This window comes from Streptomyces sp. NPDC085524 (assembly GCF_044541755.1).
Lineage (GTDB): Bacteria > Actinomycetota > Actinomycetes > Streptomycetales > Streptomycetaceae > Streptomyces.
The window spans coordinates 280,782-336,264 of record NZ_JBITTH010000008.1 but is presented as its reverse complement, the minus strand read 5'-3'; the positions used below and the strand labels follow the sequence as shown (position 1 = coordinate 336,264).

Annotated in this window: 53 protein-coding genes (1 of these 53 running past the window's edge); 25 read left to right on the top strand and 28 right to left on the bottom strand. The window is 73.7% G+C overall.

Annotated features, from left to right (window positions below; all coding sequences use genetic code 11):
* Positions 1-343 precede the first annotated feature (343 nt).
* Complete coding sequence (locus tag ACIGFK_RS15445) at positions 344-1,081, bottom strand: nucleotidyltransferase domain-containing protein (RefSeq protein ID WP_400052085.1); 738 nt, start codon at positions 1,079-1,081, stop codon at positions 344-346.
* Positions 1,082-1,191: 110 nt separating this feature from the next.
* Between ACIGFK_RS15445 and ACIGFK_RS15440 the strand changes: the two genes are divergently transcribed.
* The 5 genes from ACIGFK_RS15440 (at position 1,192) to ACIGFK_RS15420 (ending at position 7,449) form a co-directional block, all read left to right on the top strand.
* Positions 1,192-2,382, top strand: a complete 1,191-nt coding sequence (locus ACIGFK_RS15440; protein WP_400052083.1) for a glycosyltransferase — start codon at positions 1,192-1,194, stop codon at positions 2,380-2,382.
* Between the two features lie 256 nt (positions 2,383-2,638).
* On the top strand, positions 2,639-3,169 hold the full coding sequence (locus ACIGFK_RS15435; protein WP_386467117.1) for a DUF6643 family protein: 531 nt from the start codon (positions 2,639-2,641) through the stop codon (positions 3,167-3,169).
* Between the two features lie 52 nt (positions 3,170-3,221).
* Entirely contained in the window at positions 3,222-4,046 is an 825-nt protein-coding gene (locus ACIGFK_RS15430; protein ID WP_376655090.1) for an MOSC domain-containing protein, read from the top strand.
* Between the two features lie 229 nt (positions 4,047-4,275).
* Positions 4,276-4,887, top strand: a complete 612-nt coding sequence (locus ACIGFK_RS15425) for a hypothetical protein (protein WP_376655089.1) — start codon at positions 4,276-4,278, stop codon at positions 4,885-4,887.
* Between the two features lie 105 nt (positions 4,888-4,992).
* Positions 4,993-7,449, top strand: coding sequence for a right-handed parallel beta-helix repeat-containing protein (locus ACIGFK_RS15420; protein WP_376655088.1), 2,457 nt, complete (start codon positions 4,993-4,995; stop codon positions 7,447-7,449).
* Here the strand turns inward: ACIGFK_RS15420 and ACIGFK_RS15415 are convergent.
* On the bottom strand, positions 7,391-9,745 hold the full coding sequence (locus ACIGFK_RS15415; protein WP_376655101.1) for a hypothetical protein: 2,355 nt from the start codon (positions 9,743-9,745) through the stop codon (positions 7,391-7,393). The two genes, ACIGFK_RS15420 and ACIGFK_RS15415, sit on opposite strands and share 59 nt — an antisense overlap.
* A gap of 358 nt (positions 9,746-10,103) precedes the next feature.
* On the opposite strand from ACIGFK_RS15415, the gene ACIGFK_RS15410 reads away from it, so the two are divergent.
* Positions 10,104-10,592 (top strand): SRPBCC family protein, encoded by a 489-nt coding sequence (locus tag ACIGFK_RS15410; protein ID WP_376655087.1) that lies wholly within the window; start codon positions 10,104-10,106, stop codon positions 10,590-10,592.
* A 26-nt stretch (positions 10,593-10,618) separates the two neighbouring features.
* Here the strand turns inward: ACIGFK_RS15410 and ACIGFK_RS15405 are convergent, their stop codons facing one another.
* Entirely contained in the window at positions 10,619-11,809 is a 1,191-nt protein-coding gene (locus ACIGFK_RS15405; RefSeq protein ID WP_400052080.1) for a PLP-dependent cysteine synthase family protein, read from the bottom strand.
* A gap of 201 nt (positions 11,810-12,010) precedes the next feature.
* Between ACIGFK_RS15405 and ACIGFK_RS15400 the strand changes: the two genes are divergently transcribed.
* Positions 12,011-12,586: an ATP-binding protein gene (locus ACIGFK_RS15400; protein WP_376655085.1), complete on the top strand. Its 576-nt coding sequence runs from the start codon at positions 12,011-12,013 to the stop codon at positions 12,584-12,586.
* 127 nt (positions 12,587-12,713) lie between these two features.
* On the opposite strand, the gene ACIGFK_RS15395 is transcribed toward ACIGFK_RS15400, so the two are convergent.
* Together ACIGFK_RS15395 and ACIGFK_RS15390 are read right to left on the bottom strand one after the other, a co-directional pair.
* Positions 12,714-13,970 carry an ROK family protein gene (locus ACIGFK_RS15395; protein WP_376655084.1) on the bottom strand — a complete coding sequence of 419 codons (1,257 nt, stop codon included), beginning with the start codon at positions 13,968-13,970 and terminating at the stop codon, positions 12,714-12,716.
* Between the two features lie 42 nt (positions 13,971-14,012).
* Positions 14,013-14,678: an alpha-ketoglutarate-dependent dioxygenase AlkB gene (locus tag ACIGFK_RS15390; protein WP_376655083.1), complete on the bottom strand. Its 666-nt coding sequence runs from the start codon at positions 14,676-14,678 to the stop codon at positions 14,013-14,015.
* A gap of 36 nt (positions 14,679-14,714) precedes the next feature.
* Between ACIGFK_RS15390 and ACIGFK_RS15385 the strand changes: the two genes are divergently transcribed.
* A complete protein-coding gene (locus tag ACIGFK_RS15385; RefSeq protein WP_400052077.1) occupies positions 14,715-15,458 on the top strand; it encodes a maleylpyruvate isomerase family mycothiol-dependent enzyme in 744 nt (247 codons plus the stop codon).
* Positions 15,459-15,518: 60 nt separating this feature from the next.
* Positions 15,519-16,064, top strand: coding sequence for a hypothetical protein (locus tag ACIGFK_RS15380; RefSeq protein WP_376655081.1), 546 nt, complete (start codon positions 15,519-15,521; stop codon positions 16,062-16,064).
* Between the two features lie 9 nt (positions 16,065-16,073).
* Here ACIGFK_RS15380 and ACIGFK_RS15375 read toward each other — a convergent pair whose 3' ends face one another.
* Positions 16,074-17,021: a spherulation-specific family 4 protein gene (locus ACIGFK_RS15375; protein ID WP_400052075.1), complete on the bottom strand. Its 948-nt coding sequence runs from the start codon at positions 17,019-17,021 to the stop codon at positions 16,074-16,076.
* Between the two features lie 124 nt (positions 17,022-17,145).
* Positions 17,146-17,844: a TetR/AcrR family transcriptional regulator gene (locus ACIGFK_RS15370; RefSeq protein ID WP_386467103.1), complete on the bottom strand. Its 699-nt coding sequence runs from the start codon at positions 17,842-17,844 to the stop codon at positions 17,146-17,148.
* 155 nt (positions 17,845-17,999) lie between these two features.
* Between ACIGFK_RS15370 and ACIGFK_RS15365 the strand changes: the two genes are divergently transcribed.
* Positions 18,000-18,461: a nitroreductase family deazaflavin-dependent oxidoreductase gene (locus ACIGFK_RS15365; protein ID WP_376655078.1), complete on the top strand. Its 462-nt coding sequence runs from the start codon at positions 18,000-18,002 to the stop codon at positions 18,459-18,461.
* A gap of 491 nt (positions 18,462-18,952) precedes the next feature.
* Here ACIGFK_RS15365 and ACIGFK_RS15360 read toward each other — a convergent pair whose 3' ends face one another.
* Positions 18,953-20,200, bottom strand: coding sequence for a geranylgeranyl reductase family protein (locus tag ACIGFK_RS15360; RefSeq protein ID WP_376655100.1), 1,248 nt, complete (start codon positions 20,198-20,200; stop codon positions 18,953-18,955).
* 379 nt (positions 20,201-20,579) lie between these two features.
* On the opposite strand from ACIGFK_RS15360, the gene ACIGFK_RS15355 reads away from it, so the two are divergent.
* The gene (locus tag ACIGFK_RS15355) at positions 20,580-21,944 is read left to right on the top strand and encodes a dipeptidase (protein ID WP_400052073.1); all 1,365 of its coding nucleotides are present in this window, start codon (positions 20,580-20,582) and stop codon (positions 21,942-21,944) included.
* A gap of 183 nt (positions 21,945-22,127) precedes the next feature.
* A complete protein-coding gene (locus ACIGFK_RS15350) occupies positions 22,128-22,826 on the top strand; it encodes an MBL fold metallo-hydrolase (RefSeq protein WP_376655076.1) in 699 nt (232 codons plus the stop codon).
* A 9-nt stretch (positions 22,827-22,835) separates the two neighbouring features.
* On the opposite strand, the gene ACIGFK_RS15345 is transcribed toward ACIGFK_RS15350, so the two are convergent.
* A complete protein-coding gene (locus ACIGFK_RS15345; protein ID WP_400052071.1) occupies positions 22,836-23,873 on the bottom strand; it encodes an NUDIX domain-containing protein in 1,038 nt (345 codons plus the stop codon).
* Between the two features lie 189 nt (positions 23,874-24,062).
* On the opposite strand from ACIGFK_RS15345, the gene ACIGFK_RS15340 reads away from it, so the two are divergent.
* Entirely contained in the window at positions 24,063-25,055 is a 993-nt protein-coding gene (locus ACIGFK_RS15340) for a LacI family DNA-binding transcriptional regulator (protein WP_376655099.1), read from the top strand.
* 51 nt (positions 25,056-25,106) lie between these two features.
* Here the strand turns inward: ACIGFK_RS15340 and ACIGFK_RS15335 are convergent, their stop codons facing one another.
* The 5 genes from ACIGFK_RS15335 to ACIGFK_RS15315 all read right to left on the bottom strand — a co-directional run bounded on the left by ACIGFK_RS15335 (position 25,107) and on the right by ACIGFK_RS15315 (position 29,722).
* Positions 25,107-26,405 carry a DUF6986 family protein gene (locus ACIGFK_RS15335; RefSeq protein WP_376655074.1) on the bottom strand — a complete coding sequence of 433 codons (1,299 nt, stop codon included), beginning with the start codon at positions 26,403-26,405 and terminating at the stop codon, positions 25,107-25,109.
* Positions 26,406-26,579: 174 nt separating this feature from the next.
* Positions 26,580-27,542, bottom strand: a complete 963-nt coding sequence (locus tag ACIGFK_RS15330) for an electron transfer flavoprotein subunit alpha/FixB family protein (protein ID WP_376655073.1) — start codon at positions 27,540-27,542, stop codon at positions 26,580-26,582.
* A gap of 60 nt (positions 27,543-27,602) precedes the next feature.
* A complete protein-coding gene (locus tag ACIGFK_RS15325; protein ID WP_376655072.1) occupies positions 27,603-28,388 on the bottom strand; it encodes an electron transfer flavoprotein subunit beta/FixA family protein in 786 nt (261 codons plus the stop codon).
* Positions 28,389-28,589: 201 nt separating this feature from the next.
* A complete protein-coding gene (locus ACIGFK_RS15320) occupies positions 28,590-29,123 on the bottom strand; it encodes a flavin reductase family protein (protein WP_376655071.1) in 534 nt (177 codons plus the stop codon).
* 263 nt (positions 29,124-29,386) lie between these two features.
* A complete protein-coding gene (locus ACIGFK_RS15315) occupies positions 29,387-29,722 on the bottom strand; it encodes a thioredoxin family protein (RefSeq protein ID WP_376655070.1) in 336 nt (111 codons plus the stop codon).
* Positions 29,723-29,953: 231 nt separating this feature from the next.
* Here ACIGFK_RS15315 and ACIGFK_RS15310 point away from each other — a divergent pair, with 231 nt between their 5' ends.
* Positions 29,954-30,676 (top strand): lysophospholipid acyltransferase family protein, encoded by a 723-nt coding sequence (locus tag ACIGFK_RS15310; RefSeq protein WP_376655069.1) that lies wholly within the window; start codon positions 29,954-29,956, stop codon positions 30,674-30,676.
* A 75-nt stretch (positions 30,677-30,751) separates the two neighbouring features.
* On the opposite strand, the gene ACIGFK_RS15305 is transcribed toward ACIGFK_RS15310, so the two are convergent.
* Complete coding sequence (locus ACIGFK_RS15305) at positions 30,752-31,963, bottom strand: alginate lyase family protein (RefSeq protein ID WP_400052068.1); 1,212 nt, start codon at positions 31,961-31,963, stop codon at positions 30,752-30,754.
* Positions 31,964-32,078: 115 nt separating this feature from the next.
* Positions 32,079-32,630 (bottom strand): CGNR zinc finger domain-containing protein, encoded by a 552-nt coding sequence (locus ACIGFK_RS15300; RefSeq protein ID WP_386467094.1) that lies wholly within the window; start codon positions 32,628-32,630, stop codon positions 32,079-32,081.
* 75 nt (positions 32,631-32,705) lie between these two features.
* Here ACIGFK_RS15300 and ACIGFK_RS15295 point away from each other — a divergent pair, with 75 nt between their 5' ends.
* Entirely contained in the window at positions 32,706-33,944 is a 1,239-nt protein-coding gene (locus ACIGFK_RS15295) for an MFS transporter (protein WP_400052066.1), read from the top strand.
* On the opposite strand, the gene ACIGFK_RS15290 is transcribed toward ACIGFK_RS15295, so the two are convergent.
* From ACIGFK_RS15290 to ACIGFK_RS15265, 6 genes are all read right to left on the bottom strand, one after another.
* Positions 33,880-34,524, bottom strand: a complete 645-nt coding sequence (locus ACIGFK_RS15290) for a transglutaminase family protein (protein WP_376655065.1) — start codon at positions 34,522-34,524, stop codon at positions 33,880-33,882. The two genes, ACIGFK_RS15295 and ACIGFK_RS15290, sit on opposite strands and share 65 nt — an antisense overlap.
* Positions 34,525-34,610: 86 nt before the next feature.
* Positions 34,611-35,705, bottom strand: coding sequence for a threonine aldolase family protein (locus tag ACIGFK_RS15285; protein ID WP_376655064.1), 1,095 nt, complete (start codon positions 35,703-35,705; stop codon positions 34,611-34,613).
* Entirely contained in the window at positions 35,684-36,448 is a 765-nt protein-coding gene (locus ACIGFK_RS15280) for an SDR family NAD(P)-dependent oxidoreductase (protein ID WP_376655063.1), read from the bottom strand. The genes ACIGFK_RS15285 and ACIGFK_RS15280 overlap by 22 nt, the downstream gene beginning before the upstream one ends.
* Positions 36,449-36,474: 26 nt before the next feature.
* Complete coding sequence (locus ACIGFK_RS15275; protein WP_376655062.1) at positions 36,475-37,881, bottom strand: DUF6421 family protein; 1,407 nt, start codon at positions 37,879-37,881, stop codon at positions 36,475-36,477.
* Positions 37,882-37,962: 81 nt separating this feature from the next.
* Positions 37,963-39,084 carry an alpha/beta hydrolase gene (locus tag ACIGFK_RS15270; protein WP_400052063.1) on the bottom strand — a complete coding sequence of 374 codons (1,122 nt, stop codon included), beginning with the start codon at positions 39,082-39,084 and terminating at the stop codon, positions 37,963-37,965.
* Positions 39,084-40,205: an LLM class flavin-dependent oxidoreductase gene (locus ACIGFK_RS15265; RefSeq protein WP_400052061.1), complete on the bottom strand. Its 1,122-nt coding sequence runs from the start codon at positions 40,203-40,205 to the stop codon at positions 39,084-39,086. The genes ACIGFK_RS15270 and ACIGFK_RS15265 overlap by 1 nt, the downstream gene beginning before the upstream one ends.
* Positions 40,206-40,254: 49 nt before the next feature.
* On the opposite strand from ACIGFK_RS15265, the gene ACIGFK_RS15260 reads away from it, so the two are divergent.
* Positions 40,255-40,878 carry a PadR family transcriptional regulator gene (locus ACIGFK_RS15260; protein WP_376655059.1) on the top strand — a complete coding sequence of 208 codons (624 nt, stop codon included), beginning with the start codon at positions 40,255-40,257 and terminating at the stop codon, positions 40,876-40,878.
* A 190-nt stretch (positions 40,879-41,068) separates the two neighbouring features.
* Positions 41,069-41,752, top strand: coding sequence for a glycerophosphodiester phosphodiesterase (locus ACIGFK_RS15255; protein ID WP_376655058.1), 684 nt, complete (start codon positions 41,069-41,071; stop codon positions 41,750-41,752).
* Between the two features lie 46 nt (positions 41,753-41,798).
* On the opposite strand, the gene ACIGFK_RS15250 is transcribed toward ACIGFK_RS15255, so the two are convergent.
* Positions 41,799-42,338: a GNAT family N-acetyltransferase gene (locus ACIGFK_RS15250; protein WP_376655057.1), complete on the bottom strand. Its 540-nt coding sequence runs from the start codon at positions 42,336-42,338 to the stop codon at positions 41,799-41,801.
* A gap of 230 nt (positions 42,339-42,568) precedes the next feature.
* Here ACIGFK_RS15250 and ACIGFK_RS15245 point away from each other — a divergent pair, with 230 nt between their 5' ends.
* The 4 genes from ACIGFK_RS15245 to ACIGFK_RS15230 all read left to right on the top strand — a co-directional run bounded on the left by ACIGFK_RS15245 (position 42,569) and on the right by ACIGFK_RS15230 (position 45,567).
* Positions 42,569-43,132, top strand: a complete 564-nt coding sequence (locus ACIGFK_RS15245; protein ID WP_376655056.1) for a DUF5134 domain-containing protein — start codon at positions 42,569-42,571, stop codon at positions 43,130-43,132.
* An 80-nt stretch (positions 43,133-43,212) separates the two neighbouring features.
* Positions 43,213-44,151 (top strand): M56 family metallopeptidase, encoded by a 939-nt coding sequence (locus tag ACIGFK_RS15240; RefSeq protein ID WP_376655055.1) that lies wholly within the window; start codon positions 43,213-43,215, stop codon positions 44,149-44,151.
* A gap of 44 nt (positions 44,152-44,195) precedes the next feature.
* Positions 44,196-44,843, top strand: a complete 648-nt coding sequence (locus ACIGFK_RS15235; RefSeq protein ID WP_376655054.1) for a phosphatase PAP2 family protein — start codon at positions 44,196-44,198, stop codon at positions 44,841-44,843.
* A gap of 103 nt (positions 44,844-44,946) precedes the next feature.
* Entirely contained in the window at positions 44,947-45,567 is a 621-nt protein-coding gene (locus ACIGFK_RS15230) for a TetR/AcrR family transcriptional regulator (protein ID WP_376655053.1), read from the top strand.
* 10 nt (positions 45,568-45,577) lie between these two features.
* On the opposite strand, the gene ACIGFK_RS15225 is transcribed toward ACIGFK_RS15230, so the two are convergent.
* Entirely contained in the window at positions 45,578-47,065 is a 1,488-nt protein-coding gene (locus ACIGFK_RS15225) for an LVIVD repeat-containing protein (RefSeq protein ID WP_386467081.1), read from the bottom strand.
* An 83-nt stretch (positions 47,066-47,148) separates the two neighbouring features.
* Between ACIGFK_RS15225 and ACIGFK_RS15220 the strand changes: the two genes are divergently transcribed.
* From ACIGFK_RS15220 to ACIGFK_RS15210, 3 genes are read left to right on the top strand one after another with little or no spacing between them, the layout of a single operon-like run.
* Positions 47,149-47,829: a DUF305 domain-containing protein gene (locus ACIGFK_RS15220; protein ID WP_376655098.1), complete on the top strand. Its 681-nt coding sequence runs from the start codon at positions 47,149-47,151 to the stop codon at positions 47,827-47,829.
* Positions 47,830-47,881: 52 nt separating this feature from the next.
* Positions 47,882-49,240 (top strand): FAD-dependent oxidoreductase, encoded by a 1,359-nt coding sequence (locus tag ACIGFK_RS15215; protein WP_386467077.1) that lies wholly within the window; start codon positions 47,882-47,884, stop codon positions 49,238-49,240.
* Between the two features lie 40 nt (positions 49,241-49,280).
* Positions 49,281-49,682 carry a hypothetical protein gene (locus ACIGFK_RS15210; protein ID WP_376655050.1) on the top strand — a complete coding sequence of 134 codons (402 nt, stop codon included), beginning with the start codon at positions 49,281-49,283 and terminating at the stop codon, positions 49,680-49,682.
* On the opposite strand, the gene ACIGFK_RS15205 is transcribed toward ACIGFK_RS15210, so the two are convergent.
* From ACIGFK_RS15205 to ACIGFK_RS15195, 3 genes are all read right to left on the bottom strand, one after another.
* On the bottom strand, positions 49,679-50,032 hold the full coding sequence (locus ACIGFK_RS15205) for an ArsR/SmtB family transcription factor (RefSeq protein WP_376655097.1): 354 nt from the start codon (positions 50,030-50,032) through the stop codon (positions 49,679-49,681). The genes ACIGFK_RS15210 and ACIGFK_RS15205 overlap by 4 nt on opposite strands.
* A gap of 67 nt (positions 50,033-50,099) precedes the next feature.
* A complete protein-coding gene (locus ACIGFK_RS15200; RefSeq protein ID WP_376655049.1) occupies positions 50,100-51,209 on the bottom strand; it encodes an NADH:flavin oxidoreductase/NADH oxidase in 1,110 nt (369 codons plus the stop codon).
* Positions 51,210-51,289: 80 nt separating this feature from the next.
* On the bottom strand, positions 51,290-52,708 hold the full coding sequence (locus tag ACIGFK_RS15195; protein WP_376655048.1) for a wax ester/triacylglycerol synthase family O-acyltransferase: 1,419 nt from the start codon (positions 52,706-52,708) through the stop codon (positions 51,290-51,292).
* Between the two features lie 218 nt (positions 52,709-52,926).
* On the opposite strand from ACIGFK_RS15195, the gene ACIGFK_RS15190 reads away from it, so the two are divergent.
* Entirely contained in the window at positions 52,927-54,018 is a 1,092-nt protein-coding gene (locus ACIGFK_RS15190; RefSeq protein WP_400052056.1) for a WD40/YVTN/BNR-like repeat-containing protein, read from the top strand.
* Between the two features lie 75 nt (positions 54,019-54,093).
* Here ACIGFK_RS15190 and ACIGFK_RS15185 read toward each other — a convergent pair whose 3' ends face one another.
* Positions 54,094-55,483, bottom strand: the 3' portion of a protein-coding gene (locus tag ACIGFK_RS15185) for a von Willebrand factor type A domain-containing protein (RefSeq protein ID WP_400052054.1). Its footprint extends 218 nt past the window's final position; 1,390 of the gene's 1,608 nt are visible here — the last part of the coding sequence; its start codon lies beyond the right edge, outside the window; the stop codon is at positions 54,094-54,096.

Below are 55,483 nucleotides of genomic sequence, written 5' to 3'. Positions count from 1 at the left end.
CGGCGGAGTGTCCCCGCAGGACGAGCGCGCAACCACCGCCCCACCCACACACCCCCGGCGAAGGGCAGCCCCGGCCGGGGCCGCGCCCCGCACACGAGCCCCCGGCCGAGGGACGGGCCCGGCCAGGACACCACCCCGCACACAACACCCCGGCCAAGGGGTACACCGGGGCAGGGCACCCCCACCCACGGGCTCCGGCCAAGGGCCGGGACCGGCCAAGACACCGCCGCGCCCACCAGCCCCCGCCCAAGGGGCGGGCCGGGGCAGGGTGCCCCCGCATACGGGTGCCCGGCCGAGGGGAGCCGCGCAGGGGCGGCCCGACGCGCCCCGTCCCAGGGACGGGTCAGGCGTGTTGAGGCGGGGTGGCCGGGGTGTGCCACGTGCGGCGGTAGCCCTCGCGCAGGGGGCCGCCGACCAGGTCGAGGATCTCCCCGGCCGCCGCGAGCATCGGCGCCGGATCTCCCGACTCGCACAGGTGCAGGTGCCCCTCCAGCAGCGCGCCCCCGCGCCCCGCGTCGGCCGCCCGCAGCCGCCGCGGCAGCCACTTGCCGCCGCCGGTCCACGCCCGGTGGTGGTCGAGGAGGAGTTCGGCCGCCACCCCCAGCACCACCGACGCCACGGCGAGCCGCTCCACGCGGTCGCCCGCGTCGGCGAGGTCGTCCAGCGCGTCCGTCAGCCCGTACCGCTTCGTCTCGACCGTCCGCGGATCCAGCGCAGGCGGGCCCTCCCGGAGGGAGGCCTCCGCCAGCTCCCGTGCCCGCCCGGCCTCGCCGTCCACGTCGACGAGGACGCGCCCGGCGGCGTACATGCTCTGCAGGACCCCGCGCCGGGAGGCGACGTCCGCGGCGAAGAGCTCGTCGCGTCCGGCCCGGGTGTGGACGAAGAGCTCCACCAGCCGCCCCTCGAACCGGATCGTCTCCCGGTAGGTCTCGCCGCCGTCCGCCACCAGCACGGCGATGTCCAGGTCACTGGAGGAGGTGGCGCGCCCGGCCGCCGTCGATCCGGCCAGGATCACGGCGAGCGCATCGGGGAAGAGGCCATCGGCGAGGCGTCGCGCCTGGTCCACGGGGTCCATGTCCATCCGGCCAGGGTGTCAGAGCGAGTGATCGCGGACGACCGGGTTTCCCGGCGCCGCCACCCCGCGCCGCGCAGGTCCGCGACACGCCCCGCGGGGCCCGGCACACTGCCGACATGGGCCTCCTCACCGCCGCCGGCGCCGCCACCGGCGCCGCCTTCGCCTCCCTCGCCGCCTGGCTCTGGCTCACCTTCGCCCAGGGCATGTTCTGGCGCACCGACGTCCGGCTCCCCCGCCGGACCGCCCCCGCCCGCTGGCCGTCCGTGGCGATCGTCGTGCCCGCGCGGGACGAGGCCGGGGTGCTCCCCCGCAGCCTGCCGTCGCTGCTCGCCCAGGACTATCCCGGGGAGGCCGAGGTGGTGCTGGTGGACGACGGCAGTACGGACGGCACGGCCGCCCTCGCGCTCCGGCTGGCGGGCGAGGAGCCCGGGCTGCCGCTCACGGTCGTCTCCCCCGGCGCGCCGGCCCCCGGCTGGACGGGGAAGCTCTGGGCGCTGCGCCACGGCATCGCGCACGCCCGCACCGCGCATCCCGCCGAGCCCGACTACCTGCTGCTCACGGACGCCGACATCGCGCACGAGCCCGACAGCCTCCGCGAGCTCGTCGCCGCCGCGACCTCCGCCGATCTCGACCTCGTCTCCCAGATGGCCCGGCTGCGCGTGGTGAGCTTCTGGGAGCGGCTCGTCGTACCGGCGTTCGTGTACTTCTTCGCACAGCTCTACCCGTTCCGCCGGATCAACCGCCCGGGCGCCCGCACCGCGGCCGCCGCGGGCGGCTGCGTCCTGCTGCGCACCGGGGCCGCCGTGAAGGCCGGGGTGCCGGATTCCATCCGGCAGGCCGTCATCGACGACGTGTCCCTGGCCCGCGCCGTGCAGCGGTCCGGCGGGCGGATCTGGCTCGGGCTCGCGGAGCGGGTGGACAGCGTGCGCCCGTATCCGGTGCTCGGCGACCTGTGGCGGATGGTCTCGCGCAGCGCGTACGCGCAACTCCGCCACCGGCCGGTCCTGCTGGCCGGCACCGTCGCGGGGCTGGTGCTCGTGTATCTCGTGCCCCCGGCCGCCCTGCTCGCGGGGCTCGTGTCCGGGCATCCGGCGGTCGCCTGGGCCGGCGGTCTGGCCTGGCTGCTGATGGCGGGCACGTACCTGCCGATGCTCCGCTACTACCGCCAGCCGGCGGTGCTCGCCCCGCTGCTTCCGTTCACCGCGTTCCTGTACCTGCTGATGACGGTCGACTCGGCCGTCCAGCACTACCGGGGACGCGGAGCGGCGTGGAAGGGCCGTACCTATGCCCGGCCCAGCGACGCCTGAAACAGGGAAGCTCCTGCGAACTATGGCCAAAACCAACGTCATCCGAGGTCACCGAGGTGTGACGCTCCGTCAGCAGTAAATCGGTGCACCACACAACCGGTGAGGACGAGTGGGACAAGAGGGTGCGGACGTGGCGAATCGTGCACGTGAACGCCAAGTGAAAGGTGGGGCTCTGACCTGCGAATATGCAGGTCAGAGCGGTGTTGGTGACACCTCGCTATGGACCCCGTGAAGTCGTGGGCTTAACTTATGACCCATGACCTCCCCCCGCTCCACTTATGGCGGCGGTTACTACTCCGCGCCCTCCTTCCCGGACACCCCCATCTACGACTCCCTCGTCGCCGAACGCGGCACTCCGCAGATCGCTCCGATCCGCGTTCCGGCCGCCTACGACTCCCCGAGTTCCGGGTATTCGAGCGGTGGGTACCTCCCGGCCCTCGCCTCCGCGCTGCCCGCCCTGCCGGCCGCGCTCCCCCCGGCGGCGCCCCAGCAGCAGGCGCCCGCGTACGGGTACCCGTACCAGCAGCAGGCCGCTCCGCAGCCGATGCCGCTGCAGAACGCGCCCGCGCCGTACATCCCGCAGCAGCAGCCGGTCGGCGCCCGCGCCGGGTTCGTGCCGCAGCCCCAGCTGCAGCCGCCCCGCCCGGTCGCCGCGGCCACCGGTTACGAGGCCATGCGTCCGGCCGCGCCGCGCCCGATGCAGGTTCCGGTTCAGGTGCCCGCACCGGTTCAGGGCGCCTCGTACGAGGACCCGTACGGCCGCCCGTACCAGGGGCGCGGCTACTGACCGACCCCATGACAGTTGCATGGGCACGGGATGGGGCTGGCAGTATGCCTCCATGTCGAAATTGCATGTCCATGCGCTCCACGTCCATCCCGTCAAGTCGGTAGCGGGGACAGCTCCCGACGAGGTGGCCGTGGAGCCGTGGGGTCTGTCCGGGGACCGGCGGTGGGCGCTGGTGGACACCGAGGGCGCGGTCGTCACCCAGCGCCAGCAGCCGCGTCTCGCCCTGGCGTCGGCCCGCCCGCTGGACGGCGGACGGATCGCGCTGTCGGCGCCGGGCATGGCGGAGCTGGTGGTGGAGGTGCCCGGACCGGGGCCGCTGGAGCCGGTCGTCCTGTTCGGGCAGAAGGTCGAGACGGTGGTCGCGGACGATGCCGCGGCCGCCTGGTTCGGCGAGTACCTCGGGATACCGGTGCGGCTCGTGCACATGGACGAGCCGGCCGTACGCCGGCCCGTGGACCCGCAGTACGCACTTCCCGGCGAGACGGTGAGCCTGGCCGACGCCTATCCGCTGCTGCTCGTCACGCTCGCCTCGCTGGACGCCCTCAACTCGCTGATCGCGCAGGGGGACCACCCCGAGGAGGGCCCTCTGCCGATGAACCGGTTCCGCCCCAACCTGGTGGTCTCCGGAGCCGAGGCGTGGGCGGAGGACGGCTGGCGCCGCGTGGCGATCGGCGACGCCGAGTTCCGCGGGGTCCGCGAGTGCGGCCGGTGCATCGTGACCACCACCGACCAGCGGACCGCGGAGCGGGGCAAGGAGCCGCTGAAGACCCTCGCCAAGCACCGGCGGATCGGCAAGTCGCTGGCCTTCGGGCGGCAGCTGGTGCCGGTGCGGCTCGGGACCGTGCGTGTCGGCGACGAGGTCCGCATCCTCGAATGACCCGCCCAGACCCCCCGGAATGACACCTTCGGGGGGAGCCTCGCCCCGACTGGAACCAACCGGCCCGACCACGCCGTTGGATCAGTCGAGACAGGTGGACGCCCGCTTCGGCAATGGCACCGGATCGGGTGACACATGTCCGGCGCGTCCCGGAATGCGCGTTTCCGGGGGGTGCGGGAGGCTTGTACGCGCAGGCAGGCGAAGCTCGCGGGGCAGGGGGAGCCAAACCGTGTGGACGGCAATGGGTGTGTGGCGCTGGCGGCGCAATCCGCTGCGGCGTCCGACGGATCTCTTCGAGGCATGGGTGGCGTTCGCCGCGCTGGTGTGCCTCCTCGTGGTGGCTCCGGCCCTCGGCTGGGTCGCGGGCCTCAAGGTGGACGGCACCTTGCAGCGGGCCGTGCACGAGCAGCAGCAGGAGCGGCATCTCGTCGCGGCGGTGGTGGTCCGGCCGGCCCCCGAGTCGGCCCCGGGCTCATCGGCCGACCCTTCGGCGCAGCGCACGGCCCCGCACCGGACGCAGATCGTGGCCGCGTGGACCGCGCCCGACGGGAGCAGCCACCAGGGCACGGTGCCGGCCGCGGAGGAACCGCCGCGGCCCGGCGACCGGTTCCGGATCTGGACCGACGCGCGCGGCCGTCTGGTGGGGCAGCCGCTCGACCCATCCTCCGCCGCCCTGCACGCGGGGGTGGCGGGTCTGGCCATCGCGATCGGTGCGGCCGCACTGGTGGAAACGGTGCGGCGGCTTGTCGTACGCAGGCTCATGCATCGGCGGTACATACGTCTGGACCGCGCCTGGGCGGCTGCCGGTCCTGACTGGGGCCGGGCGGGCGCGGGCAGTTGACCTGGCCACTCACCGGCGCCGCGCGCGCTACGGTGGAGCGGCCGGACCGGATCGGTCCATCGGCGACGGCAACGGCGAGTACGAGGGCGGGGGCACGACAGCACCATGGCTCAGGGCGCGGTCCAGGTGACGCACGGCGGGACTTCGCGGTGGCGGCGCCGCTCCGGTGAGTATCCGACGCTGACCGCCGCGCTGGCCGCCGCGGGCGACGGGGACGTGCTGTCCATCTCCCCCGGCACCTATCGGGAGAACCTGGTGCTGGAGCACGCGGTGACCCTGCGCGGGCCCGAGGGCGGGCTGGGGTCGGTGCGGATCGCCCCGCTCGACGGGGTCGCCCTGACCGTGCGCGCCTCGGCCGTGGTGCAGGACCTCCACCTGGAGGGCCAGGACCGGGCGACGCCCGCGCTGCTCGTCGAGGACGGTTCGCCCGAGCTCACCGATCTGCGGGTCAGCACCCACTCGGCGGCCGGCATCGAGGTGCGGGGTTCCGGGGCCCGGCCCCTGGTGCGGCGGTGCACGGTGGAGAATCCGGCCGGCGTGGGGATCGCCGTACTGGACGGTGGCGGCGGGGTGTTCGAGGAGTGCGAGGTCGTGGCCGCCGGACAGACCGGCGTCTCGGTGCGCGGCGGCGGCCGGCCCCGGCTGGAGCGCTGCCGGATCCACCACGCCACGGGCGCGGGCATCGGGATCACCGGCGAGGGGTCGGGCCTGGAGGCGCTGGGCTGCGAGGTGTACGAGATCAAGGGCGCCGGGGTGCAGATCGCCGCGCGCGCCGCGGCCCGGCTCACCGACTGCACGGTGCACCGCACCTCCGCCGACGGGGTCACCCTCGACACCGACGCCGTGCTCACCCTGGCGGGCTGCGACATCCACGACATCCCGGAGAACGCGGTCGACCTGCGGTCCCGTTCGGTGCTCACCCTCAGCCGCACCACGGTCCGCCGGTTCGGCCGCAACGGCCTGTCGGTGTGGGATCCGGGGACCAGGGTCGACGCCGAGTCCTGCGAGATCCACGACAGCACGGGCGACTACCCGGCGGTGTGGATCAGCGACGGGGCCACGGCCTCCCTCGACTCCTGCCGGGTGCACGACGTGCCGGACGCGCTGTTCGTCCTGGACCGGGGCTCGCGCGTGGACGTGGTCGACAGCGATCTCTCGCAGGTGCGCAACACGGCCGTCTCGGTGAGCGACGGGGCCACCGCCCAGCTCGACGACTCCCGGATCCGGGAGGCCGGGACGGGGGCGTGGTTCCGCGACCACGGCAGCGGCGGCACCCTCGCCAACTGCACCTTCGACTCCGTGCAGACCGGTGTGATCGTCACCAAGGGGGCCGACCCCGCGCTGGAGCGGTGCACGGTCACCTCCCCCGCCGAGGCCGGGTTCTACGTGTCGGCGGGCGGCCGCGGCACCTTCACGGCCTGCCGGGTGGAGGGCAGTTCCGGCTTCGGCTTCCACGTCATCGACGGCTGCCGCACCACGCTGACCCGCTGCCACACCGAGCGCTGTGCGCGCGGGGGGTACGAGTTCGCGGAGGACGGACCGGCCGCCCGGGACTGCACCAGTGACGAGTCGGGGACCCGGCTGGCGGCGCAGGCGGGTTCCGGCGGCGCGTTCGCCGGGGAGCGGGCGGGGATCCGTCCGGTCACGGCCGCGCGCAGAGACGTGCCCCCGGCAGCGGAGGTGCCCGTGCCGCGTCCGGCGCACGAGCCGGACGGCGCGCCCGCGGCGCCCGCGCGGGATTCGGACGAGGCGCTGGGGCAGCTCGACGCGCTGGTGGGCCTGGACAGCGTCAAGCGCGAGGTGCGTGCGCTCACCGACATGATCGAGGTGGGCCGGCGGCGGCAGCAGGCAGGCCTCAAGGCGGCCTCCGTACGCCGGCACCTGGTGTTCACCGGCTCCCCCGGCACCGGCAAGACCACGGTCGCCCGGCTCTACGGGGAGATCCTCGCCTCCCTCGGGGTGCTGGAGCGCGGCCACCTCGTCGAGGTGTCCCGGGTGGACCTGGTCGGCGAGCACATCGGCTCGACCGCGATCCGTACGCAGGAGGCCTTCGACCGGGCGCGCGGCGGAGTGCTGTTCATCGACGAGGCCTACGCCCTGGCCCCGGAGGACTCGGGCCGGGACTTCGGCCGGGAGGCGATCGACACCCTGGTCAAGCTGATGGAGGACCACCGGGACGCGGTGGTGGTGATCGTCGCCGGGTACACGGCGGAGATGGACCGCTTCCTGGCGGTCAACCCCGGGGTCGCCTCACGGTTCTCCCGGACCATCACCTTCGGCGACTACGGGCCCGGCGAGCTGCTGCGGATCGTGGAGCAGCAGGCGGAGGAGCACGAGTACCGGCTCGGCGAGGGCACCTCCGAGGCGCTGCTGACGTACTTCACGGAGCTGCCCAAGGGCCCGGCGTTCGGCAACGGCCGCACCGCGCGCCAGACCTTCGAGTCGATGGTCGAGCGGCACGCGGGGCGGGTGGCGCAGCTGTCCGAGCCGAGCACGGACGAGCTCACCCTGCTGTTCCCGGCGGATCTGCCCGCCCTGCCGGCTCTGCCCGCCCCTTGCTGACACCGGGCGTCTGGGCCCTCGGGGCCGGTACGTCGGCCCGCGCGGCCGCGTCGAGCCGGGCGAGCAGTGCGTCGCGTTCGGCGGTGAAGGCCGGGTCGGCCTGGTAGTCGGAGTGGCCCAGGATCGGCGCGGGCAGCGGGTGCCGTGCGCTGCGGCCGTAGGCGACCGGGTCGGCGAGCGGGCCGCGGTCCACGTCCTGGCCCGCTCCGGGGAGAGCGGGGCCGCCGATCGGGTCGGTGGCCCGCCAGAGGTTGCGCCAGCAGTCGAGTTCGCCGTGCAGGGCGGTGAGCGGTCCCGGGCCGAAGTAGGCGGGGAACCAGCGGCCGTAGAGGCGGGCGAGCGGGGATCCGTAGGTGAGCAGGGCCACCCGGCGGCGGACGTGCGGCGGCAGCTGCCATACGGCCGCCGCGGCCAGGACGCTGCCCTGGGAGTGGCCTGAGATGACGAGCCGTCCGCCGGTGCGGTCCGTCCAGCCGGTCATCCGCCAGGTCAGGTCGGGCACGGCGCGCTCGGCGTAGCAGGGCGGGGCGAAGGGGTGGGCCGCGCGCGGCCAGAAGGTGCCGACGTCCCACAGGATCCCTATGGTGCGGCGGGCCGACGGGTCCCGGTAGGCGCGCCGGCCCCAGGTCACGAAGAGGACGAAGCCGAAGCCGACGAGCCAGGACCCGGCGTCCTGCGCTGCGCGGGCGGCGGCCTCCAGCAGCGGGCCGCTCCCGCGCGCCGCCTCGGAGGGGACCCGGCCCCCGATCCAGGCCCCGGCGAGGGCCCCGGCCCCGAGCAGCAGGGTGATCCCGGAGACGGCCGCCACGAACCAGGGCGCGGAGTCGGTGAGCGCGGCGGCGGCCCGCGCCCCCGCGATGCGGCGGCTGCGGGGACCGTCCGGCGTCTCCCCCGGGTACTCGGCGGCGATGCCGGCGGCGGTCCTGCGTCGCTCGCGGACCCCGCGCACCGTGAACCAGGCGGCGAGCAGGGCCAGTACGAGGAGCAGCGGCGGCAGGACGGCGGCCTGCCAGGACAGCAGCACGGGCGGCCCGGGCAGCGCGGCGCCGGGGGTTCCGGGTACGGCGTCGCCGTCCAGCCAGTCGGCGACGCGCTGGGCGACCCCGCCGGACATCGCCCCGCCGAGGGCGCAGCCGAGCATGCCGACGGCGGGCCCGCCGAGGCCGCCCAGCGCGGTGGCCGGGTCGGGGGCCCGGCGGTACAGGTACCGGGCGACGGCGGCGAGCGCGAGCACGCAGCCGCCCTGCCCCAGCATCAGCACGCCGAAGGCGAGGTCCCCGGGGAGCCGCCCGGCGGAGGTCCAGCCGGGGCGCGGCCAGCAGGCGTGCACGAGGACGGCGGCCAGCAGCGCGAGGGCCGCTCCGGGCAGCACGGTGACCGCGGCCCGGTCGAGGTGGTGGTCGGCCCGCTCCTCGGTCCGGCCGCGCCGGCAGACGACCCAGGCCACGGCTGCGGCTCCGGCGGCGAGCAGCCCCTGGGTGGCCCAGCCGAGCGCTTCCAGCACGGGGGCGCCGGCCGCCCCGCGGTCGTGGCGGGCCGTGGGCACGGAGACGGCCACCGCCACGGTGAGCAGCCCGGCGGCGGTGTGCGCGGCGCGCAGGCGGGCCACGAGGCGGCGCCCGTACCAGAAACCGGGCCGGCCGAGCGCGGGGACCGGGTCCGAGGCGGTGTCCGGGTCGGCCGCGCCCGCCGGGGGCGGCTGGGACTCGTAGGCGCTCCAGGTGCGGTTCGACAGGTACCAGAGCAGCCCGGTCAGCGCGGCCGGGACCAGCGCCCCGAGCGCGAGGCGGCGGCCGGGCTGCGCCCACCAGCCGCCGCCGGGGGCGAGGAAGCCCAGCCACGAGAACCGGGACCCCGCGCACGAGGCGGCGCCCGCGCACTGCCAGGCGAACAGATCGAGCGCGACCTCGCAGGCGGCCGCGATCAGCAGCACGGTCAGGCTGAGCGCGATGACCCGTACGAGGACCCCGTACGTGCGCACGGCGCGGGGCGTGGTGCCGGGGCCGGTCGTCCCGGCGGGACGGGCCCAGTGCGCGAGGTTGGCCACCATGAAGGGCAGGAGCAGCAGCCACAGCGCCCGGGCGCCGTTGCCGGAGGTGAGCCGGGACCAGCAGTAGGCCTCGGGGACGGGCCGCCCGGCGTACCGCTCGGGGTGCGCCTCGGCGTCGGCGTCCTCGGTGCGGCGGAAGACCGCGGCGGTGGAGTCTCCGGTGACCCGCACGGTACGCGGGTCGCCGAGCAGCTCGGCGGGCGCCGCGCCGGCCACGCCGTGCACGAGGAGCTCCAGCGCGAGCACGGGCGCGGCCCGGCCGGGGAGCGGACTGCCGCCGTGACCACCGCCCGCGCTCTCGGCCGGGCCCTGGCCCTGACCCTGGCCCTGACCCTGGCCCCGGCCATGGCCCCGGCCCCGGCTTTGCCCCTGGCCGGGATCGTCCGCCTCACGGTCGCCCCGGCCGACGGGCGGCTGGGGAAGGGGCGTGTCCGGCACGGCGGCCTCCGCTCTCGGGGAGCTCCAGCATCCCGCCCGGCGGGGCGGCTTGCCAGCACCGTGCCCACATCGGCCCGGTCCGTGGGAACTTCGTGCGGACTTCTGCGCGGAGGGCGGCTATGGTGTCGCCGCTCACGACAGCGTTCTGATCCCAGGGGGTACCGCCATGGCTCGCCGACTCCGCCCGGTGGGGCTGGACTTCATCGAGGACGCGCCGGTCCGGCTGGTCTTCGCCGCACAGGTCGCCGCGGCGCCCGAGGGCGTGTACCGGGCCCTCGCGGAGGAAGTGGAGGGCTGGCCGCGCTGGTTCAGGGCGGTGACCCTGGCCCGCCCCACGCACGGGGGCGCGGGCCGTGAGGTCAGGCTGATGGGTGGCGTCCGCTTCGAGGAGACGATCATGGCGTCGGATCCCGGGCAGCGGTACGCGTACCGCGTCGACACGACCAACGCCCCGGGGATGCAGGCCCTGTTGGAAGAGTGGCGGCTGACCCCCCACGGGACCGGCACCCATGTCCGCTGGACCTTCGCCGCAGACGGGCCGGCCCCCTTCCGGCTCGCCCTCACCGTCGCCCGGCCGGGCCTGGGCCACTCCTTCCGCCAGGCGGTCCGCGCGCTGGACACCCGGCTGGCCGCCCGCCGCGCGGCAGGTCAGTAGCCGCCGGCCGGATGCCGAACGGGCCGTCAGGCCTGCGGCTCGCGCCAGGATCCCGTCGTCAGGAGCGTGTCGATGGTCTTGGCGTACGGCGCCAGGTCGAGCCCCTGATCCGCCAGCCACTGGTCGGAGTAGTACTTGTCCAGGTAGCGGTCGCCCGAGTCGCAGAGCAGGGTGACCACGCTGCCGGTGCGGCCTTCGGCCACCATCTCGGAGACGATCTTCAGGGCGCTCCACAGGCCGGTTCCGGTGGAGCCGCCCGCCTTGCGGCCGATCGCCTGCTCCAGCGCGCGGCAGGCGGCGACGCTCGCCGCGTCCGGGACCTTCATCATCCGGTCGATGGCGCCCGGTACGAAGCTCGGCTCCATCCGGGGCCGGCCGATGCCCTCGATGCGCGAGCCGCAGTCGCTGGACGCGTGCGGGTCGTTGTTCGTCCAGCCGTCGAAGAAACAGGAGTTCTCGGGGTCCGGGACGCAGATCCGGGTGTCGTGCTGCATGTAGTGCACGTAGCGCGCGATGGTCGCGGAGGTGCCGCCGGTGCCGGCGGTCGCGACGATCCAGGCCGGTTCGGGGAACCGCTCCAGGCGCAGCTGCTGGTAAATCGATTCTGCGATGTTGTTGTTGCCGCGCCAGTCGGTGGCCCGCTCCGCGTACGTGAACTGGTCCATGTAGTGGCCGCCCGTACGGGCCGCGAGTTCGGCGGACTCCTCGTACATCTTCATCGGGTCGTCAACGAAGTGGCATTCGCCGCCGTGGAATTCGATGAGCCGGCACTTCTCCGGGCTGGTGGTCCGCGGCATGACCGCGATGAACGGGACGCCGATGAGCTTCGCGAAGTACGCCTCGGAGACGGCGGTGGAGCCCGAGGAGGCCTCGATGACCGGACGGCCGGGGCGGACCCAGCCGTTGCAGAGGGCGTAGAGGAACAGCGAGCGCGCGAGGCGGTGCTTGAGCGAGCCCGTGGGGTGCGTGGACTCGTCCTTGAGGTAGAGGTCGATGCCCCACGCCTCGGGGAGCGGGAAGCGCAGCAGATGCGTGTCGGCCGAACGGTTGGCGTCCGCCTGGACCTTGCGGACGGCTTCCTTCAGCCACGCGCGGTACTCGGCGTCGCTGTGGTCCACGTCGACGGTCGAGCCTGTCGTGGCGGTCGTGGCGGTCGTGACGGTTGCGCCGCTCGTGGCGGTGCTGGCGGCCGCGCCGGTTGTGCCGGTGGTGCTCATGCGCCGTGCTCCTTCGTGCCCGTATCTCTTGCCCTGTGCTTTCGCAATGTACCTCCCCCACCTGCGCAAACAGTCGCTTTGGGTTTCCATGCAGATCGCTTTAGGACGCGTTCGGTTGCACTGTGGCGCACCGTGGGTGACCCTGGTGGAGCATTACCGAGGGTGCAGCACCCGTAACACTCATGTCGGGGAGTCGCAGCCGTGATCAGTCATTCCCGCAGGCACTGCGTCGTCGAACTGCAGGCCTTGCCGTCGCGGATCGGCCAAATCCGCAGGATCGTCTCCGCGCAACTGCGCCACTGGCAGCTCGATCCGCTCATAGACCGGGCTGCGCTCGGCGTGACGGAACTGCTCAGCAACGTCCACCGCCATGCGCAGCCGGACAAGACCTGCACGGTGGAGATCGAACTCCGCCTCGGGCGGCTCACGGTCTCGGTCATCGACAGCGATCCGCGGCTCCCGGTGCTCCGCGACACGCGCCCGCCGGCGCCGATGACGCCGGAGGCGCCGGAGGCGCTGGAGACCTGCGGGCGCGGGCTCGCGCTCGTGGCGGCGGTCAGCGAGGCCTGGGGGGCGCGAGAGCGGCCCGACGGCCCGGGCAAGGCGGTGTGGTTCTCCCTGCGGGCGGCGCCCGCGCCGCAGGCCCCGGCGCAGCCGCGGCGGATCAAGACCGTGCCCGTACGAGAGCCTTCGCGTGCGGTGTCCCTCGCCCCGGACCCCCAGGCCGTCCCGACAGCACTGCCGGTGGCGGCCACGGTCGGCACCCGGCCCGGGTAGGACCCCGCCGCGGCACCCCCGCACCCGGCCCAGCGCAGCGGGCCGGCACGGCTCGGGCCGGCGCAGCAGGCCGGCACGGCTCGGGCCGGCCCTGCCCGCGGACAGGGGTCCCGACTCCGCTGCCGGCCTAGGCCAGCGCCCCCAGCGGGTCGTCGAGCACCGGCTGCCACGCCAGTTCCGCCGCGCCCACCAGGCTGTTGTGGTCGAGGGTGCACGGCAGGATCGGGACGCCCCCGCTGCGGCCCCACAGGCTGCGGTCGGCGACCACCGCGCGCAGCCGGTCCGGGTCGGCGTGGAGCAGTTCCCGGTGCAGGCCGCCGAGGATGATGCGGTCCGGGTTCAGGATGTTGACCAGGCCCGCGAGGCCGAGGCCGAGCCGGTCGATCAGCTCCTCCGTGGCCGCCCGTACGCCCGTCTCCCCGGGCTCGTCGCGCAGCAGGTCCCGGGCCTGCTGGAGCAGGGACACCTCCGGGCCCGGCGTGCGTCCGGCCGCGGTGAGGAAGGCGAGCGGGTCGGCCTCCACGTCCAGGCAGCCGCGGCTGCCGCAGTGGCAGGCCCGCCCCTCCGGGTTCACGGTGAGGTGGCCGACCTCCAGGGCCAGGCCCGAACTCCCGCTGTGCAGGCGGCCGTCCAGCACCAGGGCCCCGCCGACCCCGCGGTGGCCGGTGGCCACGCAGAGCAGGTGCTGCGCGCTGCGCCCCGCACCGTGCCGGTGCTCGGCCAGTGCGGCGAGGTTGACGTCGTTGCCGGTCAGGGCGGGCCCGTCGATGCCGGCCGCCTTCACGCACCGCGCGAAGACGGACCGTACGGGAGAACCGGGCGGCCAGGCCAGGTGCAGCGGGTTCAGCGCCGTGCCCTCCGGCTCGGCGACGGCCGAGGGCACCGCGAGTCCGGCGCCGATGCAGCGGCGGCCGCTCTCCTCGAGCAGCCGCGCGCCCGCGTCGACGACCGCGCCGAGCACCTGCGCCGGGTCGGCGGAGACGGTGATCTTGCCGGGGGCGGTGGCGACGATCCGGCCACCGAGGCCGACCAGGGCTGCGCGGAAGCCGTCCGGGTGCACCTGGGCGGCGAGCGCGACGGGACCGTCCTCCGCGACCGCCAGCCGGTGCGAGGGGCGGCCCTGGGTGCCGCCGCCGCCGGCACCGCCGGGCCGGGAGTCGACGCGGATCAGCCCGAGCGCCTCCAGTTCCGCGGCGACGGCCCCCGCGGTGGCCCGGGTGACCCCGAGCTCGGCGGTCAGGACGGCGCGCGTCGGGGCGCGGCCGGTGTGGACCAGCTCCAGCGCCGGGCCCAGCGCCCCGCGGCCGCGCTCCAGCTTGGTCCGTGCGGACGTGGACACGGTGGTCACATCCCCCACCCGCGGCGGGGCCCCGTTGCCGTTCATGGCAACGATCCTCGCATGATCGGAGGGCGCCGGACGCCGTCCCTACGCCCGGCCCGGGCCGAGGCCGCCGACGCGGAGGGTGATGTTCAGCCGCCCGGTGAGGCCGAGCCCTTGCGGGCCCGTGCCCGGCAGGACCTTCGGCACGCCGTGGTAGGCCAGACGGCTCGAATCCCCGAAGACGAAGAGGTCCCCGCTGCGCAGCTCGACGTCGCGGTACGGGCGGCCGCGCGAGGCGGTGTTCCCGAAGCGGAAGACGCAGCTGTCGCCGAGGCTGAGCGACACCACCGGAGCCCCGGACTTCTCCTCGGCGTCGCGGTGCATGCCCATGCGGGAGTCGCCCTCGTAGAAGTTGACCAGGGCGATGTCGTAGACCTCCCCGGGGTCCGGCGCCCGCCCGTACGCGGCGGCCAGGGCTTCCCGCCCCAGCCCGGCCAGCCAGTGCGGCATGGGCTTGACGGGCGCCCCGTCCCCGTCGACGGCGGTGCGCGCGTATCCGTACGGGTACCAGTGCAGCCCGAGGCACACCTGCCGGGCGGTCATCACTCCGCCGCCGGGGGTGCGGACGGTGCGCAGGCCGGCCGGCGGGCGGGCCCACTCCCGGCAGGCCTCGAGCAGCTCGCGCTGGCGCCCCTCCCCCAGCCAGTCCGGCACGTGCACGGCGCCGGGGGCGATCACGGCCCGCTCGCGCGGGAAGAGTTCCCCGTCCATGGCTCCATTGTCGGCTTCGGCTGCGAGACTCCCGGCATGGAGATCATCGAATACGTGAAGACGGTCGCGCGGGAGGGCGAGCTCCTCGCCGACGTGGCCGAACAGGCCGGTACCGAGGCGCCGGTGCCCACCTGTCCGGGGTGGCACGTGGCCGATCTGCTGCGGCACACGGGGGCCGTGCACCGGTGGGCGACCGGGTACGTCGGGGAGGGGCGGCTGGAGCCGGTCGGTTTCCCGGAGGCGCCCGAGCTGGCGGGCGGCGAGCTGCTGAGGTGGTTCCGGGAGGGGCACGCCGCGTTGGTGCGCACCCTGACCGAGGCCCCGGCGGACGTCCAGTGCTGGACGTTCCTCCCGACGGCGGCGCCGTCTCCGCTGGCGTTCTGGGCGCGGCGGCAGGCCCACGAGACCTCGGTGCACCGGCTGGACGCCGAGTCGGCGCTCGGCGTGGCGTACTCGCCGGTGGACGCGCGGTTCGCGGAGGACGGGGTGGACGAGCTGCTGACCGGCTTCCACGCCCGCCCGCGCAGCCGGGTCCGTACTGCCGAGCCCAAGGTGGTGCGGATCCGGGCGGCCGACACCGGTGCGTCCTGGACGGTCCACCTGTCGGCGGAGCCGGCCCGCACGGTCCGCGGCACCACGGAGGAGCCGGCCGACTGCGAGGTGACGGGCACCGCGTCCTGGCTGTACACGGCCCTGTGGAACCGCCTCCCGCTGGCGGGCCCGGGCGTCACGGGCGATCTGTCGCTGGCGCGGCTGTGGACGGAGACGGCCCGCATCTGATCCGGGCGCGGCTCCCCCGGGCTGTAGGGTCGGCCCTTTGGACGATCTTGGGGGTAGTCGATGTTCGGTTCCACTGTGCGGCGCACGGCGGTGGTCGCGGTGGTCCTGGCCGGGTTCACGGTGTCCTGCGGAGGGGACCCGGCCGAGCCGGCGGCCAAGCCGGGCGCCGCGGCCCCGGCGGCACCCACAGCCTCGTCGTCGGCCTCTCCGGCCCCGTCGACGCCTTCGGCCTCCCCCGCCCCCGGTCGGCCGGTCCCGGGTGCCTCGTCCCGTCCGTCGGGCGCTCCCTCGGACGTACCGCCCTCGAAGGTCCGGGACGCCTTCGCGGGGCTGCAGGCGACGCTCAACGACTCCTGCACGCCCGGCAACTGCGCCTACTTCCTCGGCCGGGTCCACGACGAGCTCCACCGCATGGACGTCGCGATGAAGGCGGACCCGAAGGGGCCCGGCCACTTCCCCGAGCCGATCGCCCTGATCGCGAAGCTCGACGAGGAACTCGGCGGGGACCGGAGCTTCGAGAACCTCAAGAAGCACCAGACCCTGCTGATCGGCACCCGCGACAAGATCAACACTTGGATGCAGGGGCACCCCGACGATTACCGCTGATCCGGTTCGCTACCCGAGGGTGGCCGCGTACGCGGTCTGCGCGCGGTACGGCCAGGCGGGGGCCGCGTTCCACGGGTTGGGCATGGTCCGGCTGGTCGCGTACGCGAAGCCCGCGCCACGGGTGAAGGCCGTCTGGAGGGTGGCGCGCATCGCGGCGGCGTCCGGGACTTCGTGGACGAGGTGACAGAACGCGGTGCCGCTCGGGTCGAACTCGGCTCCGGCGCGGTACCCGCCGACCGTGTCGAAGACGTTCCCGCCGAGCCAGCCGCCGCCTGTGTAGGCGGCGTAGGTGTCCTCGTAGGTGACGAAGACGTCGGCGGTCCGGTGGCCCGGTTCCAGGTAGCAGTCGGCGATGGCGGTGCCCGGGTTGTCGACGACGAGCTCGTCGACGGTGGGGTCGACGGCGTCCATGGCGGCCTGCACGTAGCGGCGCAGCTCCGCGTAGTGGTCGCGGGTCGCGTTGCCGGGGCCGCAGTCGCGGCTGACCACGTCGAAGAAGATGCCGTCGACGTGGAGGCGGCCGTCGCCGTCGGCGGGTCCGAGGTAGTTGTCGACGGAGGCCTTGACCTCGGCGAGGGGGCGGTTGCCGTGGTCGGTGTGGACGTAGCCGAGCACCTTGGTGTTCTCGCCGGTCGCCGTGGTGGCGCGGCGCAGGGCGTCGGCCCGGGCCCGCCACGACGCGTCGAACGGGGCATCGCCGTTGCCCGGGTTGAGGACGACCACCGAGGGAGCCGGGCGGGTGGCGGCGAGGTCGGCGAGTTCCGGGTCGTCCGCCCAGACATAGGCGGGGACGGCGATCTCCAGGCCCCGCACGCCGGATGTCCGGGGCGCGGCGGCCGGAGCCCGGGCGGGGCCGCTCGGGGGTGCGTCGCGCGCCGACGCGGTGACGACCGGCGCCGGCGCGGCGAGTAACGCGGTGACGAGGATGGCGAAGAGGGCCTTCACGGCGCGGGGCATGAACGTTCCTCCGGCGGCGGCATGAGGGAGCGGCCCGAGGAACACTAGCCGGGCGGCCCCCACTTCCGGCCGGAACCGCCCGCATTCATACGAGGAACAGAAGAACGAACGGGAGGGCAGCGGCTCACACCGCGGGCAGCCCCACGCCGTGCGCCAGCTGGCCCGCGGCATGCGTGAAGAAGGCGTCCCGGTCCTCGACGACCCGGTTGAACTGGCCGAACAGCTCGAAGGAGACGAGGCCGGCCAGCTGCGCCCAGGCGGCGACCAGGGCGGCGGTGACCTCCGGGGGCAGTCCGAGGGCGAACTCCTCGGTCATCCGGTCGGCCTCGGCACGCAGGGTGGCCGGCAGCGGCGGCAGCGAGAGGCCGCGGCCCTCGTAGGCGGCGCGGACGATCCCGATGAGGGTGTTGCCGACCCGGGAGGCGGGCCCGATGGTGTCCGCGGGAGCGCTGTAACCGGGCACCGGGGAACCGTAGATGAGGGCGTACTCGTGCGGGTGGTCCAGGCCCCATGCGCGGACGGATTCGCAGACCGCGATCCAGCGGGCGCGGGGCGTGGCCCCCGCGGCCAGGGCGGAGGCGTCGGCCTGTTCTGCGGCGGCGCCGAGGCTGTCGTACGCGTCGATGATGAGCGCGGTGAGCAGATCGTCGCGGCTGGGGAAGTAGCGGTAGAGGGCCGAGGAGACCATGCCCAGCTCCCGGGCGACGGCGCGCAGGGAGAGTTTGGCGGCGCCCTCGTCCGCGAGCCGGCGGCGGGCCTCGTCCTTGATGGCGGCGGTGACCTCGATGCGGGCCCGTTCCCTGGCCCCTCGCACGGTGTTCATGCGGGCCAGTCTGCCATGCGGGCGGAGCACTGCCCAACAATCGGAGCTCCGATCCATTTCGAGAGCACCGCTCTTGCTTTGGAGCGGCGATCCGTGCACACTGGTTCCAAGCGAGAGCAGTGCTCTCCAAAACGCCGAAGGCCGCGGAGGTCACCATGAGCAGCACGCCCACCCCGTACTACGTCCAGGCCAGCCCGTTCGCCGTCCGCTTCAACTCCCTCTTCGGCAAGATGGCCCGCCTCGGCATCAGCCTGGCCGGCACCGCCGAGCTGTCGGTCCGCGGGCGCAAGTCCGGCGAGATGCAGCGGATCCCGGTCAACCCGCACACGTACGAGGGAGCGCAGTACCTGGTCTCGGCCCGCGGCCACTCCCAGTGGGTCCGCAACATGCGGGCCGCGGGCGGCGGCGAGCTGCGCGTGGGCCGCAAGCTGCGGACGTTCACCGCGGCCGAGATCACCGACCCGGTGGAGAAGGCCGCCATCCTGCGGGCCTACCTGGAGAAGTGGGGCTGGGAGGTCAACCGGTTCTTCCAGGGCGTGACGGCGAAGTCCTCCGACGCGGAACTCCGGGCCGCCGCCGGCGACCACCCGGTCTTCCGCATCACGGTGTCGAACTGACCCCGGCCCGGCGGCCCGCCCACGAAGCAGGCCGACCCGGCGCCACCACCGCGCCCGAACCCCCCCGGCACACTTCCCCCGCGTTCCACCGGCCCCCTCACGGAACGACGCCGCCCCGCACGGGACCCGCACGGGACCCGCGCGGGGCGGTGCGCTGCCCGCGCACACCTCGTTCGGGGTGAGCCACAGCTGCCTGCTCCGGGTCGAGCCGCGCTCCCGGCCCGCGGCGTCGGCGGGACCCCGTGAGCGCGGCGCGCCCGCCCGCACGGCCGGTGCGGGCGGGGCAGGGCAGGGCAGGAGCCGGACGCGGGGCCCACCGTCGCCGCCGGGTCTCCCCTGACCCCCGTCGACCGGCCCCGCACCTCGCCGGGTGGGCGGGGCACCCCACTACGTCCGGTACCAGGATGCCCGCCGGCACACCGCCGCCCGGCACCGGACAGCGCGGGCCTGACCCGCAAGGTCCGAAGCGGTCTAAGGAGACGGTCTAGCGTCTAGCCCCGGCCGCCCCCGCGGGACGCCGCCTGGCGGGCGTCGAGTGCGTGCAGGGCCCGCCGCGCGAGCGGGCGCTCCCTCACCATGTCCGCCAGCGTCGCCGAGCCCCGCGTGATCCGCGCGAAGGCCCGCCACGCCGGGCGGAAGCCCGTGATCGCCGCGTGCAGCAGTCCCGGCTTGGCCTCGAACACGGTCAGCATCCGCCGCCCGACGCCCATCTCCACGCCCAGCCCGGCCTTCACCGCGAAGGCGTAGTTCAGGGCCTGGCGGCGCGCGTCCACCGCGTCCTGCGCCTCGGAGATCTTCGCGGCCCACTCCCCCGCCAGCCGCCCCGAGCGCAGCGCGAAGGAGATGCCCTCACGCGTCCACGGCTCCAGCAGCCCGGCCGCGTCGCCCGCGACCAGGACCCGGCCGCGGGAGAGCGGCGAATCGGTCTTGCGGCAGCGGGTCAGGTGCCCCGAGGAGACGGCCGGTTCGAAGCCCGCGAGTCCGAGCCGGGCGATGAAGTCGTCCAAGTAGCGCTTCGTCGCGGCGCCTTCGCCCTTGGCCGAGATGACCCCGACGGTGAGGGTGTCCCCCTTGGGGAAGACCCAGCCGTAACTGCCGGGCAGCGGGCCCCAGTCGATCAGCACCCGCCCCTTCCAGTCCTCGGCGACCGTCTCGGGGACGGGGATCTCCGCCTCCAGGCCGAGGTCCACCTGCTCCATCTCCACGCCGACGTGCGCGCCGATCCGGCTCGCGCTGCCGTCCGCGCCGACCACCGCGCGGGCCAGGACGGTCTCCCCGTCGGCCAGCACCACGGCCACCGTGCGCCGGTCGGGCACCGCGGTCCCGTGCTGCTCCACGCGGGCCACGGCGGTACCCGTACGCACCGACGCCCCTGCCTTCTCGGCCTCGGCGACCAGCGCGGCGTCGAACTCCGGCCGGTTGATGAGCCCGAACAGCATGTGCTTCGAGCGCCGGGTCCGGGACAGCTTCCCGTCCAGCGAGAAGGTCACCGCGTGGATGCGGTCCTTGAAGGGCAGCACGAAGCCCGGCGGCAGCGCGTCGCGCGAGGGGCCGATGATGCCGCCGCCGCAGGTCTTGTAGCGAGGCAGTTCGGCCTTCTCCAGCAGCAGGACGCTGCGCCCCGCCTTGGCCGCCGCGTACGCCGCGGACGATCCGGCCGGGCCGGCCCCGACCACGACCACGTCCCACACTTCGCCCGTCTCAGCCGGCCCGCCGGTCCCGCCGGCCTCCGGGCTCAACCCGCCGTCCCCGCCGTCCCCGCCGTCCCCGCCGTCCCCGCTGTCCCCGCTGTCGCCGGGCCGCCCGCTCGCCCCGGCCACCTCGTCGCCCGCCTTCTGCGCGGACCGCTCCGCGTCCGCGCCCGAGCCCCCCGCGCCTGCGTCTGCGTCTGCACCTGCGCCAGTGCCTGCGTCGCGTACGTCGTCGTCGCTGCTCACGATGTGCTGCTGCTCCTGATCACCCGTTGCTCCGATGCCGGGCAAATCCTAGCGAGACGCTCCGTCGCCCCGTTGTGCGAGGATCAGGACTGTCTTTCGCCGTCCCCGGCATACGCGCACCCCCGCGGATGCGGGGAAGCCGTACACACAGCACAACGTCGCACCCAAAAGGAGCGTGCCCATGTCCCAGAATCCGATCGCCGAGACCATCGCCTCGCTGATGCCCCGCGCCAAGCAGGAGCTGACCGAGCTGGTGGCCTTCCAGTCGGTGGCGGACTGGGCGCAGTTCCCCCGGAGCGAGAGCGAGGGCGCCGCGAACTGGGTGGCCGACGCGCTGCGCGTCGAGGGCTTCCAGGACGTGGCCCTGCTCGACACCCCTGATGACACCCAGTCCGTCTACGGCTTCCTGCCCGGCCCCGAGGGCGCGCCGACCGTTCTCCTCTACGCGCACTACGACGTGCAGCCGCCGCTGGACGACGCGGCCTGGATCTCCCCGGCCTTCGAGCTGACCGAGCGCGACGGCCGCTGGTACGGGCGCGGTGCGGCCGACTGCAAGGGCGGGTTCGTCATGCACCTGCTGGCACTGCGCGCGCTGAAGGCCAACGGCGGTGTGCCGGTGAACGTGAAGGTGATCGTCGAGGGCTCGGAGGAGCAGGGCACGGGCGGTCTCCAGCAGTACGCGGAGGCGCACCCGGAGCTGCTGACAGCCGACGCCATCGTCATCGGCGACGCGGGCAACTTCCGCCTCGGCCTGCCGACGGTGACGGCCACGCTGCGCGGCATGTGCCTGCTGAAGGTGAAGATCGACACGCTGGGCGGCAACCTGCACTCCGGCATGTTCGGCGGTGTCGCCCCCGACGCGCTGGCCGCGCTGATCCGCGTCCTCGACTCGCTGCGCTCGGCGGACGGTTCCACGACCGTGGACGGTCTGGCCTCGGACGCGGTGTGGGAGGGCCTGCAGTACCCGGAGGCGGACTTCCGCTCCGACGCGAAGGTGCTGGACGGGGTCGAGCTCATCGGCGAGGGCACGATCGCGGACCGGCTGTGGGCCCGCCCGGCCGTGACGGTGCTCGGCATCGACTGCCCGCCCGTGGTCGGCGCCACCCCGTCGGTGCACGCGAGCGCCGGCGCGCTGATCAGCCTGCGGGTGCCGCCGGGCGTGGACACCGCCGCGGCCGTCAAGCTCCTCGAGGCGCACATGGTGGCGCACACGCCGTGGAAGGCGCGGCTGGAGCTGGAGGTCGTGGGCCAGGGCCAGCCGTTCCAGGCGGACACGAACAGCCCGGCGTACGCCTCCATGGCCGCGGCCCTCCAGGAGGCCTACCCCGGCCAGGAGATGCAGGTGGCGGGCATGGGCGGCTCGATCCCGCTGTGCAACACGCTGACGCAGCTCTACCCGGACGCGGAGATGCTGCTGATCGGGCTGAGCGAGCCGGAGGCGCAGATCCACGCGGTGAACGAGAGCGTGTCGCCGGAGGAGCTGGAGCGGCTGTCGGTGGCGGAGGCCCTGTTCCTCGTCAACTACGCGGAGTCCAGGCGCGGCTGACCTCCCGCTGGGCGCCCGGGGCCAGGTCGTCTCTTTCGGATCTTGCCGGTCAAGCCCGCGTCGTCCGGTGAGGGGTACCTCCCCGCCCCCTGGGGCTGGTCGGCGGCGGGGTCCGCTCCCAGCGGACTCCGCTCCCGGTGAAGTCGCCTGCCTGCGGCGGTCCCGGGTGCGTAGCGTCGGCGTATGGATCTTGTCGAGGTAATACCCAACCGGCTCCACATGCTCCGCTTCCCCATCGGCCAGGCCTACCTCTGGCAGGACGGCGACGGGGCCCTCACGCTGATCGACTCGGGCCATGCGGAGTCCGCCGCCGAGATCGAGGGGGCGATGCGTTCCCTCGGGCTGGAGCCCGGGCGGTTGGAACGCATCGTCCTCACGCACTGCCACCGCGACCACGTCGGGGCGGCCGGTGAACTCGCCGCCCGCTGGGGCGCGCGGGTCCTCGCGCACCGGCTGGACGCGCCCGTGATCCGGGGCGAGCGGCCGGTGCCCGAACCGGTGCTGCTGGACTGGGAAGTCCCGCTGTACGAGCACGGCCTGACGGTGCCCGAGGCGCCGCCGGCGCCTGTCGACGTGGAGTTGGAGGACGGGGACGCGCTGGGCTTCGGGGACGGGGCCTACGCGGTCCACGCCCCGGGCCACACGGACGGCAGCATCGGCGTGCACCTCCCCCGCCACGGGGTGCTGTTCACGGGGGACTGCGTCGCCGCCGTCGGCCCGCTGATGCTGGGCGTCTTCAACGTGGACCGCGCCCGGGCCGTCGACTCCTTCCGCCGGCTGGCCGCGCTCTCCCCCGCCGTCGCCTGCTTCGGCCACGGCGATCCCCTGACGGAGGACACGGCGGCGGCCCTGGCGAAGTCCGCCGCCGACACCGCGGCCTGACGGGGCCCGTCAGCCGACCGGGACGCCCGCCTCCAGGTACAGGGCGTGGCCCCGCTCGCGGGCGCGCAGGGCCCAGCGGAGGCGCTCGTAGCGGTGCTGCGGGAGCAGGCCGGCGGCCTCGGACTCGGTGACGAAGCGCCAGGCGCGGAGCTCCGGGCCGGGCAGCCGGAGCCGCTGCGCCGCCTCCTGGGTCAGCCGGCCGCCGTCGAAGAGCAGCCGCAGCCCTCCGTAGCCCGGGGGCTGTGGAGCCTCCCAGTCGACGACGAGAAGGCCCGGCACGTCGTCCAGTACGAGGCCCAGTTCCTCGGCGACCTCCCGTACGCCCGCCCGGGCGGGGGCCTCGCCGGCTTCGACGACCCCGCCCGGGAACTCCCAGCCCGCCTTGTACGTCGGGTCCACGAGCAGCACCCGGTCGTCCTCGTCGAAGAGCAGCACCCCGGCGGCCACCGTCTCGCGCACGGGTTCCGGGGTCTGCACGATGTCGCAGACGGAGGCGGCCTCGGTGCGGACGGCCTCGGCGATCCGCTCGGCGGTCTCCCGTACGGTCAGGGCGCCGTTGTCGATGACGTGCGCGTCCGCGGTGAGCCAGCCGAGGGCCTGCTGGTAGACCGGGATGTGGTCGTAGGCCCACTGGCGGACGTGGAGGTCCACCTCCTGCGGGTCCCCCTGTTCCTCGCGGTTCGCGATCCGCTCCCGCAGGATCGTTTCCGCGGGGGCGAGCAGGACATGGCGCACCGGGATGCGCCGCGCCGCGAGCCCGCCGAAGATCTCGTCGCGGTACTCCTGCCGCAGCAGCGTCATCGGCACGACGAGCACGCCGCCCAGTTCGGCGAGCATCGCCGCGGCGGTCTCCACGACCAACCGGCGCCAGCTCGGCAGGTCCTGATAGTCGGTCACCTCCGCGAGCCGTTTGCGCGGCAGCAGCACGCGCAGCGCGTCCCCGATGAACTCCGGGTCGAACAGGGTGCTGTCCGGCAGGATTGCGGCCAGTTCGCGGGCCGTGCTGGTCTTCCCGGCGCTGAATGTGCCGTTGATCCAGACAATCACGTCTACCCCTCTCCGCATGGCTCGTCCGGAGCCCCCAGTGGCTTGCCCGCACCACCCTGCCATGGAAACCCGTTAATCAGCCGAGTGCTTATCCTCAAGGTCAGAGCGTTGCCCGCTACCTCCGGAGGTTTTCCCGCCGTGGCCCACAACCGCCGTCCGTCCGACCCCCGCTACGGCAACCGGCCCACCATGAAGGACGTGGCGGCCCGGGCCGGTGTGGGCCTGAAGACGGTGTCGCGGGTGGTCAACGGCGAAGCGGGCGTGACTCCCGAGACGGAGAGACGGGTCCACGAGGCCATCGAGGCGCTCGGGTTCCGCCGCAACGACAGTGCGCGCGTGCTCCGCAAGGGCCGTACCGCCACCGTCGGCCTGGTCCTGGAGGACCTCGCCGACCCCTTCTACGGCCCGCTGAACCGGGCGGTGGAGGAGGTGGCCCGGGCACACGGTGCGCTGCTCATCAACGGTTCCAGCGCCGAGGACCCTGAACGGGAGCGGGAGTTGGCGCTCGCGCTGTGCGCGCGCCGGGTGGACGGCCTGATCGTGATTCCGGCGGGCGACGACCACCGCTACCTGGAACCGGAGATGCGCGCGGGCGTGGCCACGGTGTTCGTGGACCGGCCGGCCGGCCGGATCGAGGCGGACGTGGTCCTCTCCGACAGCTTCGGCGGCTCCCGTGACGGCGTCGCCCACCTGATCGCGGGCGGGCACCGCCGGATCGGCTTCATCGGGGACCACCCGCGCATCCACACGGCGGCGGAGCGCCTGCGCGGCTACCGGGCCGCGATGGCGCAGGCGGGCCTGCCGGTGGCCGATTCGTGGGTGTCCCTCGGCTCGACGCACCCGGAACGGGTCGCGGCCGCGGCCCGTGCGATGCTCGGGGCCCCGGAACCGGTGACGGCCTTCTTCGCGGGCAACAACCGGGTGACGGTCACGCTGGTCCGGGTCCTCGCCGCCCTGGAGCACCCGGTGGCGCTGGTCGGCTTCGACGACTTCGAGCTGGCCGACCTGCTGCGCCCGGGCATCACGGTGGTCGCCCAGGACGCGGCGGCCCTGGGCCGGGTCGCCACCGACCGCCTCTTCCAGCGCCTGGCGGGCGCCGCCCTCACCCCGACCCGCATCGAGCTCCCGACCCGCCTGATCCCCCGCGGCTCGGGCGAGCTCCCGCCGGCCGGCGCCGTGTGAAACGCCGCGGGGCCCGGCCGGGGAGTTCCGGCCGGGCCCCGCAGGGGTGGATCAGGCGGTCGCCGTCAGGGTGGCCGAGCGGCGCGGGATCGCGAAGGCGTCCAGTTCGGCCCGGGTCAGGCCGGTGAGGGCGGTGACCTCGTCGGTGCCGACGGCGCCGCAGTCGAGGCCGCGGACCAGGTAGCCGGCCAGGGCCTTGGCGGTGGCGGGCTCGTCCATCACGTCGCCCTCGATCTTGGCCACGTACGCCTTCAGGCGCGCGGCGGCGGCTTCGAGGCCCTCGCGGTAGAAGGTGAAGACGGCCGCGTAGCGGGTCGGGAGGTGGCCCGGGTGCATGTCCCAGCCCTGGTAGTAGGCGCGGGCCAGGGCGCGGCGGGTGAGGCCGTAGTGCAGCTTCCAGGCCTCGTGGACCTTCTCCGTGGTGCCGATGGGCAGCACGTTGGTGGAGCCGTCGGAGACGCGCACGCCGGTGCCGGCGGCCGCGACCTGCATGATCGCCTTGGCGTGGTCGGCGGCGGGGTGGTCGCTGGCCTGGTAGGCGGCGGAGACGCCGACGCAGGCGCTGTAGTCGAAGGTGCCGTAGTGCAGACCGGTGGCGCGGCCCTTCGAGGCGCCGATCATGCGGGCCACGGTGGCGGTGCCGTCGGAGGCCAGGATGGACTGGCTGGTCTCGATCTGGATCTCGAAGCCGATCCGGCCCGGGCGCAGGCCGCGGGTGGTCTCGAAGGCCTCCAGCAGCTCGACGAAGGCGCTGACCTGCTCGGCGTACGTCACCTTCGGCAGGGTCAGGACCAGGTTGTCCGGGAGGCCGCCGTGGGCGAGCAGGCCGGACAGGAAGACGTCCGTGGTGCGGATGCCGCGGTCGCGGACGTTGGACTCCATGCACTTCATGCGGATGCCCATGTACGGCGCGTTGGTGCCGTTGGAGTACGCCTCGGAGATCAGGCGGGCGGCACGCGCGGCGGCCTGGTCCTCCTCCTCGTCGGAACGGACGCCGAAGCCGTCCTCGAAGTCGACGCGGAGGTCCTCGATGGGCTCGGAGGCGAGCTTGGCGCGGACGCGCTCGTAGACCGGGCCGGCCAGCTCGTCCGAGATGCCGAGCACCTTGGCGAAGGTGGCGGCGTCCGGCGCGTGCTCGTCGAGGGCCGCGAGGGCCTGGTCGCCCCAGGAACGGATGGTGTCCGCCGCGAAGACGTCACCGGGTACGTAGACGGTGTGAATGGGCTGACGGGTGCCGGGGTCGCCCGGGTAGTGGCGCGCGAGTTCCGCGTCCACCGGCGCGAGGGAGGCGCTGATGCCCTCGCTGACCGCGCCTGCGAGGCTCGTCGCCACCTTCTCCTGCTGACCCATCGTGCACTCTCCTCTTTTCCGCTTCACGGAAGCTTAGATCCGCATAGCAGAATTTAGTCACGGGGTTCCGCTCAGTCAATGGTCCCTCGGCCGTCCTGGACAAACGACTCGGGGCCGCGCGGTGACAATCACCACACGGCCCCGGAGAAGTGGAGCTACGGAGAGAAGCGCAGGTCAGCCCTTGCGCGCCTTGATCTCCTCGGTCAGCTGCGGGACGACGGCGAAGAGGTCGCCGACGACGCCGTAGTCGACCAGGTCGAAGATCGGGGCCTCGGCGTCCTTGTTGATGGCCACGATGGTCTTCGAGGTCTGCATGCCGGCCCGGTGCTGGATCGCGCCGGAGATGCCGGAGGCGATGTACAGCTGCGGGGAGACCGACTTGCCGGTCTGGCCGACCTGGTTCGAGTGCGGGTACCAGCCGGCGTCGACGGCGGCGCGGGAGGCACCGACGGCCGCACCGAGGGAGTCCGCGAGGTCCTCGATGATGTGGAAGTTCTCGGCACCGTTGACACCGCGGCCGCCGGAGACCACGATCGCGGCCTCGGTCAGCTCGGGGCGGCCGGTCGACTCGCGCGGGGTGCGCGAGGTGACCTTGGTGCCGGTGGCCAGGGCGCCGAAGGTGACGGCGAGCGCCTCGACGGCGCCGGCGGCCGGAGCGGCCTCGACCGGGGCCGAGTTCGGCTTCACGGTGATGACCGGGGTGCCCTTGGAGACACGGGACTTGGTGGTGAAGGACGCGGCGAACGCGGACTGCGTCGCGACCGGACCCTCGTCACCCGCCTCCAGGTCGATGGCGTCGGTGATGATGCCGGAGCCGATGCGCACGGCCAGGCGGGCGGCGATCTCCTTGCCCTCGGCGGAGGACGGGACGAGCACGGCGGCCGGGGACACGGCGTCGTACGCGGCCTGGAGCGCGTCGACCTTGGGGACGACGAGGTACTCGGCGAACTCGGGGGCGTCGGCGGTCAGGACCTTGACGGCACCGTGCTCGGCGAGGGTGGCGGCGGTGTCGGCGGCACCGGCACCCAGGGCCACGGCGACGGGCTCGCCGATGCGGCGGGCCAGCGTCAGCAGCTCGAGGGTGGGCTTGCGGACGGCACCGTCCACGTGGTCGACGTAGACGAGAACTTCAGCCATGGGACTGCTCTCCTGCTGTTGCGAAGTGTCTGGGGACTGTGAGGGGGTTGGCCGAAGCTCTTAGATGAACTTCTGGCCGGCCAGGAACTCGGCCAGCGCCTTGCCGCCCTCGCCCTCGTCCTTGACGATCGTGCCGGCGGTGCGCGCCGGACGCTGCGCCGCGGCGTCGACTGCGGTCCAGGAGCCCTCGAGACCGACCTCGTCGGCCTCGATCTCCAGCTCCTCCAGGTCCCAGGACTCCACCGGCTTCTTCTTGGCGGCCATGATGCCCTTGAAGGACGGGTAGCGGGCCTCGCCCGACTGGTCCGTCACCGAGACGAGCGCGGGGAGGGAGGCCTCCAGCTGCTCGCTCGCGGTGTCGCCGTCACGGCGGCCGGTCACGGTGCCGTCCTCGACCTTGACCTCGGAGAGCAGGGTGACCTGCGGGACGCCCAGGCGCTCGGCCAGGATCGCCGGCAGCACGCCCATCGTGCCGTCGGTCGACGCCATGCCCGTGATGACCAGGTCGAAGCCGGCCTTCTCGACGGCCTTGGCGAGCACCAGCGAGGTGGCCATGACGTCGGAGCCGTGCAGGTCGTCGTCCTCGACGTGGATGGCCTTGTCGGCGCCCATCGAAAGCGCCTTGCGCAGCGCGTCCTTGGCGTCCTCGGGGCCCACCGTCAGGACGGTGATCTCGGCGTCGTCGGCCTCGTCGGCGATCTGCAGCGCCTGCTCGACGGCGTACTCGTCGAGCTCCGACAGCAGGCCGTCGACGTCGTCGCGGTCGACGGTCAGGTCATCGGCGAAGTGCCGGTCGCCGGTGGCGTCGGGCACGTACTTCACACAGACAACGATCCTCAGGCTCACGCCGGCTCTCCTACCGCATCGTCTTTTTCTGATACCGCCTTGTGCAGGCAGCATAGGCGCCTTGTCGGGCGGATCCCGGTCGGGGCGGCCCGCGCTCCGAAGGGAATGTTACTCGTCAGTACACCTTGGGTTCCGCCAACCCGCAAGGCCGGTGAACTGTGATCTGTCCAACGCTGTCCAACTGCTCCCAACAGGGACGATTCAGTCCCGCAACGCGTTGAAGCGCCCCTGGTGGTACAGCAGCGGCCGGCCTTCGCCGGCCGGGTCCCCCACCGGGTCCCCGGCGACCGCCTCCGCGATGATCACACGGTGCTCGCCCGCGGGCACACGTGCCACCACCCGGCACACCAGCCACGCCAGGACGCCGTCCAGCACGGGGACCCCGTGCGGGCCGACGCTCCAGTCGGTGGCCGGACCGAACCGGTCCGCGCCGCTGCGGGCGAACAGGCCCGCCAGCTCCCTCTGGTGCTCCCCGAGTATGTGGACGCCGAGGTACTCGCTGTCGCGCACCGCGGGCCAGCTGGAGGAGCCGGTGCCGGTGGTGAAGGACAGCAGCGGCGGCTCGGCGGAAACGGAGTTGAGCGAGGTCGCGGTGAAGCCGGCCGGGCGCCCGCCGTCGGCGGCGGTGATCACGGCGACGCCGGCGGCGTGCCGGCGGAAGACGGAGCGCAGGAGGTCGGGTGAGCCCGGGAGGGCGGCCGCGAGGCCGGGGGACGGAGCCGTCGGGGCGGTCATGAGTCTTCCTTCTGCCGCGGCGAACGCGGGCACGGTCGGGGATCAGGGGTCGGGGCGTTCACCGATCCCAACAGCGCGCGCTCGCGTGGCGGACGAGGTCTATGTGGACCCGGCCGAAGAGCAGGAGTTCGTACCGCATGCCGCCAGCCTGGCGATCTCCCGTGTACACAGTCAAGCGGGACGGGACAGATGTCAGGCGCGTCACGCTGCGTGCGGGCGCGCGCACCGGCGCGTCCGGGGCCCGCCGCCGCCCCTGCACCGCGTCAGACGGCCGCCCCGAGGGCCGCGATCACGTCCACCTTGCGGGGCATCCCGGCCGCCCGCCGCACCACGCGGCCCGCAGAGTCGAGCACCAGCACGGTCGGGGTCTTCTCGATCCCGAGGGCCCGTACGAGGTCCAGCCGCTCCTCGGCGTCGATCTCGATGTGCGCGACCCCGTCGACCATCGCCGCGACCTCGGCGAGGATCCGCCGGGTGGCCCGGCAGGGCTGGCAGAAGGCGCTGGAGAACTGCACCAGGCTGGCCCGCTCCCCCGGGTCCGCGCCCAGCTCCGCCGCACCCAGCCTCGTCGGCCCGTCCGCTCGCCCGAGCACCCGCACTCCCGCCTCCCGCCGCTTCGTCCGCGCACATCATCGCCGTACGCTCGTACGAGGATCGGAGCGCTGCCCGGACCTGCGCAATTCCCGGCGTGACGAGAATCTCCCCGGGCACGGCCGTCTGGACTGGCCAGCAGCCCTCGTATGGGGCACGATCCCCCATGGCCGCGTACCTACGCTGCCGTAACTTCCGGCCGGGAGCACCTCCCCAGGCAGAAAGCGGGGTTCCGCACCATGGCTGAGCTCGTCTACCCCCCGGTGATCGGCGCCGCGCACACGTTGTTCCGGGCGCTCGACATCCGCATCGACATGAAGGGCACCGAGAACATCCCGCGCAAGGGCGGGGCGGTCCTGGTGTCGAACCACATCGGATACCTCGACTTCATCTTCGCCGGTCTGACCGCGCGGCCGCAGAAGCGGCTCGTGCGCTTCATGGCGAAGGAGTCGGTCTTCCGGCACCGGGTGTCGGGCCCGCTGATGCGCGCGATGAAGCACATCCCGGTGGACCGCGCACAGGGCGAGACGGCGTACCAGCACGCCCTCGAATCCCTGCGGTCCGGCGAGATCATCGGGGTCTTCCCCGAGGCGACGATCTCCCAGTCGTTCACCCTCAAGAGCTTCAAGTCGGGTGCGGCGCGCATGGCGCAGGAGGCCGGCGTCCCGCTGATCCCCGTGGCCCTGTGGGGCACCCAGCGCCTGTGGACCAAGGGGCGCCCGAAGGACCTGAAGCGCAGCCACATCCCGGTGACGATGCGCGTCGGCGAGCCGATCGAAGCGCCCACCGACCAGTACGCCGGCGCGATCACGCGCAGGCTGCGCGAGCGGGTGCAGGAGCTCCTCGAGTCGGCGCAGCGCGCATATCCGGCCAAGCCGAAGGACGCCTCCGACTCCTGGTGGCTCCCGGCGCACCTCGGCGGCACCGCCCCGACGGCCGCGGAGGTCAAGGAGCGGGGCTGACCCCGCACGCACGGAAGGCGGACGGCCTCCGGGACCCCATCCGGTCCCGGAGGCCGTCGGCGTGCCGTCGGCCCGTCAGCTGGGGTTCTCTGCGTGGGTCAGCGTCTCCCAGGCCTCGAAGTGGTTCTCGGTGCCCGCGGGGCGCCGCCCCTCGGTGAGCCTGCGGGTGTTCTCCATGGTGACGCCGAGCCGGGTGTGCAGGGCGTTGTAGCCGACCTCGGTGGCCGGGCCGATGCCCTTGGCGAGGCTCCCGCCGCACAGCCAGGAGGGCACGGGCTCGCCCAGCTCGTACTTGGCGTGGAAGCCGAGGGCGTGCCGGAAGCGGTCCTTGAACTGCGGGTAGAGGTCCCGGCCCTGGATCCGCGAGGTCTCGGCGACGTGCATGGCGGCCGCGATGCCCATGCCGGTGTGGCCGAAGTCCCGGCAGGTCTCCTGGGCGAGGCCGTCCACGAAGGTGCTCTGGCCGTGCCAGTAGTCGATCAGCTCGCCGCGGGTGTCGATGCTCGAGCGCGGCGGGTAGACGGGCTGCGCGCCGTCCGACGCGAGGTAGAAGTAGGCGGGGACGCGGCCGACGTAGATGCCCATCGCCTTGTCGTAGCTCGCGCGGTCGTCGAGGTGGACCGAGATGCCGACCGCGGCGTCCATCATGATCAGTTCCCAGTTGCCGTTGCTGTTCGGCCTGCCGCCGATCACCTCGGGCAGGTACACCTCGCGCAGCATCGTGGCGAAGCGCCCCCGGTTCGGCCAGCCGCCGGTGTAGGTGTGCTTGATGATCTCGGCGGCGCGGGGCCAGGTGGAGCCGGCCCAGCCGCTCTGCAGCGGTGCGTTGCTGTTGGTGTGGTCCTTGACGACCGCGGACCAGGCGTCCATCAGCTCGATGGACTTCCTCGCGTGCGCGGGGTCCTTGGTGATGTACCAGGCGAGTGCGTGGGTGTACGCCGCGATGGCGTCCTCGCGCTCGTCGGAGCAGCCGATGTCCGGGTTCGAGTACGAGCCGCATTCGACGATCGCGCGCGGCTTGGCGGTGCGGGTCGGGGAGGCGTACTCGCTCGCCAGCATCCGGTCGTACGCCGCTTTCCACGGCTGCCGGCCGGCCTGCACCTGTGTGCGTACGAACTCCAGCTGGGCGAGGCTGCTGAGGACTCCGGGGTGCGCGAACTGCGCGGGGGCGGCCGGCGCTGCGGGCGCGGCCGGCGCTGCGGGGACTGCCTGGGTGGGGGCGGGAAGCAGGGTCACGGCCAGGCCGAGGGCCAGGGCGGCGAGTCCTGCGGGGATTCCGAAACGCATGGGGGGCCTTCCGGTGGGAGGGGTTCCGGTGGGCCGAAGATACTCATGTCCATGCCAAGCTGACAACGACGTCCGACAAGAAAGTTTCCTATCAGAGGGCGGGGGGACGCGCCGGTCAGCCCTCGCGCTTCCGGCGCCGGTGGGCGGCGACCCGCGCCCGGGTCGCGCACGTGGTGGAGCAGTACCGCCGGGGGCTGCCCGGCCCGGTGGCCAGGAAGAAGCTCCCGCAGCCCGCGGCGGCGCAGGCCCCCCAGGCGATCCGCCCGCACTCGGTGAGCAGCTGGGCGAGCGCGAGGGCGCCGGAGGCCAGGAACCAGTCGCCCCAGCCGGCCCCCTCGCCCCGGTCGACGTGCAGGTGCCAGGGGTGGCCGTCGTGCCGGGTCAGCCGGGGCCGGGTGGCGCACTCGGCGAACAGCGCGTTGAGCGCCTCGGCGGCCCGGTCCTCGTCGCGCTCGGCGAGCACCTCCCCCATCCGGCGTGCCGCGGCGCGCAGTTCCGCCGCGCCCGCCTCGGGAAAGGCCTCCCCGGTGAGGTCGGCCGGCCGCTCCCCGTGCGCGGCGAGCAGCTCCGCCAGGGCGGCGCGCGGCAGGTCGGGGGCGACACGGACCGCCTCGGCGAGGTCGATCAGCCGCCGGACCGCCGAGAAACCCCCTCCGGAGTCCACCATGCCTGGATCCTTTCCCCGTACACTCGAATGACGTAACGTCTTGCTGACCTATCACGTTACACAACGGGGGCCGGAATGGGCGGGTTCGGGCGCTACCTGGGGGCCGCGCTGGCCGCGCGGTTCGCCAACGAGGGCATGGGCATGGCCGTGGTGCTGCTCGCCCTCGAGCGCACCGGGAGTGCGGCGCACGGGGCGTTCGTCCTGACGGCCTGGCTGGTGCCCAACGTGCTGGCGGCCCCGCTCGCGGGCGCCGCAGCGGCCCGGACCCGAAGGCCCCGGCTCTTCCACGTCGGCGCGCTGGCCGGGTTCACGGCCGCCGTGGCGGCGCTGTCGATGCTGCTGGGCCGGGCCCCGGGGGCGCTGGAGTTCGCAGTGGCGGTGCTCGGCGGCACCTGCGGGCCGATGGTGACGGGCGGGCTGTCGAGCCTGGTCACCGGGCTGGTCCCGGCGGGCCCGGGGCGCGACCGGGCGTACGGCTGGGACGCCTCGACCTACAACGCGGCGGCGGTCACCGCCCCGGCGGTGGTGAGCCTCGTCGCGGCGACGGTCTCGGCCGGGCCGGCGATGGGGGTGCTGGCGCTGTCCGCCTCGCTGGCGGCGGCGCTGGCCGCGACCCTCCCGTACGAGGACCGGAGCGCGGGCGCCCCGCGGTCCGGGCCCCTGGCAGGAGCCGCCGCCGGGCTCGCCGCGCTGTGGCGGGTGCGGGAGCTGCGGGCGGTCACCTCGGCGACGACCCTGGCCTTCGTCGGCATAGGCTCGCTCACCACCACCTCGGTCCTGCTGGCCACCGGGCTCGGCAGCCCGGGCGCCGGGGGCGCGCTGATGACGGCCTTCGCCGTGGGCGCCCTGGCGGGCTCGCTCACGCTGGGCCGGATGACGTCGGTGGAGCCCGGCCGGCTGGCGCGCTGGGCGATGGCCGGGACCGGGGCGGCCCTGACGGCGGCCGCGGTCACGCCCTCCCTCGGGGTCACGGCGGCGCTGTTCGCGGTGGCCGGGGTGTGCGACGGGCCGCTGCTGACGGCCACGCTGCGGATCCGTGCGGAGCACGCACCGGACGGGGTGCGGACGCAGGTGTTCACCCTGGGGGCGGGGCTGAAGATGACGGCCGCGTCGGCCGGCGCGGCCCTGGTGGGGCTCGCGGCCGACGCGCCGCCGGCGATGCTGCTGACCGGGATCGCCGGGCTTCAGTTCGCGGCGGCCCTGCTGCACGTCCTGACGGCGGGGCGGAAGCCCGCGCCCGCCGCGGCGGTCACAGAGCCGTCGGCAGGTTTCGCCACAGCTCCGGCCGGTCGGCGGAGCCCTGGAGCGCCTTGAGGGCCGCCGGGTGCGGGGCCGCGTACAGCTCGGGATAGTCGATCTCGCCGAGCTCCGGCCGTACGGGGAAGGCCAGCCGCTCGGCATCCAGGCTGAACCGCGCGTCCACGCCGGGCTTGTTGCCCCGCGGGTCCACCCGGGCCCACCTCTCGCTGCCGGGCAGCCGGAGGGCGACCAACCCGTGGATCGCGGGGTTCGCGCCCCCGGGGCAAGCCCCGGCTCCACCGGAGCAGCTGTCGCTGCACGAATGATCGTCGGCGAGGAGCTGGTAGCAGAGGCCCGCCGGGATGCCCTGGGCGCGCAGCAGGGCGACGAGCGCGTGGGACTTGGCGTAGCAGATGCCGTTGCGCGTGGCGATGACGTCGGAGGCCCGCCAGGAGACCCGCATGTCCCCGGAATCGGCCGAGTGCGGGATGGTGTCGCGGACGAACTCGAAGGCCGTCTTTGCGTATGAGTACGCGTCGCCGGTGGCGGACCAGAGGGCGTCGGCGGTTTCCTGCACCAGGGGGTGCCGGTGGTCGATCGCCTCATCCGATGCCAGATAGGCATGGATGTCGGGGTTCTGTTGGATCAGCTGCATGCGCCGGAGCATAGATATACCCCCCACCGAAGATCAATAGATTTTCAATGGGGGGCATATCTATGCAATTTTGGCGATGGCCTGGATCAGCGGGCCATCTCTTCCTTCAGGGCCTGGAGGAAGGCGTCGACGTCCTCTTCCTGGGTGTCGTAACTGCACATCCAGCGGACGTCGCCGGCGCTCTCGTCCCAGAAGTAGAAGCGGAAACGCTTCTGCAGTCGCCGGGACACCTCGTGCGGCAGCCGCGCGAACACCCCGTTCGCCTGCACCGGGTAGAGGATCTCCACGCCGTCGGTCTCGCGGACGCCCGCCGCGAGCCGCTGCGCCATGGCATTGGCGTGCCGGGCGTTGCGCAGCCACAGGTCCTTCGCGAGAAGGGCCTCCAGCTGCACCGACACGAAGCGCATCTTCGATGCCAGCTGCATCGACATCTTGCGGATGTGCTTCATCTGCCGGACGGAGTCCGGGTTCAGCACGACCACGGCCTCGCCGAACATCATGCCGTTCTTCGTGCCGCCGTACGACAGCACGTCCACGCCGACCGCGTTGGTGAAGGCGCGCATCGGCACGTCGAGCGAGGCCGCGGCGTTGGCTATCCGGGCGCCGTCGAGGTGCACCTTCATGCCCTTGGCGTGGGCGTGCTCGCAGATCGCACGGATCTCGTCGACCGTGTAGACCGTACCCAGCTCGGTGTTCTGGGTGATGGACACGACCTGCGGCATGGCCCGGTGCTCGTCCTCCCAGCCCCAGGCCTGCCGGTCGATGAGCTCGGGGGTGAGCTTGCCGTCCGGGGTCGGGACGGTGAGCAGCTTGATGCCCGCCATTCGCTCGGGCGCGCCGCCCTCGTCGACGTTGATGTGTGCCGTCTCGGCGCAGATCACGGCGCCCCAGCGGTCCGTCATCGCCTGGAGGGCGGTGACGTTCGCGCCGGTGCCGTTGAAGACCGGGAAGGCTTCCGCGTACGGGCCGAAGTGGCTGCGGAAGACCCTCTGCAGGTGCTCGGTGTACTCGTCGTCGCCGTAGGAGACCTGGTGGCCGCCGTTGGCGAGCGCGACGGCGGCCAGGACCTCCGGGTGCACGCCCGCGTAGTTGTCGCTCGCGAATCCGCGCACCGCGGGGTCGTGGTGGCGGCGGGCGTCGGTCTTCTCTGTATCGGTTCTCACGGTTGCGGAGTGAGCCACAGACGCTGTCCGTTCACATCGATTGCGGACCGCTCCCAGACGCCGGCGATGGCCTCGGCCAGCTCCTTCACGTCGGTGAAGCCCGCGAACTTCGCATTGGGACGCTCGGCGCGCATCGCGTCGTGCACCAGTGCCTTGATCACCAGGATCGCAGCCGCAGCACCCGGGCCGTCGTCCCCACCGATCTTGCGGAAGGAGTCGGCCATGGCGAGCGTCCACGCCTCCGCCGCCGCCTTGCCCGCGTTGTACGCGGCGTTGTTGGCGACGGGCTTGTGCGCGCCGGACTGGCTGACCAGCACGTAGCGGCCGCGGTCGCTGCGCAGCAGGCCGTCGTGGAAGGCGAGCGAGGTGTGCTGAACGGTGCGGATGAGGAGCTTCTCCAGGAAGTCCCAGTCCGCGAGGTCGACGTCGGTGAAGGTCTTGCTGCCGCGCCAGCCGCCGACGAGGTGGACGAGACCGTCGACCCGGCCGAACTCCTTCTCGGTCTGCTCGGCCCAGGCCTTGGTGGCCTCCAGGTCGAGCAGGTCGACGGTGTCACCGGTGATCGTGGCGCCGCCGTGGGCGTAGCGCGCCGCGTCCACGGCCTCCGCCAGCCGTGCCGGATCGGCGTCCGACGCGACGACGGTCGCCCCCGCCTCGGCGAGGCGGAGCAGGGTGGCGCGGCCGGCGGGGCCGCCGGCCCCGGCCACCGCCACCACCGCTCCGTGCAGCTTTCCGTTGTTGCCGTTCCCGGAGCCGTTCATCTGTGCAGCCTCCTGTGGGCGAGCGCTCACGCGGCGACTCGCTCGGCCTGATCGGCGTTCAGGGCGGTGATGCCCTTCGTGGAGGCGATCACTCCCTTGAGCTTCTTGGCGAGCGCCTCAAAGAACATGCTCAGCGGAAACTCGTCGGGAAGCACGTCGTCGACCAGCTTGCGCGGCGGCTGCGTGAGGTCGAGGGCGTCGGCGCCCTTGGCCCACTTGGAGCCCGGGTGCGGGGCGAGGTACGTCGAGACCAGCTCGTAGGCCTTGAACCAGTGCACGAGCTTCGGACGGTCGATGCCCGCCCGGTAGAGCTCCTCGATCTCGGCGCACAGCTGGTTGGTGACCTGCGGGGCGCGCATCCAGTCGATCTTCAGCTTGTTGTCCGTCCAGCGCACGACGTCGTGCTTGTGGAGGTACGCGAAGAGCAGCTGGCCGCCGAGCCCGTCGTAGTTGCGGTTGCGGTCGCCGGAGACGGGGAAGCGGAACATCCGGTCGAAGAGGACGGCGTACTGCACGTCACGGCCGTGCTCGTTGCCCTCGGACTCGAGCTTCACGGCCTCCTTGAAGGCGGTGAGGTCGCAGCGGAGCTCCTCCAGGCCGTACATCCAGAACGGCTGGCGCTGCTTGATCATGAACGGGTCGAACGGCAGGTCACCGTGGCTGTGGGTGCGGTCGTGGACCATGTCCCACAGGACGAACGCCTTCTCGCAGCGCTCCTGGTCGGTGACCATCGCGGCGATGTCCGCGGGCAGCTCGACGCCGAGGATGTCGACGGCGGCCGTGGTGACCTTGCGGAAGCGCGCGGCCTCGCGGTCGCAGAAGATGCCGCCCCAGGTGAAGCGCTCGGGGGCCTCGCGCACGGCGATGGTCTCCGGGAAGAGCACGGCGGAGTGGGTGTCGTAGCCCGCGGTGAAGTCCTCGAAGGTGATGCCGAGGAAGAGCGGGTTGTCGTACCGGGTGCGCTCCAGCTCGGAGAGCCACTCGGGCCACACCATCTTCAGCGCGACGGCTTCCAGGTTGCGGTCCGGGTTGCCGTTCTGCGTGTACATGGGGAACACGACGAGGTGCTGGAGCCCGTCGGCGCGCTCGGCGGCCGGGTGGAAGGCCAGCAGCGAGTCGAGGAAGTCCGGCACCTGGAAGCCGGCCGCGGCCCACTTGCGCAGGTCGCTGACGAGCGCCTCGTGGTACGCCGTGGCGTGCGGCAGCAGCGGGGAGAGCTCCTCGACGGCGCGGATCACGCGCCCGACGGCAGCTTCGGCCGTGTGCTGGGCGGGTGCGCCCTCGGCCTCGAAGTCGATCGACCCGTCCTTGGACTGCCAGGGGCGGATCTCCTCCACGGCGGCCTTGAGCTCGGGCCACGCCGGGTGGTCGACCACCCGCGCCCCGGCGGTTATTGCGGCCCCGCCGATGCCCGGCACAAGAGTTTCCGTCATGTCACTTCCTCCACAGGAGAACCTCACGTCAAGGCAGCGTATGCATATGAGGCTCTCCCGTTCAAGAGGTGAAGCGGGAAATTATCCTGCGTCACCCCCCGCTTCACCGGAAGTCTTCCCGTCCGAAAGGGTGGAACGTATGGCTCCGCCCATCCCCTCCAACGCCGCGCGGGCCTCCGGCAGTACGCCCGCCAGTGCCAGGAAGCCGTGGAACAACCCGGGACGGACGTCGAGGACCGAAGTGATCCCGCTCTCACCCAGCCGCCGGTGGTACGCCGCGCCGTCGTCCCGTAGCGGATCGCATCCGGCGACGACCACGTGGGCCGGCGGCAGCCCCGCCGGGTCCGCGCGGAGCGGCGACGCCAGGGGATGGTCCGGGCGGCCGTCCGGCCCGAGGTACTGCGCCCAGAACCAGCGCATGTGCGCGGCGGTCAGGAAGCAGCCCTCGGCGTCGGCCCGGTACGAGGAGCTGTCCTGGGCGGCGTCCAGGGCGGGGTAGACCAGCACCTGGAGCGCGACGGCCGGCCCGCGCTCCCGGGCGAGCAGGGCCGCGGCGGCGGCGAGGTTGCCGCCCGAGCTGTCCCCCGCGACCACCAGGGCCTCCGGGGCGCCCCCCAGCTCGTCGAGGTGGGCCCCGGCCCAGCACAGGGCCGCGTGGACGTCCTCCAGGGCGGCCGGGAAGCGGTGCTCGGGGGCCCGCCGGTAGTCGACGGAGACCACGGCGGCGCCGGCCGCGCGGGAGATGCCGCGGGCGGTGGTGTCGTAGGTGTCGAGGTCGCCGAGCACCCAGCCCCCGCCGTGGGCGAACACCACGGTCGGGCGGGGTCCGGGCCACTGCTCCGGATCGGGCAGGTAGACCCGTACGGGGACCGGCGGGGCCCCCGGCGGGCCCGGGACGCTCCGGTCCTCCACGGCTCCGACCCGGGGCCGCGCGACGGCCGGGCGCGGTGCGGCCGCGAGGATCCGCCGAGCCTCGCCGGCCTCGGTGACGCTCCCGCCGATGTCGGGGAAGGCGGCGGCGAGGGCGTCGAGGTAGGGCCGGGCGGCGGGGTCGAGACGCTCGGAGGGAGCGGGCGGGGCGGCGGGCGCCGGGCAGGCGGAGACGGATTCGGGGCCGACGGAGGCGGGTGCGCGGCAGGCGGAGGCGGGCGTCGGGCCGGCCCCGGCGGCCCGCGCTAGGGCCTCGGCGGCGGGCTCTCCCATCACGCCCCCCGGAAGTGCGGGATGACCTTCTCGCCCCACTGACGCAGGGTCTCCAGGCAGGCCTCCTGCTCCACCGTGCCCATCTGGATCAGGCACATGATCTCGTCGGCCCCCGCCGCCCTGAGCCGTTCCACGTACGCGATGGCGTCGTCGGCGCTCCCGTAGGCGTGGTCGGCGTTGAAGGTGGCCGTGGAGGTGGGCCGCACCGGGATGTCCAGCTCGTGCAGCCGGGCCACCACCTGCTCGGCGGCCCTGCGCATCTCCGCGGCCTCGTCGGCGCCCGCGACCACGGCCTCGTCCGGGATGCCCGCCCCGCCGTACCAGTGGCCGATGGACTGCGCGAAGAACCGCTGCCCGCGGATGCCGATCCGCTGCGCCTCCTCCCGGTCGTCGAGCACGATGGTCGGGCAGAGCACCGAGAAGTGGTCGTTGACGGCGGTGGAGACGAACCGGCTGCCGTCCCGCCCGGCGATCGCCGCGTCGTAGACGCTGCGCATCCCCGCGATCGACTCGGGTCCGGCGAAGCCCATCACCAGGGCCCCGATCCCCAGCTCGGCGGCCTGCACGAGGGTCTCGCCCCGGCTGCACGCCAGGAACAGGGGCGGATGGGGCGTCTGCTTCGGCCTCGGCAGGATCGGGTGCGGGTCGATGTCGATCAGCTCGCCGTGGTACTCCAGCTCCTCCTCCTGCCAGGCCTTGCCGATGATCCGCAGGGCCTCCTCGACCTCCGCCGTGGTGCGGTCCCGGTCCACCCCGCACAGCGAGGTCTCCTGCTCGGTGCCCCCGCGCCCGGCTCCGAGGTCGAGCCGCCCGCCCGAGAGGAGGTCGAGCATGGCGGCCCGCTCGGCGACCCGCGCCGGGTGGTTGAAGTTGAAGGGCATGCACACGACGCCGTGCCCGATGCGTATGGTGTTCGTCCTGGCCGCGACCCAGGTCAGGAATATCTCGGGGGCACTCATGTGTGCGTACCACTTCAGCGAGTGGTGCTCCACGGCCCAGATCCGGTCGAAGCCCATGCGCTCGGCGAGCACGGCCTGCTCGACGCAGTCGTGGATGACCTGGTGCTCCCGTGCCACCGTCGGGTCGGCAAGCTGAGCTTCGAAGATCACGGAGAATTTCACTGTGCCTCCAGGGTTGCGTCCGGTGCCTGGCCTCACTTCAATTCGAAATATGACTAGTAGTCAGGAGTCGAAGAAGCAAGACCTGCCGCCGACTGCGTGGGCCATGCTCGGCCTCCTCTCCTTTCCGGGGGAGCGCACCGGCTACGAGCTGAAGAAGTGGGCGGACTCGTCACTGCGCTTCTTCTACTGGGCGCCTGCGATCAGCCAGATCTACGCGGAACTGCGCCGCCTGGAGGAACTGGGGTACGCGTCCTCCGCGCGCTCGGGGCCCGAGGAGGCGCGGGCGAAGCGGCGTTACGCCATCACCGACGCGGGCCGCGAGGCGCTCGCCGGGTGGGCGGCCGACACCGCGGAGGCCGGGCCGCCGGTGCTCAAGCACGGGCTGCTGCTGCGGATCTGGCTCGGGCACCTGGCCGAGCCGGAGCGGCTGCGCGCGATGGTCGTGGAGCACGTGGAGCGCACCCGGGGCGAACTGGCCGCCGTGCGCGAGGCCATGGAGCACGCGGCCGACGTACCGGAATGGGCCTTCCCCGCCCTCGCGCTGCGCTGGAGCGAGCGCCAGCACCTCGCGGAACTGGACCTGGCGCAGGCCCTGCTCACCGACCTGGCCGAGCTCGACGCGGCCCGGCCGGCCGGTCGTCAAGCCGATGGGGACGCGCCCACGCCCGGGTGACGCGATCGCGCCGCCGACAGCCGCGGAAGAGCGCAGGACCCGTGCGGGAAGCGGCCGGAGCGCCTCATTCAGGGCGCTGCACGGGCGGTCCCTTCGCACCGCGGGCGCACTAGCATGCGTCCTCATCGCGCGGGGCCGGTCGGGACACCGCGACCGCGCGGGAGCCGCCGTCGACGGAAGCGAGAGAACCTTGACTTTCCTCACCATCGGTCACCGCGGGGTCATGGGTGTCGAACCGGAGAACACACTGCGGTCCTACCTCCGAGCGGAACGTTCGGGCATGGACGTGATCGCCCTCGACCTGCGACTGAGCAAGGACGGGGCCCTGGTCGCCCTGCACGATCCCGAGGTGGACCGGACCACCGACGGCTCGGGTGCGGTCGCCGACCTGACCCTGGCCGAACTGCGCGGGCTCGACGCGGGGCAGGGCGAGCACGTGCCCCTCTTCGAGGAGGTCCTGGACACGGTCCGGGCTCCGCTCCAGGTGTCCGTACGGGAGCACGGGGCCGTCGGGACGCTCGCGGAGCTGATGCTGCGCCGCGACCTGACCGCCCGGGTGGAAGTGGCCTCGCCCGACGCGGCGGTGCTCGCCGAGACGGCCCGGCTGGTGCCGGGGGTGCGGACGGCCCTGCTGGCCCACTCCCCCGCCCACGACCTCGTCGCCCGGGCACTGGGCGCCGGTGCCACGACGGTCTCGCTGGACATCCGCCTGCTCAGCCTGGAGACCGTCGAGGCGGCGCACGCGGCCGGTCTGCGCGTCGTCGGCGGGCAGGTCAACACCCTGGACCTGCTGCGGCTGGCCCGGGCCCTCGGGCTGGACGGCGCCGTCACCGACTACCCGGAGATCCGCAGCACGGGCCGCTTCACCGCCTGACGCGCCGCTTCGACGGTTCGACGGTTCGACGGTTCGACGGGGTGCCCTACAGCGGCTTGACCAGCAGCTCGAAGGCAAGGTCGTCGCGGAGCGGGACGCCGAAGCGCTCGTCACCATAGGGGAAGGGGCTCAGTTCGCCGGTGCGCCGGTAACCGCGGCGCACGTAATAGGCGATGAGGTCCTCCCGCAGGTGCACCACCGTCATCCGCATCTCGCGGACGCCCCAGGTGTCGCGGGCCCGGCGTTCGGCCTCGGCCAGGATCTCCCGGCCGAGGCCGCCGCCCTGGAGGCCGGGGCGGACGGCGAACATGCCGAAGTAGGCGTGGTCGCCGCGGTGTTCGAGGTGGCAGCAGGCCACCATCTCGTCCGCGCGCTCGACGACGAGCAGGGTGCCCTCGGGGGACTCGACGATCTTCCGGACCCCGTCCTCGTCCGTGCGCTGCCCCTCCAGGTAGTCCGCCTCCGTGGTCCAGCCGCCGCGGCTGGCCTCGCCGCGGTACGCCGATTCGACGAGCGCCACCAGCTCTGCCACGTCCCCCTCCCCTGCGTCGCGGAAGCTGAGGGGGGCGGGCTGGGCGGTCGACATCGGGCGCTCCGTTCTGTGCGGCGTTCCGTACGGCGTTCTGTACGGCGTTCTGTACGGCGTTCTGTGCAGCGTTCTGCGCAATGGCATATGACATGCCGGTCAGTGCACCGAGAGCCTATCCCGGGACCGCGTGAGGACGCCGTGAGGCGGGAATCCCTTCCCCTGACCGTCTCTTCGGTGACGCCGGAGAGCGCCGACGTACCGGGGGTTGTGCCGTGCACGGTTCCGCCATGTCCCTCCCCGCCTCCGTCTCCGCCTGGCTGCTGGTGCTGCTGTGCGCGGTGAGCGGTGCGTACTGCCTGGGGCGGGTGCGGAGAGCGGGCGGCGCCGCGGCCGGGGAGGCCGTGATGGGCTTCGGCATGGCGCTCATGGCCGTCCCGCTCCGGCCGCACGGCGACGGGTGGCAGGCCACGGCCCTGGGGCTGGTGTCCTGCGCCACGGCCCTGCACGCCGTGTGGCTGCTGCGCCAGGGGGCGCACCACGCCCACCACCTGGTCGGCTCGCTGACGATGGTCTACATGACCGTGGCCGCCGCGTACGGATCCGGCCACGGCGGGGGGCTTCCGCTGCTGACGGGGGTGCTGCTCCTCTACTACGCGGGCTACGTGGTCCTCGGCGGGGCCCGCCTGATCACCGCGGGCGCCACCGCCGGCGCCACGGCGGGTACAGCGGTCCGGCACCCGGCCCGTGCGGGGAGCTCCGGGGCGGCGGGCCCCGCGGGGTCCGCCGAGCTGACCCGGGCCTGCCGACTGACCATGGGGATGGGGATGTTGGCGATGCTGCTCGCGATGTGAGGGCGCGGGACCACGTGTCCTGCGTCACCAATGTCCCGAGGCCGTACCCGCAGGTAGCCCTGGCTCATAGGCTGAAGGGCATGATGGTCCCCGCCGCACTGCTGCTGCTCGGCGCCCTGACCGCGGTGCTCGCTCCCCGCTTGCTGGCCCGGGCCCGATGGCCCGAGCGAGAACCGGTCGTCGCCCTGTGGGTGTGGCAGTGCGTGGTCGGCGCGGTGCTCCTGTGCTTCGGGCTGTCGATGCTGCTGAGCGCGGCGGCCGCGTGGCAGGCGGTGCGCGGGTGGCTCTTCGCCTCCGCCCCGCACGGAGTGGCCGACGCCTACGCCCTCGGCCGCTCCGGCGGCCCCTGGGCGGCCGGTACGGCGCTCGCGCTGGCGGGCGGTGCGCTGTGGACGGGGGCGATGCTGACGCGGGAGGTGCTGCGGGCGCGGGCCCGGCGGCGCGCGCAGGGCAGCGAGCTGCTGGTGCGGGCCCCGCTGCTGCCCGGGGAGGACCCGGTGGGCGCGCGGCTCGTCGTACTGGAGGGCCCGCGGCCGGACGCGTGGTGGCTGCCGGGGCCGGCGCCCCGGCTGGTGGTGACCACGGCGGCGCTCGGGCGGCTGAAGGGGAGCCAGCTGGACGCCGTACTGGCGCACGAGCAGAGCCACACGGCGGCCCGGCACGACTGGCTGCTGCACTGCTCGCGGGCGCTCGCCGGGGGCTTCCCGCAGGTGCCCGTCTTCGCGGCGTTCGAGGCGGAGATGCACCTGCTCGTCGAACTGGCCGCCGACGACGCGGCCTCACGGCGGTACGGACGGCTCACGGTGGCACTGGCGCTGGTCGGACTGAACGAGGACCGGGGGGCGTTCGGGCCCGGCGCCGCGTCCGACGCGCACGTCCACCAGCGGGTGCGGCGGCTGCTGACGGCCGAACCCCGGCTGCCGGCGGGCAGCAGGCTCCGGCTGACGGCGCTGGCCACGCTGCTCCCGGGGATCCCGCTGCTGGTCGCCTTCATACCGGGACTGAGCGCCCTCGCCTGAGGGGTTGGGGTCTCCCGGCGTGCGCTGGTGCGAGGATCAGCCGCATGCGGAACGATCACTTGCGGTGGGCGGGCATCGGCTGCGCGCTGCTCGCGGCGGTACTGACGGTGCTGGTGGTGCTCGAGTGGCCCCCGTTGCTGGCCCTCGACGAGCAGGTCGCGCGCTCCCTGCACGCCCATGCCGTCGCCCACCCGGGTGTCACGGGGCTGATGCGGGTGCTGACCGACTGGCTGTGGGATCCCTGGACCATGCGCGCGCTGGCCGCCTTGGCGTGTGCCTGGCTGTGGTGGCGCGGCGATCGGGAGCGGGCATGGCGGGTGGGGCTGGCCACGGTGGCGGCCGGGGTGGTGAACCAGGGGCTGAAGGCGCTGGTGGGCCGGGAGCGGCCGGTGTGGCCGGACCCGGTGCACTCGTCGCACTACGCGTCCTACCCCTCCGGCCATGCCATGACGGCGGCGGTGGTGTGCGGGCTGCTGCTGTGGCTGCTGCCCCGGCCGGCCCCTCCGGCGAGGGTCGCGGCCGCTTGGACGCTGGCCGCGGTCTCGGTGGCGGGGGTCGGGTTCACCCGGCTCTACCTCGGCGTGCACTGGCTGTCGGACGTGGTCGGCGGCTGGCTGCTGGGCGTGGCCCTCGTGGCCCTCGCGGTGTGCCTGCCGGCCCGTCGGCCCGGCTCCCGCGCGGCCCGGCGGTGAAGGTGCGGGTGTGCCTGCCCTGGGCGATCCCCCGTGTCACCCAGAGCAGGCCGACCCGCGCGCTGAGTATATTGGCTCCGAGCCAGTCAACGCAGGAGTAAGCATGTCCCCGCGTAGCCCATCGGTCAATGAAGAATTGCGCAGACGTTCCCGGGAGCGGTTGCTGCAGGCCACGGTCGAGCTCGTGGCCGAACGCGGGTACGAGGCCACGACGCTCGGCGACATCGCCGACCGGGCGGGTGCGGCACGCGGCCTGGTCTCGTACTACTTCCCGGGCAAGCGGCAGTTGCTGCAATCCGCCGTGCACCGGCTGATGCACCTCACCCTGTACGCGGGGCTGGAGCGGGAGCCGCGCAGCGACGACGGGCGGGAGCGGCTCGCGCGCGCGATCGACGCGGTCCTCGGGCTGGCCCGGGACCAGCCGCTGCTGATGCGCACGCACATGGCGGGGATCCTGGCGGCCGAGGGCTTCGTGCAGTGCCCGGAGCAGCAACGGCTGGCGGAGCTGCTCCGGGACACGGTCGCGCGGTACGGCTCGCAGGACGTGGACGCGGACTACCCGCTGCTGCGCGCGCTGCTCATGGGCGCGGTGGTGGCGGTGCTGCTGCCGGGTGCGCCCATGCCGCTCGCGAGGCTGCGGGCGGAGCTGTTCCAGCGGTACGGGCTGGACTGGGAGCTGGGCGTTCCGCCGGACGGCGGGCCGCCCGGCGGAACGATCCATTAGGGCGTGCCCGTCAGTGGTACTCGGGCTGGCTCTGCACGTTGAGCCGGTCCATCCACACCCACTTGGCGCTCTCGGTGCGCCAGTCGTCGAGCCTCAGCACGTCCAGGCCCTTGGCTATGTCGTTCGAGTAGACGTGCCCGTTGTAGTAGTACGCCGACCAGGAACCGCCGACGCCGATCTTGTCCGTCGACAGGGGACCGCGCTCGAAGTACGCGATCTCCTTGGGCTGTGCGGAGTCGGTGAACTCCCACACCGAGACGCCGCCCTGGTACCAGGCCTGCACCATGATGTCGCGGCCGCCGCCGACCGGGATCAGCGAGCCGTTGTGGGCCACGCAGTTCTCGGTGTCGGCCTGGTGGCGCGGGATCTTGTAGTAGCTGCGGAAGACGAGCTTGCGCTGGTCCCCGCTGCCGGTGATGTCGTAGATCCCGTCGGCGCCGCGGTTGGGGCCGGTGGCCTCGTTGCAGGTGGCGGCGACGCCGCCGCCGAGCTCGTCGGTGAACACCACCTTGTCCGCCCGCTCGTTGAAGGTGGCCGAGTGCCAGAACGCGAAGTTCACGTTGTCCTGGACCCGGTCGATGACCCGCGGCTGCTCCGGCTTGCTGATGTCGAAGAGGATGCCGTCGCCCATGCAGGCACCGGCGGCCAGGTTCTTCGAGGGCAGCACGGTGATGTCGTGGCAGCCGGTGGTCTTGGAGACGCCCGGGTTGGTGGGCGCGCCCGGGTTGCCCCCGTCCGGGAAGAGGATCGGGAAGGCGACCACCGCGGCCTGGGTCGGCGCCTTCTTCGGGACCTTCACCACCGAGATCCCGTCGTGCGGGGGCCGGCAGTCGGGGAAGGCCTCGTTCGGGGAGTACGAGGCGACGTAGAGGTAGATGTCGCGGCCGCCCGGCACCAGGGTGTGGGTGTGCGAACCGCAGGCCGTCTCCACGGACTTGATGTACTTGGGGTTCTTCTTGTCCTTGATGTCGAAGATCTTGATGCCCTCCCACGAGGACTTCTCCGTGGCGGGCTGCGAGACGCTGTTGCAGGAGTCGTCGCTGCGGGAGGAGTCGGTGGAGAGGAAGAGCAGGTCGCCGCTGACGGAGATGTCGTTCTGGCCGCCGGGGCAGAGGACCGTGGTGACGGTCTTGGGTGCCTTCGGGTTTGCGATGTCGTAGATCGTGAAACCGTTGTAATTGCCCGCGTAGGCGTACCTGCCCTGGAAGGCGATGTCCGAATTGATCACGGCGGGGTCGGCCGAGGGGATGTTGGCCAGGGGCTTGATGTTGGCGCTGTGCACGATCTCGTCCTGCCCGGGGATCTCGCCCGGGGCGAGTTCCCGTCCGGCCGCGAGGTCCGCGCCGCTCTGCCGAGTGCCGGCGCCGGGCGATAAGTCACCCGGGTCGGGGCTGGCGGCCGCCTGTCCGGCGGCGAGGAGTGCGGTGAACAGCCCGGCCGCCGCGACGGCCGCGCCCACCCTCCCCTTTCGCGCTCTCCTGTGGTGTAGCGAGGTCACTGTGCCCTCCCTTGGAGTCCGGTCGATTCCGTTCGGGGTGGGAACGGAACCAGGACCCCGGCAGTATGGTCCTCTGCATGGACATGGCAAAAGCCCCCCGTGGCCGCATGGCCTTATTGGTACGGCTCCGCCGTTTCACCGGCGCCGCCGCGATCGCCGGCCTCCTGCTCGCCCTCACCGGCTGCGAGTCCGGCAGCGGGACGGACCGCGCCGGGGACGGGCGGGCCGTGGTGATCGCACCCGGCAGACCGGGTGAGGAGGCCCGCACCCTCACGCCCGAGCAGGCCGCGAAGGAGAAGCCCGACGACACTCCGAACGCCGCCGACCACACCTACGTACAGAACATGATCGAGCACCACAAGCAGGCCCTGACGATGAGCGCACTGGCCCCGCAGCGGGCCTCGGCGGACGGGGTCAGGCGGCTGGCGGAGCGGATCACGGCGGCCCAGCAGCCCGAGATCGGGGCGATGGAGAAGTGGCGGGCCCTCCACCCGGCCCCGCCGGCGGTCCCCGGCGGGCACGCCCACGACCACGCCTCGATGCCCGGCATGGCGACGGAGCAGCAGCTGAAGGAGCTGGCCGCGGCCACGGGCGCCGACTTCGACCGGCTCTTCCTGAAGCTGATGACCGCCCACCACGAGGGCGCCCTGAAGATGGCCGGCGAGGCGCTGGCCGACGGCAACAACGTGGCGGTCGAGGAGATGGCCACCGAAGTGGTGGCCGTCCAGACGGCCGAGATCCACCGGATGCGCGCGATGGGCTGACGGCCGACGGGGCCGGTGTCATGCTGGGACCACCTGCGGGAGGAGCTCCGCCGTGCTTCGTGTCGCCGTCGTCGGATCGGGCCCCAGCGGGGTCTACGCGGCCCAGACGCTGGTCCAGCAGCGCGAGGTGCCCGGGGTGCTCGTCGACGTGCTGGACCGGCTGCCCGCGCCGTACGGGCTCGTGCGGTACGGGGTCGCGCCGGACCACGAGAAGATCAAGTCCCTGCAGGGCAGTCTGCGCACCGTGCTGGAGGACGAGCGGATCCGCTTCCTCGGCAACGTCGAGGTGGGCGGGCCCGGACTGACCACGGAGCGGCTGCTGGAGCTGTACCACGCGGTGGTCTACTGCGTGGGCGCCGCCCGGGACCGGCTCCTCGGGATCCCCGGCGAGGAGCTGGCCGGGGTGCACTCCGCGACCGCGTTCGTGTCCTGGTACAGCGGGCACCCGGATGCGGTCGCCGAGAGCTTCGACCTGCCCGGGGCGGATGCGGCGGTGGTGGTCGGCGCGGGCAACGTCGCGGTGGACGTGACCCGGATCCTGGCCCGCGACCGCGCCGAACTCGAGCCGACGGACATGCCGCAGGAGGCCCTGGGCGCGCTCGCGCGCAGCGGGGTGCGCCGGGTTTCGATGGTGGCCCGGCGCGGGCCTTCGCAGGGCAAGTTCACCACCAAGGAGCTGCGGGAGCTGGGCACGCTGCCGGGGGTGGACACGGTGGTCGACCCGGCCGAGCTGGCCATCGACCCGGTGTACGAGGACCCGGCCGCGGCCGCCGCCCTGCCGGCGGTGGCCCGGCGGAACCTGGAGGCGCTGCGCGGCTGGGCCGGGGCCGGGCCGGGCGGGTCCGGGCGGCGGATCGCGCTGCGGTTCTACCTGCGCCCGGTGGAGATCCTGGGCGGGCCCGACGGCCGGGTCACCGGGATGCGCTTCGAGCGGACCGCCCCGGACGGGCGGGGCGGAGTGACGGGGACGGGCGTCTTCGAGGACATCGAGGCGCAGTTGGTGCTCCGCTCCGTGGGCTACAAGGGCGTCCCCCTGGCCGGGCTGCCCTTCGACCCGGCGAAGGGCACGGTCCCGCACGCGGCGGGCCGGGTGCTGCGCGCGGGCCGGGCCTCGGTCGGCGAGTACGTGGCGGGCTGGATCAAGCGCGGCCCGACGGGCGTGATCGGCACCAACCGCCCCTGCGCGAAGGAGACCGCGTCCTCGCTGCTCCAGGACGCCGGCGTGCTGGCCCGACGGGAGTTGCCGGGGGACCCCCTGGACGCGCTCCGGGCGGCGGGCCTGCACCCGGTGGAATGGCCGGGCTGGCTGGCCATCGAGGCGGCCGAGACGGACCTGGGCCGCTCCCTCGGCCGGGGCTCGGTGAAGATCCCGGACTGGGCGGGCCTGTTGGGGGCGGCGGGCCTGGCATAGCGTGGTCCGGACGGCGCGCCGGATCAAGGGAGTTGTGCGGGTGGGACGCGGGATCGCTCTGGCACTGACGGTGGTGGTCTGCGCCGCCGCGCTGACGGCGTGCACGGACGGGCCGTCGCCGACCGGGTTCCCGCCCGGCCCGACGGCGACGGGCACGGCGGCCCCGCCGGAGGCCGCGACGACGGCCGACCGCTATCACGAGGCCGGCGGGGACGCCGACGTGTACGGCATCGAGCCGGACTTCAAGCGGGAGGGCTATCCCCCGCACATCGTCGTCCGCACCCGCAATCCGGACCCCGACGACGCCCTCTTCAAGAAGCAGGCGGCCTCGATCGCCTCGTTCCTGACCGGCAAGGAGGGCCTCTCCCTCGGCGGCGGCTACACGATGGACGTGTACGGCCCCGACGGCCGCCTGCTCCACCGCTGGGACACGACGGTCTAGGAAGCCCCGCCGAGCCGCCCCGCCTCGGCCGTCGCCGCCGTCAGGACGGCGTCGAGCAGGCCGGGGAAGAGGTTCTCCAGCTCGTCCCGGCGCAGGGTGTTGAGCTTCGTGGTCCCGCGGTAGGTCTGGCGTACGACACCGCTCTCGCGCAGCACGCGGAAGTGGTGCGTGGTCGTCGACTTGGTGACCGGCAGGTCGAAGTACGAGCAGGCCAGCTCCGCCGCCGAGGCGTCGAGGTCGCGGACGATGGACAGCCGGACCGGGTCGGAGAGCGCGTGCAGCACGCCCTCCAGGCGGATCTCCGCCGCCTCGGGGTGGTCGAGGGTGCGGGCCGCGTCCCGTTCCGTCATGTCCTTGGCTCCGCTCACTCGGTCCGCTCTGGCCTCCATGGTACGAGAACCATCGTACGACCGGTGTTCACCAGGAGCGGTGGTACTGGTTCGGGGTGCGCGGCTCCCCGCCCAGCTCGGCGGCGGCGCGGCGGGCCCAGTACGGGTCGCGGAGCAGTTCCCGGCCCAGCAGGATCGCGTCGGCCTCCCCGTTGGCGAGGATCTTCTCCGCCTGCTCCGGTTCGGTGATCAGGCCGACGGCCGCCACCGGCAGGGAGGTCTCCGCCTTGACCCGGGCCGCGAAGGGCACCTGGTAGCCCGGCCCGAGGGGGATCGTCACCCCGGGGGCGAGGCCGCCGGTGGAGACGTCGAGGAGGTCCACCCCGTGCTCGTGGAGCAGGGCGGCCAGCCGGACCGTCTCGTCGGCCGTCCAGCCGTCCTCCGCCAGCCAGTCGGTGGCGGAGATCCGGAAGAACAGCGGGAGTTCCTCCGGCCACACGGCCCGCACGGCGTCGACGACTTCGAGGGCGAGGCGGGTGCGGTTCTCGAAGGAGCCTCCGTAGGCGTCGGTGCGCTTGTTGCTGTGCGGGGAGAGGAACTCGCCGATCAGGTAGCCGTGTGCGCCGTGGATCTCGAGGACCTCGTAGCCCGCGTCGAGCGCACGCCCGGCGGCGGCCGCGAACCGGCCGGTGATCTCGGCGATCTCATCGAGCGTCAGCTCGTGCGGCACCGGGTGGCCCTCGGCGAACGGGACGGCGCTCGGGGCGACCGGCTGCCAGCCGTGCGCCTCCGGGCCCACGGGGGCGCCGCCCTCCCAGGTCCGGTCGGTGGACGCCTTGCGGCCGGCGTGTGCGATCTGGATGCCGGGGACGGCTCCCTGGGCCTTGACGAAGGAGGTGATCCGGCGCAGCGCCTCGACCTGCGTGTCGTTCCAGATGCCGAGGTCGTACGGGCTGATCCGGCCTTCCGGGGAGACCGCGGTGGCCTCCTGGATGATCAGGCCGGTGCCGCCGACGGCGCGGGCCGCGTAGTGCGCGAAGTGCCATTCGTTGGCCACACCCGCGTTCGGACCGAAGGCCTCGGCGCTGTACTGGCACATGGGAGCCATCCACACGCGGTTGGGGATGGTGACCGAGCGGAGGGTGTGCGGTGCGAACAGGGCGGCGAAAGCAGCGGGGGCGGCGGAGGCAGCACTCATCAGGGATCTCCAGATGTCACCGGGCGCGCCGGGGATCGGCGGCTAAGTACGAGAGACACCGTACTACGAAATCTCTCGTACTACGAGACCTGTCGTACAAGCTCGTCCAGCTCCGCGCGCAGCGCCCCGGTCAGGGCCTCCAGATCCGGGACGGCGTCCGCGTCGCCGACCAGGCCGTAGTGGACCGTGCCCTGGTAGGTGGAGACCGCGACGGCCAGGGACTGGCCGCGGGCCAGCGGCGCGAGCGGGTAGACCTCGCGGACCCGGCTCCCTCCGAGGGTGAAGGTGAGCCCGGGCAGCGGGACGCTGGTGACCAGGATGTCGAAGAGCAGCCGGGCCGCCTGGGCCACGAGCGGGCCGCCGAGCCGGTGGCCCAGCGGGTGCACGTGGTCGGCGAGCAGGGCGACGGCCCCGGCTCCGCGCGCGGGGCCCGCGTCCTTGTTGCGGTCCATGCCGGTGCGTACGGAGTCCAGGCGGCGCAGCGGGTCGGCCTCGGCGAGCGGGAGCCGCAGGAGGTAGCCGGAGAGCCGGTTCCCGGCGGTGGAACCGGACCTGCCCCGCCGGGACACGGGGATCAGGGCGCGCGGGCCCGGCCCGTGCGGCTCGGGCTCGCCGCGCCCGGCCAGCCAGCGCCGCAGCGCGCCGGCGACCAGGGCGATCAGCACGTCGTTGACGGTGCCGCCGGCGCCCTTGCGGACCAGGTTGACCTCGTCCAGGTCGAGCGCGAGGCCCGCGACGGTACGGGCGCCCGAGCTCTCGGAGCCGGCCACGAGGGCCGCGGGCACCCCGAGCGGCAGGCCGGAGCGGGCCACGGCGGCGCCGATCTCCAGGGCCTGTCCCACGTCCTGGACCCGGGCCGCCAGGGCGCCGGGGAGCCGGCGCAGGGCGGAGCCGGCCCGCTGCTCGGGGACCGGGCGCGCGGGAGTCCGTACGGCGGGCTCCTGGTCGAACCCGTCGAACAGGGAGGCCGCGAGGGCGAGGGCGCCCATGCCGTCGGCGAGGGCGTGGTGGAACTTGAAGAGCACCGCGAAGCGCTCCGGGTCGGGGCCGGCCAGTACGTGCGCCTCCCACGGCGGCAGCTCCCGGTCCAGGGGGCGTGCCATGAGCGGTCCGGCGGCGGTGTGCGGGTCCGCGGCGTCCGTCCGTACGAGGAACACGTGGCGCGCGGGGTCGAACCCGGGGTCCGGCGACCAGGCGGCCGCGCCGACCGGCAGCAGCACGTCGCGGATCCGGCGGCGCAGGCCCGGCACGGCGGCGCAGCGGGCGGCGAGCAGCCCGGCCGCCCGCTCGGCGGGCCCACCGGCGGCGGGCTCCGCGGGCCGTCCCGCGGCGGTCCCGGAGGCGGGCTCCGCGGCGGTCCCGGAGGCGGGCTCGGGGGCGCCGGATCCGAGGGGGACCGACGCCTCGAACACGGCCAGGGCGCCGAGGTGCATGGGGTGGGCGGCGGATTCGATCCGCCAGAAGGCGAGGTCGAGCGGAGAAAGGTGCTCGGTGGCCACGTAGGTCCTCTCGCGTGTGGCGGTGATGGCCTGAAGTCAACCCATTCCAAACAGCTACATGCAAGTGGCAATGATTTCCTGTCGGTAAACGCTCAGTATCGATCAGCTAATCCGGACCCCGGGGAGCGCGCCGGGCCGCTGTCAGTGGGCGGGTGCAGACTGGCCGGAATGAACCGGGAGAACCGGGAAGAAGAGGTCCGAGTCCGGAGGTGCCGGCCATGGCCGAGGTACTGCTGCTCGTGGGAACCCGCAAGGGACTGTTCATCGGCCGTCGGCGGGGCGACGGCCCGTGGGAGTTCGACGGACCCCGTTTCAACGCCGAGGCCGTCTACGCCGTGGCGGTCGACCGGCGGGGCCCGGCGCCCAGGCTGCTCGTCGGCGCCGACAGCTCGCACTGGGGGCCGTCCGTCTTCACCTCCGACGACCTCGGCGCGACCTGGCGGGAGCCCGCGTCGCCCGCCGTGAAGTTCCCCAAGGACACCGGCGCCTCGCTGGAGCGGGTCTGGCAGCTCCAGCCGGCCGGCCCGGAAGCCCCCGGCGTGGTGTATGCGGGGACGGAGCCGGCCGCGCTGTTCCGCTCCACGGACCGGGGCGAGTCCTTCGAGCTGGTCCGCCCCTTGTGGGAGCACCCCAGCCGCGGGAAATGGGTGCCGGGCGGGGGCGGCGAGGGGCTGCACACGGTGATCACCGACCCGCGCGACGCGGACAACGTGACCGTGGCCGTGTCCACCGCGGGGGTGTTCCGCACCGAGGACGGCGGGGCGAGCTGGTCCCCGTCCAACCAGGGGGTCTCGGCGGTGTTCCTGCCGGACCCGCACCCCGAGTTCGGCCAGTGCGTCCACAAGATCGCCCGGGACGCCGGGGACACGGACCGCCTGTACCTGCAGAACCACTGGGGGGTCTACCGCAGCGACGACGCGGGCGCCCGCTGGACGGACATCGGCGGCGGGCTGCCCTCGGACTTCGGCTTCGCGGTGGCCGCCCACCCGCACCGGGCGGACACCGCGTACGTCTTCCCCCTCAACGCCGACTCCGACCGGGTCCCCGCCGAGCACCGGTGCCGGGTCTTCCGGACCCGGGACGCGGGCGTCACCTGGGAGCCGCTCTCCAAGGGGCTGCCGGCCGGGGACCACTACGGCACGGTGCTGCGCGACGCCCTGTGCACGGACGACGCGGATCCGGCGGGGATCTACTTCGGCAACCGCAACGGCGAGCTGTACGCCAGTCACGACGACGGCGAGAGCTGGCAGTTGCTGACCGAGCACCTGCCGGACGTCCTGTGCGTGCGGGCTGCCGTGCTGGAGGAGTAGGCCCGCCGGGGACCGACGGGACCGGGCCGGCAGGCCGACCCGCCGGCCCGGTCGGCAGGTCGGCAGGTCAGCCGGTCAGCCGGTCAGCCGCCCGGCCTGCCGTACGGCCTGCCGTACGGCCTGCGACAGCTCCCGTACGGCGGGGTCCTCGGTGCGTCCGGCCAGCCGGTCCGCGTGCTCCGCGAGGCCGGCCAGCGGGACGGCGCCCGGCACCCGCTCCCAGCCGCCGCCCCGTTCGCGCAGCGCCGAGGCGAAGTACGCGGCCACCGCGCTGATCTGGAGGCGCGGGGGCGCCTCGGTCCACAGGTCCCCCGCCAGCGCGGCCGCTTCCACCCGGCCGGATTCCTCGTGCGGCGCCCGGGTGTTCGGGTCCAGCCAGCGCACCGTCGCCGTCGCCACGTGCCCGGCGGCGCCGGGGCGCAGCCGTACCGCGTACAGGGCGGTCACGGTGTGGCCGGAGCCGACCTCTCCCCCGTCCACGGTGTCGTCGCGGAACGCGTCGTCGGCGACCTTGCGGTTGTCGTAGCCGATCAGCCGGAACCGCTCGACGGACGCCGGATCGAAGGAGACCTGCGCCTTGGCGTCGCGGGCCCGCAGCTGCACCTGGGCCGGGAGGTCGTCGCAGAACACCTTGCGCGCGCCCTCGGTGTCGGAGACGTAGGTGGTGTGGCCGTCTCCCCGGTCGGCGAGCCGTTCCATGAAGGCGTCGTTGTACTCGCTGCCCACCCCCACCCCGAACAGGGTGATCCCGTGTTCCGTCCGCGCTTCGGCGACCCGCTTCAGGATGGTGTCGGCGGAGGTGGCGCCGGTGTTGGCGAGCGCGTCGGAGAGCAGGACGACCCGGTTGGTGGCGCCGGACCGCAGCCCCTTCACGGCCTCGTCGTACCCGCGCGTGACGCCCGCCTCCACGTTGGTGGAATCGGCGGTGCGCAGTCCGCCGACCACCTCGTGGATCCGGTCGCGGTGGCCTCCGACGCGGGTCATGGGCAGCAGGGTCCGGGCGGTGCCGCTGAAGGTGACGACGGCGACCGAGTCGTCCTCGCGCAGCCGGTCGGTCATCAGGTCCATGGAGGTGCGGACGAGGTCGAGGCGCCCGGGCTCGGCCATCGACCCGGAGACGTCCACGACGAAGGTGAGGGCGGCGGGCGGCCGCCGGTCGGCGTCCGTTCCGCCTCCCGCGGTGCGGGTGGCGAGGCCCACGCGGACCAGCGACCAGCTGGGGTCGGCGGTGCGGGCTCCGTCGACGGTGACCGCGAAGCCGTCGCCGTCGGGCTGCCGGTAGTCCTGCCGGAAGCTGTTGACGAACTCCTCGGGGCGCACGCTCGCGGGGTCGGGGAGCCGGCCGTCGGCGAGGGTGCGGCGGGCGTAGCCGTAGCTGGCGGTGTCCACGTCGAGCGCGAAGGTCGAGAGGTAGTCCGCGGGCGGCTTCGCGCTGCTCCGCCCGTCGCTCTCCCCCTCCGGGGCG

Coding starts and splice junctions, on each gene's coding strand:
- ACIGFK_RS15250 (WP_376655057.1), bottom strand. CDS start 42,338: ATGTCGACCGCCCAGCCCGCCCCCCTCAGCTTCCGCGACGCAGGGGAG.
- ACIGFK_RS15330 (WP_376655073.1), bottom strand. CDS start 27,542: ATGGCTGAAGTTCTCGTCTACGTCGACCACGTGGACGGTGCCGTCCGC.
- ACIGFK_RS15420 (WP_376655088.1), top strand. CDS start 4,993: ATGGCTCAGGGCGCGGTCCAGGTGACGCACGGCGGGACTTCGCGGTGG.
- ACIGFK_RS15445 (WP_400052085.1), bottom strand. CDS start 1,081: ATGGACATGGACCCCGTGGACCAGGCGCGACGCCTCGCCGATGGCCTC.
- ACIGFK_RS15405 (WP_400052080.1), bottom strand. CDS start 11,809: ATGAGCACCACCGGCACAACCGGCGCGGCCGCCAGCACCGCCACGAGC.
- ACIGFK_RS15200 (WP_376655049.1), bottom strand. CDS start 51,209: ATGAGTGCTGCCTCCGCCGCCCCCGCTGCTTTCGCCGCCCTGTTCGCA.
- ACIGFK_RS15440 (WP_400052083.1), top strand. CDS start 1,192: ATGGGCCTCCTCACCGCCGCCGGCGCCGCCACCGGCGCCGCCTTCGCC.
- ACIGFK_RS15410 (WP_376655087.1), top strand. CDS start 10,104: ATGGCTCGCCGACTCCGCCCGGTGGGGCTGGACTTCATCGAGGACGCG.
- ACIGFK_RS15270 (WP_400052063.1), bottom strand. CDS start 39,084: ATGGGAGAGCCCGCCGCCGAGGCCCTAGCGCGGGCCGCCGGGGCCGGC.
- ACIGFK_RS15300 (WP_386467094.1), bottom strand. CDS start 32,630: ATGGTGGACTCCGGAGGGGGTTTCTCGGCGGTCCGGCGGCTGATCGAC.
- ACIGFK_RS15260 (WP_376655059.1), top strand. CDS start 40,255: ATGACTAGTAGTCAGGAGTCGAAGAAGCAAGACCTGCCGCCGACTGCG.
- ACIGFK_RS15350 (WP_376655076.1), top strand. CDS start 22,128: ATGGATCTTGTCGAGGTAATACCCAACCGGCTCCACATGCTCCGCTTC.
- ACIGFK_RS15235 (WP_376655054.1), top strand. CDS start 44,196: ATGCGGAACGATCACTTGCGGTGGGCGGGCATCGGCTGCGCGCTGCTC.
- ACIGFK_RS15435 (WP_386467117.1), top strand. CDS start 2,639: ATGACCTCCCCCCGCTCCACTTATGGCGGCGGTTACTACTCCGCGCCC.
- ACIGFK_RS15370 (WP_386467103.1), bottom strand. CDS start 17,844: ATGAACACCGTGCGAGGGGCCAGGGAACGGGCCCGCATCGAGGTCACC.
- ACIGFK_RS15295 (WP_400052066.1), top strand. CDS start 32,706: ATGGGCGGGTTCGGGCGCTACCTGGGGGCCGCGCTGGCCGCGCGGTTC.
- ACIGFK_RS15365 (WP_376655078.1), top strand. CDS start 18,000: ATGAGCAGCACGCCCACCCCGTACTACGTCCAGGCCAGCCCGTTCGCC.
- ACIGFK_RS15390 (WP_376655083.1), bottom strand. CDS start 14,678: ATGGACGGGGAACTCTTCCCGCGCGAGCGGGCCGTGATCGCCCCCGGC.
- ACIGFK_RS15320 (WP_376655071.1), bottom strand. CDS start 29,123: ATGACCGCCCCGACGGCTCCGTCCCCCGGCCTCGCGGCCGCCCTCCCG.
- ACIGFK_RS15385 (WP_400052077.1), top strand. CDS start 14,715: ATGGAGATCATCGAATACGTGAAGACGGTCGCGCGGGAGGGCGAGCTC.
- ACIGFK_RS15375 (WP_400052075.1), bottom strand. CDS start 17,021: ATGCCCCGCGCCGTGAAGGCCCTCTTCGCCATCCTCGTCACCGCGTTA.
- ACIGFK_RS15280 (WP_376655063.1), bottom strand. CDS start 36,448: ATGAACGGCTCCGGGAACGGCAACAACGGAAAGCTGCACGGAGCGGTG.
- ACIGFK_RS15190 (WP_400052056.1), top strand. CDS start 52,927: ATGGCCGAGGTACTGCTGCTCGTGGGAACCCGCAAGGGACTGTTCATC.
- ACIGFK_RS15205 (WP_376655097.1), bottom strand. CDS start 50,032: ATGACGGAACGGGACGCGGCCCGCACCCTCGACCACCCCGAGGCGGCG.
- ACIGFK_RS15335 (WP_376655074.1), bottom strand. CDS start 26,405: ATGGGTCAGCAGGAGAAGGTGGCGACGAGCCTCGCAGGCGCGGTCAGC.
- ACIGFK_RS15290 (WP_376655065.1), bottom strand. CDS start 34,524: ATGCAGCTGATCCAACAGAACCCCGACATCCATGCCTATCTGGCATCG.
- ACIGFK_RS15240 (WP_376655055.1), top strand. CDS start 43,213: ATGATGGTCCCCGCCGCACTGCTGCTGCTCGGCGCCCTGACCGCGGTG.
- ACIGFK_RS15380 (WP_376655081.1), top strand. CDS start 15,519: ATGTTCGGTTCCACTGTGCGGCGCACGGCGGTGGTCGCGGTGGTCCTG.
- ACIGFK_RS15245 (WP_376655056.1), top strand. CDS start 42,569: ATGTCCCTCCCCGCCTCCGTCTCCGCCTGGCTGCTGGTGCTGCTGTGC.
- ACIGFK_RS15340 (WP_376655099.1), top strand. CDS start 24,063: ATGAAGGACGTGGCGGCCCGGGCCGGTGTGGGCCTGAAGACGGTGTCG.
- ACIGFK_RS15355 (WP_400052073.1), top strand. CDS start 20,580: ATGTCCCAGAATCCGATCGCCGAGACCATCGCCTCGCTGATGCCCCGC.
- ACIGFK_RS15220 (WP_376655098.1), top strand. CDS start 47,149: ATGGCAAAAGCCCCCCGTGGCCGCATGGCCTTATTGGTACGGCTCCGC.
- ACIGFK_RS15430 (WP_376655090.1), top strand. CDS start 3,222: ATGTCGAAATTGCATGTCCATGCGCTCCACGTCCATCCCGTCAAGTCG.
- ACIGFK_RS15395 (WP_376655084.1), bottom strand. CDS start 13,970: ATGAACGGCAACGGGGCCCCGCCGCGGGTGGGGGATGTGACCACCGTG.
- ACIGFK_RS15275 (WP_376655062.1), bottom strand. CDS start 37,881: ATGACGGAAACTCTTGTGCCGGGCATCGGCGGGGCCGCAATAACCGCC.
- ACIGFK_RS15305 (WP_400052068.1), bottom strand. CDS start 31,963: ATGCGTTTCGGAATCCCCGCAGGACTCGCCGCCCTGGCCCTCGGCCTG.
- ACIGFK_RS15230 (WP_376655053.1), top strand. CDS start 44,947: ATGTCCCCGCGTAGCCCATCGGTCAATGAAGAATTGCGCAGACGTTCC.
- ACIGFK_RS15310 (WP_376655069.1), top strand. CDS start 29,954: ATGGCTGAGCTCGTCTACCCCCCGGTGATCGGCGCCGCGCACACGTTG.